Here is a 55573-nt window from a genome sequence, read left to right as displayed (position 1 = left end):
TGAATGCGGCGGATGGACTGGATCTGGGCGTCCTGTCGCAGTTCAGGGCAGCGGATCTGCTCGCGGGCGACGCTGTCGGCGCCAGCCCGGGCTCGCCGATGCAAGTGGCGCTCGACCGCATCGATCTCGATCCCCTCCAACCGCGTCGTCGGGTCCGCAATGAACCGATCGAGGCGCTCGCCGACTCGATCCGGCAGCATGGGGTGCTCGAGCCAGTCTCGCTGCGAGGTCATCCCGAGCACGAGGACCGTTACATGGTCAATCGCGGCGAGCGCCGCGTGCGCGCGGCGCGCCTGGCGGGGTTGTCCGCCGTTCCAGCGTTTTTGGATGAGCGGATCGATCCGTACGCACAGGCGGCGGAGAACCTGCACCGCGAGGACATGTCGCCGTTCGACCTGGCGGACTTCATTGCCGAGCGGGAAAGGCAAGGCCACTCGCGCGCCGAGATCGCACGGCGGCTCGGACGGCCGCGCTCTTTCATCACCGAGGCCGCACGGTTGCGCGACGCACCGCAGCAACTGCGAGCGGCCGTGGATGAGGGCCGGGTCGGCGGCGACGTGCGGATGCTTTACCAGTTGGTCGCCGTCGCGCGCGATCGACCACAGGAATTCGATGAGTTGCTCTCTCGTGGCGGCCCCATCGGTCGCGTCCAAACCGCCGTGGGCTCGCGTTCGCTCGCGTCGCGCGAAAACGCGACGCCCGCTGCGGGCGGCGCCGCCAGGGCGGTCAGTGCCGGCCGCACGGTGCTTGTGGTGGAGCATGGTGGACGGCGTGGCTCGTTGCGCATCAAGGCGCAGGATGGCAACGTCGGCGAGGTCCAGTTCGGTGATGGGACGCGGGCCATGCTCCCATTGGCGGACTTGCGGCCGGTGTGCTGGGCGACGGAGGAGTAGCGATCGGGCCGCTGCGCCGACGGGCATCGATGCTGCAGCGCATTCGCCGCACACGGCCGCGGCTGGCACCTTGCATCGGGTGCCTCGCCATCGCGCTGGCGGGGCCTGGATCGGCTAGGCGCGACGGACGCTTTTCATCATCATGTGGCGCGTCCGGTATTCGCGCGGCGTCATCCGCAGGTCGCGAACAAAGGCCCGGCGCATCACTTCCTGGGATCCATAGCCGCATTGCGCGGCGATGGCCTTGAAGGGACGTGTACTCGTCTCGATCAGGCGGCGGGCCGTGTCCAGGCGAATCTGCTGCACGCCACGCCCTGGCGAGAGACCCGTTGCGCGCTCGTAGAAGCGTACGAAGGAACGGATGGACATGTGAACCTCCTGCGCCAGGCGGGCGACGCTGAGCTTCTCGTGCAGATGGTTCGCGATCCATTGATGCAATGCATCGACCCGGGCGTCCGGTGCGGGCAGGTTGGTCGGCACTTGACGATGGCGAGGGACGCCATGGCGATGGGGGCAGGGGCCAGGCGGGTGCGACGAAAGCCGTCGCGCGAATTCAGTGCCCCTGTCCTCCTCGATCCAGGACAGCGCGAGGTCCCTACCTTGGCCGGGTTCAGCAATGCGCCAGGCGCGCGTTCCGATCCGTCCGACGACGCGGTCGCGTCCCTTCATCCTGCGCCCAGGCGCGACTGGTGCGGCGAGCGGGCGTCGCCGCGCTGCTTTTGTGTCCTGCAGCAGCGGCATCCACGCCTTGGTGCCCATCAAGGCGCACCGGCGCAGCTGTCTGCCGTTGTCACGCAACCACTCGCGCAGGCGCGGCACGCTTGACGGGCCAGTGACCGGGGTTGGATCGCCACTGATGACGAGCGAGGCCGTGCGACCCACCAGCTGGCGCGGCAATGCACTGGTCGAGAGCGCCACGCCGCTGGAACTCAGGACCGGGCCGCCTGCGGCAGAGGTCAGTCGAAGGTTGTAACCGGCAAGGTTGTCTCGCCGCCGGCGCAGGGTCCTCGCGGCAGCCTCAAAGACAGCGCGCATGTCGACGACATCGACAAGAAGAAAGCCGGGAAACAGCAGGAGCCAGACCTTGTGCATCGTGAGAAGCCAACGTGTGGGGAATCAACCGGCACCCTCCCGGACCCGTGCCGAACTGCGCCAGTGCGCGCGAGGGCGAAGCTCGCGAGATTGGCAGAAATGGTGGTGAATTTTGCCTCCAGGCGTGGGAGAGCGCTTCTAGACTTTCGGACCCACCTCGATCTCGCGCCGAGATGTCCAGTACGACACGGCGCGCCGGTGGCGCTGTTGCGATGGCTCGAGGACTGAAGCAGAGCCGCGCAGTGGCACCTGCTCGATGGCGTCAGTACAGCGTCGACTGCGCGACGGAGCAGGTGGGAAATGCCCACGACGCAGGAAGAGCAATGATGAAAGATTGGACCCAAGACGTTCTCGCGCGATTGAGCGAGGCGAGTGAGCCGCACCAGGTGCTCGCGCAGATCAGCGCGGCAGCCAGGCACCTGGGCTTCGAGCACTGCGCCTACGGACTGCGCGTTCTGGTGCCGTTGACGCGGCCCAAGACGGCGATGCTCAGCACGTACGACTCGCGATGGAACCGTCGCTACCTCGATGCGGGATACCTCGACATCGATCCGACCGTGGCCCACGGCGTTCGCAGCGGCGCACCGGTCATCTGGAGCAACGAGGTCTTCCGTACTGCGCCCGGGCTGTGGGACGAGGCGCGCTCGTTCGGCCTGCGCGTGGGGTTTTCTCAATCGGTCTTCGAGGCCGATGCGCGTGTCGGGATGCTGTCGCTCGCCCGCTCGTGCGAGTCGCTGACCACCGCCGAGATGCGCGCCAAGGACACGCTGCTTCAGTGGCTGGTCATCACTGCCCACCGCGCGCTCTGCCCGCTCCTGGGCGAGAGCCCGCTCAAGGGGATCCCCCCGCTGAAGCGGCGGCAGGTGGAGCTCTTGCGCTGGACGGGCGATGGCAAGACGAGCGACGAGATTGCTTCCATCGTCGGGATCTCGAAGCCCACGGTCGAATTTCATTTCAGGAATGCCATTACCAGCCTGGGCGTCAACAACAAGTACGCGGCAGCGACGCGCGCCTCGCGCCTGGGCCTTCTGAACTGAAGGGTGATCGTCGCCCGCGTCGTTCGGTCGCGGGCATCTCATGCCACAGCGGCGGTGCGACGGTCCCGCCGCGAGGCCCAATCCTTGTCCACTTCGATCAAGCAGGCGAACAGGTGCTGTCCCTCGACCAGCACCGGTGGCGCCACGCGGTGCGTTGGCAAGCCCGCGCGGCGCAGGATGCGCTCGATGCCCAATGGCGAGGCGCAGATCAGTCGCTGTCCGCCCTCCTTGGCCACGGTGCGCATCGCGACACCCAGCATGTCCAACGCGAGCGACCATGCCTGCGGATCGTCGCCGGCGCCAACCTGCGCGCCGTCGGCCACAGCGAAGCGCGACAGCTCCCAGACCTTTGGCGAGCACGGCGCAGGGTTACCGCCGAGCAGTTGAGGAAAGACGCTGGCCAGCAAATAGGGCCGGTAAGTCGGCAACAGGCGACTGGTTCCAACGACCCGTCCATCCGGATCGCGCGCGATCAGATAGATAGTGTCTTTCCGGTCGAACTCGTCCAGTTCGAGCCTGCCACGCGTATGGAGCTTCCAACCCAGCTTCTCGACGAAGACGTGGTGCCGGTAGCGCGCCATGTCGAACAGCACGTCCGCGGAGAAAGACTCGACCGTTCCCGCAATGATCTCCATGGGGCCACCTCGCTGAATGAGGCCGCATTACAGCCCGATGACAGAAGGGGGAACACTGTCATATTTAATAGGCCGGGAGCGAGGAGGCGTGCCGTCCGCGTGGCAACGACGCCCGTGTGCGCCATGCTTTCCTTGCCACTTGAGTCCGAGACAAGCTCGCGCTCGCGTGTGCGTCCCTCGGACTGAAGCAGCGCCGTGAAGTACGGGTCGAGGTCTAGAAAACAGTGCGTGTGCGTGATGCATTGGCACTAAAGTTCGGGACTGACCCCCTTTGGACCAGAGAGCAAATTGGCATGCTGGCAGACTGCTTACTGCCAGAACCAGACCGTCGTGGTTTGTGCAGAATTCGCTTCTAACCGGTCGTTTGTTTGAATCATCCTCGCGCCACTCACATCATCAATGGACCGCTACCCTGACATTGCCGAGCTCGAATCGTTTTTTCAAACGGTGAGCATCTCTGAATCCGGCGGCGCTGCAGATGAATGGCACTACGACCTTCTGCGGTTCGAGTTTTACTCGGGAGGTGAGCGCCTGATTTGTCGCTTTGCTCCGGCGGATGGGACCATTGCCTTCAACTTTTCGACGGGCGGTTAATCGAGATGGGACATCGCGCTGGGCGGCCTGAGTTCGCTGGATGTGGAAAGCTCAGCGGGACGTCTGCTTCTCGTGGGGCGTGTGAAGACGGTCGGACTTGAGCAACTTATCAAGGTTGCCGTCAGCCCACGAGTATCCTTTTCTTTGGGGTCGACAGAGGTTCTTCAGCCATGAATCATTCGGACGCGCAAATTGCAGCAGTCGGCCAGAACCAGACATACAGCAGCACCTTCGAAATGAACTTCCTTCGCCTGACGATCGACGCTCTTTGGCAGGATTCAGATGCAATGGTCGAGATTCGCGTCGCCCTGATCGGGGCCGGCTACGCCGCATGGGAAGAGGTGTACCTCTACCCCGACACGATCCCCCTCTTTGCTAGACAGTTGACAGCGTTCTCAGGGGGAGCCCGAGAGGAGGTCGTTCTTGAGGCAGGTTCGACTGAACCGAATGCTCACAACTGGCTGCGACTTCGTGCCCACGTGATCGATTCTGTTGGGCACTGCGCACTTCAGTTCTCGTCGATCAGGAGAGGGGCGCCTGTTGTTGCACACCACTTCGATTTCAGTCTTCCTGTCGAAGTCGCGGCATTAAATGACATGGGAAAGCAACTGGGCTCGTGGTCGCTGTCGACCGGCGCCACTTTCACATTCGAAGCGCGGTGCGACTACGTGCTTTCATGATCCACGCTCGGCCACAACCAGTCGTTCGCCAGCGGGTTAGATTCGCGCCTATGACATGTTCACGAACACCTCTGGAGGCCGCCGCTGGCAAGCTGATTGCGGCGATTCAAAAGGAGTGGGGCAACGAAGCTGGCGAGCCGCAGTCGGCTGAGAGCGAGAACGTGATGCATGCGGCCCACGAACTTCTACAGGCCGCATCCAAGTTCGGGTCAATCGTGAGCGTCATCAGTTCGGGTTCCGTATCGGCTTTCTTCGGCGAGCAGTGGGTGCAGGCGCATCCGGGAGTCCTGCCGTACATTGCGGTCCTTGAAGGCGATGCTTGAGCAACGGACGGCAAGCGGCCAGTACCTGCCGCTCAACCACGTCCGCTTTCTAAGGCATTCGCGATAGCGGCTTCAAGGCTTGCAACCAATGCTTTTGCCTGCTCGACGCTCAACTCGATCTCCGTGTTCGCCACTACACAGTCGTCGGTGATCGCTTTGTCGTCAAATTGCTTTTCGGAAATGTCGAGATCAGGATGAATTTCCCACGTCTCGATGTTGATGTGAGCAGGGTGAATATTGGTGACTTCCAAGAATCCCTGTCGATAGCGAACATCGTTAAAGCGAATCTTGCTAGGACCCATGTCAGTAGCTCCTCGGTTGGGAGTGAGAGGATAGCGTTCGTCACCGGCCTCAGTCCGAACTAATGCCCGCTTGGCGGCGTTTCGTCGAGTCGCAGCCACTTCCGGCCTGGACCCAAAGCTCCGTCGGTCGCAACCGGCTACATTCGGCCAGAAGCGGTCTTTCGGCGTACCGATTCGAACGACCGCTTCAGACTGATTGCAGATATTAGGTGCGCCGACGTTGAAGTCGGCTTCCGCGGCAAACCCGCCCTCGGGAGCCTACGGCGCCGACGAACTGGCAGCACGTGCTCAGCCACTTGCAAGCTTTCTTGCGATCGTCGAAGTACAGCGACCAACCGGCGGGAACAGGGACTTATGTCGATGCCATTGACATTGCTTGGCACCAGGCATGAAGCTGACAAAGGTTCTGCGCTTTTCCTGCTTCGGTCAGTCGGCTCCGCTGTGCCCATATCCGGGTGCTCGACAAAGCTCGTCCACTTCCGGTCATAGTCCATCCGATCGAAGTGCACCACCAGGAAGTGGACGAAAGTTCGCACCTTGGCGGAAATGTGGCGCCGACTTTGAAATGCGATGTTGATCGTGAGCCGCGGCAGATCCCACTCGTCCAACACCGAGACGAGCCGTCCGGCTACCAGGTCGTCGTACAGGATGTATTTGGGCTGTACCAAGATGCCCATGCCGTCGAGCGCGGCTGCGTGCAGCACCAGCCCGTCATTCGATTCCAGCAGGCCTTTCGCATGGAGAGTCCGCACTTCGTCGTTTTGGCGGAACGTGAGCTCGTTCGGCGTGTTGCTGTAGGTGTAGAGCAGGACGGGGCGGTTTGCCAGCTCCTCGACGGTGCGGGGTGTGCCTTGGGCATCAAGGTAGCCGAGTGATGCTGCCAGGATGCGGCGCGTGTATGCGAGCCGGCGGATGGTGATGCTGGAGTCGTTCTCGAATTCACGGGTGCGGATGGCCACGTCGATGTTGTTGTCGATCAGGTCGTAGTACCGGTTGGACACCTCGACATGCACATTCACGTTCGGATAGCAGTTCGTGTACTCCTTCAGCAGCGGTGCGATGTGATGCACCGAGAACGACAGCGATGCGGTCAGGCGCAGAGTGCCGGTGGGGTTGACCACGGTCGCGCTGACCGCCGACTCGGCTTCTCTGACATCGGCTAACACGCTCTTGCAGCTTTGATAGAAGTCCTGCCCCACCTCCGTCAATGAGAGGCAGCGCGTGCTGCGCTGGATCAGCCGTGCGCCGACCCGCTTCTCCAGCGATCCAAGGTGCCGGCTTGCCGCCGCGTTCGACAAGCCCAGCGACTGCGCTGCGCGCGACATGCTGCAGAGCTCGGCCGTTTGCACCAGCAGCTCCATTTCTGTCCAGCGATCCATTCTTGTCTCCTGCTCACTCGCCCGGCGGCTGCGATCTTTATTGATCGTCGTCCACCCGATGCATCCACATATCGGGAAAACCCTTGCATTTCCGCTTCCCGGAAATGACGTTTCCGGAAGCCCTATCTATTCTTACTTTTATCAAATGTATAAACTAAAAGCACTGCCATACAGACGGAGACAGGCTTGCGAAACCTCGACGAAGACAGCATTACCCGAGCGGTGATCGGCACGCATGCGAGTGCGGGCAATGCCCGGCTGCGAGAGCTGATGACCAGTCTGGTCCAGCACCTGCACGCTTTCGCCCGCGAGACTGCGCTGACCGAGGACGAGTGGTTCAAGGGCATCCAGTTCCTCACTGAAATCGGGCACATCACCACCGACAAGAGGCAGGAGTTCATCCTGCTGTCGGACACCCTGGGTCTCTCGATGCTGGTGACTGCGCTCAACAACAGGAAGCCCAAAGGTTGTACCGAATCCACCGTGTTCGGTCCCTTCCATGTTGAGGATTCCCCGCGGGTCGCCTTGGGCGGCGACGTTGCCAACGGCGCGCAGGGCGAGCCCTGTTTCGTGCGTGGAACCGTCTCCGGCCTGGACGGTCGACCAGTTTTCGGCGCCGAGTTGCAGGTGTGGCAAGCTGACGAGGCGGGCTACTACGACGTGCAGTACGGCGACAACGAGCCGCATCGCGCACGCGCCACGCTGAACGCCGATGCCGCAGGGGGCTTCCATTTCAAGACCATCCGCGCGGTGGCGTATCCGATTCCGCACGACGGCCCGGTCGGCAAGATGCTCGAGGCGCTTGGCCGCCATCCGTGGCGTCCGGCACATCTGCACTTCATGATCACGGCGCCTGGATACGAGCGGCTGATCACGCACGTCTTCCGCAATGGCGACCGCTACCTCGATTCGGACGCGGTCTTCGGCGTGCGTTCCTCGCTCATCGCGGACTGGGTCGGACACCCACCAGGCATCGCGCCCGACGGCACGCGCAGCGAGGTGCCGTTCTACACGCTGGATTTCGAATTCGTGCTCAACCCCGACGGGAGCCCGAACGCGGCGCAAGGCCCGTCGCTGCGGTCATGAGCAGCGACACAAAGACCGGAGACGCAATGACACCTTCTGATCCTCCCTTGCTGGAGTTGCGCGGCATCAGCAAACGCTTTGCCGGCGTCCAGGCCCTGGACGACGTGTCGTTCGAGCTCTACCCGGGCGAAGTGCACATGCTGCTGGGCGAAAACGGCGCAGGCAAATCCACGCTGATGAAGGTGCTGTGCGGTGCACACAAGGCCGACGCGGGCGAGTTCTTCTACCAGGGACAGCTCGTCACGATCTCCGGTGCGGCTGACGCGCAGCGGCTGGGCATTGCCGTGATCTTCCAGGAGTTCACGCTGGTTCCCTATCTGAGCGTGGCGCAGAACATCTTTCTCGGCCGGGAGCCAAAGGGCCGCCTCCCGGGCGCTGTCGACCATGTGCGGATGCGCCAGCAGGCGCGGGTGATCATGGACCAGCTAGGCATGGCGCTTCATCCCGACACCATGGTCGCCACGCTGGGAGTGGCGCAACAGCAGATGGTGGAGATCGCCAAGGCCCTGTCGCAGGACGCCCGCATCCTGGTGCTCGACGAACCGACCGCGGCGCTCTCGGACAACGAGACCGAAAAGCTGTTCCGCATGATCGACATGCTCAAGCAGCAAGGCGTGGCGATGGTGTACATCAGCCACCGCATGGCCGAGGTCTTCTCGATGGGCGACCGCATCACGGTGCTGCGCGACGGCAAGAAGGTGGGCTTCCGCATGCCCGGCGAAACCGAGCCGGACGAACTGGTGAGCCTGATGGTCGGCCGGAAGGTCGATATGTCCTACGCACGCGAGTACTGCAAGACGCCGGGCGAGCTTGCGCTGCGGATGCAGGGGGTGACAGCCCTCAGCGGGATCCACGACATCAACCTGGAGGTGCGAGCCGGCGAGATCGTCGGGTTGGCCGGCCTCGTGGGCTCCGGCCGCACCGAGGTCGCGCGCGCCGTTTTCGGCGCCGATCCCATCGCCTCCGGAAGCATCGAGATCTTCGGCCGACGCCAGAGCGGCGGGCCGTCGCACGCGCGCCGGCTGGGCGCGGCGCTCATCCCCGAAAGCCGCAAGACGCAAGGGCTCGCGCTCATGCGCTCGGTGGGTGACAACCTGGTGCTGGCAAGCCTGCCGCGATTGTTTCCGTCCGGGTGGTTCTCGCCCGCAAAGGCGGCGCGTCAGGCGCGTGAACTGATCCAGCGCATGCGCATCGCCACGGCGGGGCCGCAGCAGCGCGTGCAGGTGCTCTCGGGCGGCAACCAGCAAAAGGTCGTGATCGGCAAATGGCTGAGCGCGGAATCCAAGCTCTTCATCTTCGATGAGCCCACCCGCGGCATCGACGTCGGCGCGAAGGCCGAAATCTTCACGCTGATCGATTCGCTGGTGAAGAAGGGCGCCGCGGTGCTGATGATTTCTTCGGAGCTCGCGGAGATCGTCAACGTCTGCGACCGCACCTACGTCATGCGCGAAGGCCGCATCGCCGGTCACCTCACTCGCAGTGAGATGAATGAAGAAGCCATTTTGACTTTGGGAATGCACCATGCCTGAACTGACTGTTTCAAGCGATGCCGGCCATGGCATGCGCGAGTTGATGCACCGGCTGCGGCGCAGCGGGAGCGCCAGCGGCGCACTCATGACACTGGCCGTGCTGTGCGTGGCATTCGCACTGCTGAGCGACAACTTTCTCGACAGCGCGAACCTGCGGAACGTGGCGGTGCAATCGACCATCCTGCTGCTCATCGCATTGCCGATGACGCTGGTCATCATGACCGAGGGGCTGGACCTGTCGATGGGCGCCGTGCTCACGCTGGCCAACGTGGTGCTGGCGATGGTCGCGGTGAAGACTGGCGGGGTGGTGTTCGCACTGCTCGCGGCACTTGGCGTCGGCGCGGTCTTCGGACTGTCGAATGGGACGCTGGTTGCCCGCCTGGGCATTCCGCCGTTCGTGGCGACCTTGGGCACGCTGGGCGTGGCACAGGGTCTCGCGCTGGTCGTGACAGATGGGCAGAGCGTGGTCGGCATCCCAGATGCCGTGCAGATGTTCTACAGCGGCTCGCTGCTCGGTGTGCCGTCGCCGCTGTGGATCGCGATGGCCGCTTACCTGGTCTTTCATGTCGCGCTGTACCACACGCGTTTCGGTGCCTATGTGTTTGCGCTCGGCGGCAACCGTGAGGCCCTGGGGTTAGCGGGGGTGCGCACGCGCCTTTACCTGGTGGCTGTGTATGTCATCGGCGGACTGATGGCAGGGCTGGCTGCGCTGCTTCTGACGGCACGCATCAGCTCGGGACACCCCACCGCTGCACTAGGCATGGAGTTCGACGCCATCGCTGCGGTGGCGGTGGGCGGCACATCGTTCGAGAAGGGCAAGGGCTGGCTGCTGGGCACCCTGATCGGCGTGCTGGCCGTCGGCGTGCTGCGCAACGGTTTGAACCTGATGGGCGTCACCTCGGCCGTCCAGGTCGCTGCAATCGGATTTCTGGTGATCTTTGCGCTGATGTTCGATGCGCTCCGTGGAAAGCAGTCATGAGCCGCGCAATTCAACCCCAAACATTTGATGCGGCAGCGTCCGCCCAGGGGAGCCACCCGATGAGCACCGTCATGAAACAACCTCCGTCCTCCGCTGTCGCGATGACACCGAACGTGTTGGGCGGCCTATGGAGCTCGCTGCCGGACCCGGTGCGAAGCGTCGTCTTCCGTTTGTTGGCACTCGGTCTGCTGTGCCTCGCGCTGAGCTTGGCCAGCGATGCCTTTGTCACCGGCGCGAACATCGTGAACGTGCTGCGGCAGGCTGCGTTGCTGTTCCTGCTGGCCTCCGGCGTGACGTTGGTCATCCTCACGGCCGGCCTGGACCTTTCCGTAGGCGCCAACGTCGCCATGAGCGCCTGCCTGGCGGCCACCCTGTTGAAGTCCACGGGGTCGATCGCGCTGGCGGTGTTCGCGGGTCTGGGTTGCGGCCTGCTGATCGGCGTTGCCAACGGCCTGTTGATCACGTTGATCCGGATCCCGCCGTTCATCGCGACCTACGGAATGCTCTGGATCCTTCACGGCATCACCTACTGGTTCATGAAGGGCGAAACCATCCACGGGTTCCCGGCCGCGTTCCGGGCGGTGGGCAGCGGCCACTGGCTGGGCATTCCCATCCCGGTGTTCCTGATGATGGCCTTTCTGCTCATCGGTGTTGTCTTCGCTCAGCGCACCCGATGGGGCCAGGAGATCTATGCGGTGGGTGCCAACCCCGAAGCCGCGCGTCTGTCCGGCGTGCCGGTGAAGCGCCGCCTCGTGTTGGTGTACGCCGTCAGCGGCGCCATGGCCGGTCTGGCCAGCCTGATCTTCCTGGCGCGGCTGAATTCAGCTGAAGGCGACATCGGTGAAGCGCTGACCCTTCCGGCAATCGCGGCCGTGCTGATCGGCGGCACCTCCCTGTTCGGTGGCGTGGGATCGGTGTTCGGAACACTGATCGGTGCGCTCATCCTGACCCTCGTGCTCAACGGCATGAATCTGCTCGCGATCAATGCCAACTGGCAGCCCGTTATCACGGGCGTGATCGTGGTGGCAGCGGTATTTCTAGACAACCTTACCCGTCAAGGAGACAAGCGATGAAAGCAAATATGAAGATGGTCGCCAGCTGCGTGCTGGCGGTGATTGCAGTCTGTGGGGCAGCGCCCAGTCTTGCGCAAAGCGGCGAACGTATTGCGGTGTTCACCAAGAACCAGACCAACCCGTTCTTCCAGGCGGTGCGACTGGGCGCCGATTCGGCCGCGAAGCAGCTGAACGCCAAGGTTACCCACTACGTGCCGACAAAGCCGGACAGCATTCCGGAGCAGATGAGCCAGGTCGAAGACGTGATCGTCAAGAAGCCCGACGCCATCGTCTTCACCCCGGTCGACTACAAGGCCATGGTGCCGGCCGTCGCCAAGATCAACGGCGCAAAGATCCCGGTGGTGAACGTCACCGACCGAAGCGACAGCGGCAGCTTCGTCGCGTTCGTGGGCGCCAGCGACTACAAGCTCGGGTTGGAGACGGGCCGGTACCTGATCAAGGCCATGGGCGGCAAGGGCAACCTGGTGGTGCTCGAAGGCGTCAAGGGCGCGCTCACGAGCATCGACCGCGTGCGGGGCCTCAACGAGGCCGTCAAGGAAGCGCCGGGCATCAAGTGGATCGCATCGCAGCCGGGCAACTACCAGCGCCTGCAGGCACTGCAGGTGATGGAGAACCTGATGCAGTCGCATCCGAAGATCGATGGCGTCTTCGCTGCCAACGACGCCATGGCGGCAGGTGCCATCGAAGCCCTCGACGGTGCAAACCGCAAGGCACTGGTGGTCGGCATCAACGGCACCAAGGAAGCAATCGACGCCATCAAGTCCGGAAAGATGCTGGCCACCGGCGACTACAACGGCTTCATGCAAGGGTGCATGGCCGTGATGACCGCGGTGCGCGATCTGCGCAAGCTGCCGGTCCAGAAGGAAATCGTTTTCCCCGCCACGGTGATCGACAAGACCAACTACCAGCAGGGCGAGACGCCCGTCGAATCCCGCAGCTGCCCCAAGTGGGAAGACGCCGTCAAGACCTGATTCAGAGCCATCCAGGAGAACCCCGTGTTATTCGCATTCCACTTGATCGACCGCCCGGACGCAGCCGACTTGCGCCAGCGCGTGCGCCCCGAGCACAAGACCTACCTCGCAGCCGTGGCCGATCGCATTGCCTTCGCCGGGCCGCTGACCGAAGACGACGGCAAGACGATGATCGGCAGCTTGCTGGTCATCGACTTCGAGGACCGCGCCGCCGCCATGCGCTGGGTGGCCGACGAGCCTTTCACCAAAGCCGGCCTGTACCAGACCGTGTCGGTGTTGCCCTTCACCAACCTGTGGCCGCAAAAGGCCGGCTTTCCCCCGGCCTGACCCCATGACGATCAAGCACATCGTCATGTGGACCCTGCGTGGCGAGTCGCCGCAGGAGAAGGCGCATGCCATCGAATTCCTGCGCAGCAGATTCGAGGGCCTCCGCGGCCAGATCCCGGGGATGTTGCAGCTGGAGGTGGGTGTGGACTCGAGCCGCGTGGGCTACGCATGCGATGTGGTGCTCTACAGCGTCTTCGACAGCCAGGAGTCGCTCGCCTCCTATGCCACGCATCCCGCGCACCTGCGGGTGCGCGACGAACTCGGCGATCTGCGCATCAGCCGCCATCAGGTGGACTACGCCGTGGGTGAGGCGGCGTGAATCCATCCGCAACTGAACCTCGACGCTCCGATGAACAAGCCTGACATCATCCAACCGCACGCAACATCGCGTGCTTCCGAACGCAACTTCATCTTCGCCGCGCAGTCGTCGCGCGTGGTGTTCGCCCCGGGTAGCCTGCAGCGACTCCCGGAAGAGGTCGAAGCGCTCGGCGCGCGGTGCGCCCTGGTGCTTTGCACGCCGCAGCAGGTCGTGATGGCGCAAGCCGCATCGGCTCTGCTGGGTTCTGCGAGTGCGGGTGTCTTCAGCGGGGCCGAGATGCACGTGCCGATCGATTCGGCCTGGCGGGCAAGGCGCCATGCCAGCCAAGTCGGCGCGGACTGCATGGTGGCGATCGGCGGCGGGTCCACGATCGGTCTCGGCAAGGCCATTGCGCTGCAGTCGAGGCTGCCGATCATCGCGGTACCGACCACCTACGCCGGCTCCGAGATGACGCCGATCTACGGCATCACCGAGGCTGGCGTGAAGAAGACAGGGCGCGACCTGCGCGTGTTGCCCCGCACCGTGCTGTACGACCCGGAGCTGTCGCAGCACCTGCCCGTCGGCATGTCCGTGGTCAGCGGCATCAATGCAATCGCTCACGCCGCCGAAGGGCTGTACGCGCAGGACGGCAACCCGGTCATGTCGCTGATGGCGGAAGAGGGCATCCGCGCCCTGGCGCAGGGCCTGCGCGGCATTCATCGCGCGCCCGCGGACATGGCGGCGCGCAGCGCCTGCCTCTACGGCGCGTGGTTGTGCGGCTCGGTGCTGGGCCATGTCGGCATGTCGCTGCATCACAAGCTGTGCCACACGCTGGGCGGGAGCTTCAACTTGCCGCATGCGGAAACGCACACGGTGGTGCTGCCGCATGCGTTGGCCTACAACGCGTCGGCCGCGCCGCAGACCATGGCCCGCATCGCTGCCGCGCTCGGTGCGCCGGATGCAGCCACCGGCGTGTTCGACCTGGCGCGTGAGCTGGGTGCGCCCACGGCGTTGCACGACATCGGCATGCCCGAGGACGGCCTGCCGCGCGTGCTGGAGCTGGCGCTCTCCAACCCCTACTGGAACCCCCGCCCACTCGAAGCCGGTGCACTGAAGCAACTGCTCGAGAACGCCTGGGCGGGCGTGCGACCGGGACGCTGACCCGCATGGACCACGACTTCCTCATCGTCGGCGGCGGCACTGCAGGCGCGGTCATCGCGTCGCGCCTCTCGGAAAACCCCGCGCACCGCGTCGTGCTGCTGGAGGCGGGCGACGACATCCTGCCGGGCCGTGAGCCGGCGGACATCCAAGACCCTTTTCCCGCGTCCACCCTCAACCCGAACTACTTCTGGGACGGCCTCACGGCGACGGCGCGCGACGGTGGCACGCCCGCACGGTATCCGCAGGCGCGGGTGATGGGGGGCGGCTCGAGCATCAACGGCTTGTTCGCGTTGCGTGGCGTGCCTTCCGACTACGCGCGTTGGCGCGCGGCCGGGGCACGGGGCTTCTCGTGGGATGCCGTGCTGCCGTACTTCCGCAAGGTCGAAGACGACCGCGACCGGCGCGATGGCGCCGGCAACCCGCACGCCATCGTCCGCACACCGAAGGCCGAGTGGCCGGCCTTCGTGCGCGCGATGGAGCAGGCAGCGCACAGCGCGGGCCTGCCCTTCGTGCCCGACATCAACGAGCAACCGGGAGATGGCTTCTTCGCCATGCCCAATGCCATCGATGCCGAAGCGCGTGTCACCACGCCGGGCTGCTATCTGACGGCCAACGTGCGCGCGCGGCCCAACCTGCAGATCGTGCCCAACACCCAGGTCACCCGGCTGCGCATGAGCGGCACCACGGTGACGGGCGTCGATGCCATTCGGGGCGGCGTCGCCGTCCAGTACCAGGCACGTCATGTCGTCGTCTGCGCCGGCGGCATCCATTCGCCGGCCTTGCTGCTGCGCTCCGGCATCGGGCCCGCCGCCGACCTGGCCGCGTTGGGCATCCCGACGGCGGTGGACCGTCCCGGCGTGGGCCGCAACCTGCAGAACCATCCGTACATGTTCTTCGCCCTCACGCTGCCACGCGGCAAGCGTGTGGCCGCCGGCTTGCGGCGCTTCGCCGTCGCGGGCGTGCGCGCCTCGTCGCGCCGGCCCGGTGCGCCCGAGGGCGACCTGTTCACCTTCGCGCTGGGGCGGGTGAGTGGTGAGTCTTTCGGACCCGATTTCTCGCTAGTGGGCAGTGCCTTGTATGCGCCCAAGTCGCGCGGTTATGTGCGACTCCAGAGTGCCGATCCGCTGGTTCACCCGGACATCAACTTCCGCTTCCTTTCCGATCCCGACGACGCGCCGCGCATGGTCCAGGCCGCGCGGCTGACCGAACGCCTGTTGCGCGATCCGCGTGTGGCTGCCGAGTACCACGAAGCCTTCCTGCTTCCCGGTGCATTGGCAATCAGCCAGTTCAATCGCCCTGGGCTGGCGGGCAAGGTGCTGTCGCTGGCGGCGGAGATGGCAGCCAATTCGCCGGGCCTGCTGCGCCGCACGATCTTCGGCCGCGCGTTCAAGAGCGGGGCGCCTGCTGCGCACAGCGGTGGCGGGCGTGTCATTTCCGATGAGGAGATCCTGTCGTCCCTCTCGCCCATGGGCCACCCGGTCGGCACCTGCGCCATGTGCGAGGAGGGCGACCCGCTCGCGGTGGTGGACGATGCCTTCCGTGTCCACGGCGCCCGCCACCTGTTCGTGGCCGATGCCTCGGTGATGCCGTCCATCACCAGTGCCAACACCAACCTTCCCACGCTGATGCTGGCCGAGATGGCGGCGCAGCGCATCAGCAGCACCTCCACACGTCACTGAGGACTTCACATGTTCAATTACTTCAAGGTCTACTCCTGGAACCTCGCCCTGTCGATGGCGCTGGACGCGGGCGCCAACATGGACGAGATCGACCGCGCCTGCTGCGCCCTGCGCGACGTGGAAGACGACTCGGCCCATGCCAATGACTACTTCCAGGCCTGGGCCGGTGCGGGCGCGAAACTGGCCCAGGCCGCGGCCGTTGACGAGAAGACCGGGCACCTGCTTTCGGCGGGCGAGAAGTACCGCCGCGCCTGTGTCATGTACATCACGGCGGAGCGCATTCCGGCGCACGACCATCCCCCGCGCCTGGCCGCCTACGACGAGCTGCTGTGGACCTTCCGCAAGTTCGTCGAATGCGCTGGCGCGAATTGCGAGAAGGTGTCCGTGCCCTTCGGCGATTCGTTCCTCCCCGCGCTGATGGTGTCGGTCGGTAGCGCCGACCAGCCCGCCCCCTGCATCGTCCATTTCAACGGGCTCGACGGCGTCAAGGAATACCTGTACCTGTGCGGCCTGCCTGCGCTGCTGTCGCAGCGCGGCGTGTCCATCCTGCTGGTGGACAACCCCGGCGTGGGCGAGGCGCTGCGCAAGAACGGCCTGCACAACGCGCCGGAAGCCGAGATCCCGGCAGGCGCGTGTGTCGACCACCTGGAAACCCGCGCCGACGTCGACAAGACACGCATCGGGATGATGGCCCTGAGCCTGGGCGGCTACCACGCACCCCGGGCCACCGCCTTCGAGCCGCGCTTTGCCTGCTGCGTGGCCTGGGGTGCGAACCATGACTGGCCCACGCGCTTTCGCAAGCGCGTGGCCGGCACCCTGCAGGCCCAGAACTCGGTGCCCCACTACATGGCCCACAACATGTGGGTTCTGGGCAAGAACAGCATCGAGGAATGCGCCGAGGTCATCGACCGCTTCTCCCTCGACGGCGTGGTGGAGCGGATCCGCGTGCCCATCTACATCACCCATGGCGAGGATGACCGCCAGATTTCCGTCGCGGAAGCCCGCAGGACCTACGACGGCTGCGTGAACTCGCCCCGCAGGGAACTGCGCATCTTCACCGCCGAGGAAGGCGGAGAACAGCACTGCAGCATCGGGAACATGAGCCTGGCGACGAACGCCATGGCGGACTGGATCGCCGATGTCCTGAAGACCGTTTGATCACAGCAAAAAAGGAGACCTCCATGTCCAGAAGAAATTTCATTTCCTCCCTCACCGGCGCAGCTTTGGCGGCAGCGCTCATTCCGGGCGCAGCCTTTGCCCAGGCCGATGTGATCCGCATCGTCGTCCCCATCGGCGCCGGCAACCCCTTTGATACCGGGGCACGCGCGTTAGCCGACGGCCTGGCCAAGGTCACAGGCAAGACCGTGATCGTCGACAACAAGCCGGGAGCGGGCGGGCGTATCGGCACTGCGGAAGTGGCCCGTGCCAAGCCCGATGGGCTCACGCTGCTGTACACCACGGCGGGCCACGCCACCAATGCGGGCCTGTACAGCAACCTGTCCTATGACCCGGTGAAGGACTTCACGCCGATCACCATCGTGGGTAAGTCCTCGGGCTTCGTGCTGCTGGTGCAGGCCGACTCGCCCTTCAAGACCATCCAGGATCTGATCGCCGCAGCTAAGGCGAAGCCCGACCAGATCAGCTATGGATCTTTCGGCAATGGCAACACCACGCACATCATCGGCGCGATGTTCGCCCGCGCGGCCAATCTCAAGCTGATCCATGTGCCCTACAAGTCGCCGCTGACTGACTTCCTGGGCGGCCACGTGAACATGGTCTTTATGGGCACGTCGACCGTGATTCCGCTGCTCAAGGACGGCCGGGTGCGGGCACTGGCGATTTCGTCGGAAGAACCGGATCCGGATCTGCCCGGCGTGCCCACCTTCCGTCAGTTGGGCTTCAAGGACGTGGACGTGCCCGCCTGGTCCGGAATGCTGGCCCCGCGTGGCATGGCCGACGACAAGCTGCAGGCCCTGTACAAGCAGATCGGAGAAGCGGTCAAGCAGCAGGCCTATCAGGACAACCTGAAGCTCACTCACGGCAAGGTGGTGATGTCGACGCCGCAGGATTTCAGGAAGCAACTGGAAGCCGAGGTCGTTCGCTTCAAGAAGGAACTGCCCGAGCTGGGTATCAAGGGCGAATGATGAAAGTGCATCTGATCGGGGCAGGCAAGATGGGCCTGCCGATGGGCAAGCACCTCGTCGCGGCAGGCCATGCAGTGACCGTCGAAGACCTCAGCGAAGAACGACTGAAGGCGTCCGTTGCATCGGGCATGGTGGCGGTGCAGGGCGCGGTGGGCATCGCCGAGGCGGATGTGGTGCTGTCGTCCCTGCCACACGACGACGCGCTGTGGCATGTCGCGCAGGAAGTCGTTCGCCATGCGAGGCCGGGAACGGTCTACATCGACACCAGCACGGTGTCGCCGACCGTGTCCGCACGGGTGGCCGACCTGTTGGCGAGCCAGCAGATCGTCTACCTGCGCACCACCGTGTCCGGCAACAACCACATGGCCGACGCAGCGCAACTGACGCTGCTGGTCTCGGGCCCGAAGGACGCCTACGAACGAATGCTGCCGCTGCTCGCGCGCTTCGGCCCCCAGCAGTACTGGCTGGGGGACGGCGAGCAGTCCCGCCTGATGAAGCTGGTGGTCAACCTGATGATCGCGCAGACCAGTGCCATGCTGGCCGAATCGCTCACGCTGGGCGAGAAGGGCGGCCTGCGCTGGGAAGACATGTGGGAAGTACTCACGCACAGCGCCGTGGCCTCGCCCATCGTCAAGGCCAAGTCCGCGCAGCTGGCGCGGCGGGACTACACGCCCACCTTCACCGTCCTGCAGATGAGCAAGGACGTGGGCCTGATCCTCGATGAAGCCCAGCGGCTGAAGGTGGCATTGCCGCAGACAGCCATGACCCAGCAGGCCTTGCATTCGGCTGCGGCCAACGGCGATGCGGACGCGGACTATGCGGCGGTCATCCGCTGCGCCGAGCGGGCGGCGGGGCTGGCCTGAGGGCCTTGCCCGAACTCCGAACCACCGACCACAGCGCACGCTGAGCTTCTCGAAGCGCTGCCAGCGCTTCGAGGGGATCGGTGCGCGTGGACTGACAAGAACAACCCTAGGAGACACGAAAGAATGAGCACACAACGAGAAGTCGAATTCCTGAGCCAAGGCATCAAGCTGCGCGGCGACCTGGTGGTTGCCCGACAGCCCCGGGCCCTTTCCCCTGCTGGTCATGGGCGGGGGCTGGTGCTATGTGAAAGAGATCGTCATGCCGCACTACGCCAAGGCTATCGTCGGCAAGGGCGTGGCGGTGCTGATGTTCGACTACCGCTGCATGGGCGCCAGCGAGGGCATGCCACGCCAGCACATCGACCCGGCAGCACAGATCGAGGACTACAAGAGCGCCATCACCTTCGGCGAGACGCTGCCCGAGATCGATGCCGATCGCATCGGCGTGTGGGGCATCTCCTATGCGGGCGGCCACGTGCTGGTGGTGGGCGCGACCGATCCGCGCGTGAAGTGCGTGATCTCCAACATCCCCGTGGTCGACGGCTACGAGAACATGCGCCGTGTGCATGGCTCGCAACGCTTCCACGAACTGACCGAGCTGTTCCTTGCCGACCGCCGCGAGCGCACCCTGGCGGGCACGGCCGGTGGGCGCATGCCCATGTCGTCGCTCACGCCGTTCACGGAACTGAGCACTTGGCCCTTCCCCTCGATCCACACGATCTTCCACGACATCAAGGCGCGCGAAGCGCCGCGCCACGAGCATTGGAGCACCATCGAATCGACGGAGCTGCTGCTGTCCTACAACGTCGCACCGTCTGCCAAGCGGCTGTACGACACGCCCACGCTGATGATCGTGGCCGAGGGGGATGAGATCACGCTGTGGGACCTGGAGATCGCCGTGTTCAACAGCATCCCCAGCGCACGCAAGCAACTGGCGGTGCTGCCCAAGGTGTCGCACATGAGCCTGTATGCCAAGCAGGATGATCTGGCGGTGGCCGGCGGACTGGCGGCGGATTTCGCCGCCAGGCAACTCGGGGGGAATGCCGCATGACAGCAGCAGAGTTCCCTCAATCGGCTCGGCGTCTGGTTGCGGACCTCATGGTCTTTGTCGTGCGGCGGCCCAAGGCGGCCATCTGAAACAAGGGAGACACCGTGGACTACACCACTGACATTCGCGACGGCATGGCCATCGACTGGGACGTGCCGATCGAAATGGACGACAGCAACGTCCTGCGCGCCGACGTCTTCCGGCCCCTCGCGCCGGGCACATACCCCGTCCTCATGACCCACGGCCCCTACGGCAAGGGCTTGTCCTTCCAGGAGGGCTACAAGACGCCGTGGGACCTGATGGCCGCGCGCTACCCGGACGCGCTTGAAGGATCGACCAACCAGTACCAGTCGTGGGAGGTGTGCGACCCCGAGAAGTGGGTGCCGGACGGCTACGTGGTCGTGCGCGTCGATTCGCGCGGCGCAGGGCGCTCACCGGGTTTCATCGATCACTTCTCGGCGCGCGAGAACCAGGACTATTACCAGTGCATCGAATGGGCAGGGGTGCAACCCTGGTCGAACGGGAAGGTGGGCCTGAACGGCATCTCGTACTACGGGGCCGGCCAGTGGATCGTTGCGGGCATGCAGCCGCCGCACCTGGCTGCGATTTGTCCGTGGGAAGGTTTCTGCGATGCCTACCGCGAGTCGGCGTTTCATGGCGGCATCCGTTGTTCCTTCGGCAAGAACTGGCAGGAACTCCAGGTCAGGAGCGTCCAGCACGGGCGCGCGGGCGGGGCGGTCAGCAAGATCACGGGGAAGCCCGTGTGCGGCGACGAGGTGTTCAGCGAAGAGACGCTCAAAGCCAACCGGGCGGATGTCGCGGGCCGCTCCGCAGCGCACCCGTATGACGATGCGCTCTATGCGCAGGGCCGGGCGAAGCTGGACCAGGTGACGGTGCCCGTTCTTTCCGCTGGCAACTGGGGCGGGCAGGGCCTGCACCTGCGTGGCAACGTCGAGGGCTTCCTGGGGGCCGCGTCAGAACAGAAATGGCTGGAGCTGCATGGCAATGAGCACTGGACGCTGTTCTATGCCAAATACGGTGTGGACTTGCAAAAGCAGTTCTTCGGCCACTTCCTGAAGGGCGAGGACAACGGCTGGGACCAGCGCCCGCCCCTCCTGCTGAACGTGCGCCACGTGGACAAGTTCGTCCAGCGCGCCGAGAACGAATGGCCATTGGCGCGCACGCAATGGACGAAGATGCACCTCGATCTGGAAGGCAAGGCCCTGTCGTCCACGCCCTCTGGCAAGGCAGGCACTGCGAGCTTCGACGCGACGCGCAACGGTGGCATCCGCTTCATGTCGGCGCCCTTCGAACAAGAGACGGAGATCACCGGCCCGCTGGCCTGCAAGCTCTTCGTCTCGTCGTCGACCACCGACGCAGACATCTTCCTTGTCCTGCACCTGTTCGACCCCGAGGGCAAGGAGAAGGTGTTCCAGGGCGCGCTCGATCCGATGACCTCGGTGGGCAAGGGCTGGCTGCGCGCATCGCGGCGCGAACTGGATCCGGCGCGCAGCCTGCCGTACCGTCCTTTCCACGCCCATCAGCGCGATCTGCCGCTGGTCCCGGGCCAGCCGGTGGAACTAGATGTGGAGATCTGGCCGACCAGCATCGTGGTGCCTGGGGGTTGGCGCATCGGCCTGACCGTGCAGGGCAAGGACTACGAACAGGAAGGACCGGTGAGCCAGTTGTCGAACGTGAAGAACCCCATGAAGGGATGCGGCCCCTTCCTGCACGACGATCCCGAAGACCGCTCCCCGGCCATCTTCGGCGGCCAGACCACGTTGCACGCGGGCGAGGGGATGCAGCCGCACTTGCTGTTGCCCATCGTTCCGCTACGCTGAATTCTTCTTCGAAGAGGTGAACGATGAATGACACCCTGGACATCAGAATCGACGGAACCCAGGTGACGTCTGCACAGGTCGAAGACTGGGAGGCTCGCCGTGCGCGGGTCATCTTGCCGAAGCTTCGGCGGATGCTCAAGCGCGAGGCGAGCGTCCAGCCTCTGCCCAACGATCTCGCATCATTGCGCGCCGAGTTGCTGCGGCTCAAGGAGGAATGCGGTCGCCAGGGCTTGCGTGACGGGCTGAGCGGCGGTATCGGCATCACGGGGTTCGTCTCGAAGCTCACAGGCTTCATTTCGGGCGGACGTCGCAAGCAGTGCGTGACGGAGGTGAGGGTGCCGCGGTGCAGCGCGAAGCAGATCTTCGACACCATCGACGACCTGATGCGAAACGACACGCTGGCCAATCGGCAGAGCAACCTGTTGGCATGCCCCGACCACTATGTGCTGGAGCCTCGCGGCGACACGCTGGAAGTCATCGAGACCACGGGAGGCTCGCCTTTCCCGGCCCGGTTCTTCATGCGGTTCGACGACGAATCCGGCGTGAAGACGCCGCGCGATCCGGCCTATCCCTATCAATCCGTCGGCACGGCGCGCCTGATAGATGGGACGGCCTTGGGTGGCGTCCGGCACCAGATGCGTGACGACGGGGACGGCGCGCTGGTGCGGCTGATGGTCGAGTTCCCCTCGGCAGTGGCGCAGCACATGATCCGAGAACATCAGTGGCACCTCGCCTGCGAGTTCTCGCATTGGCTCCGAGAGGCTATGAAGGCTGCGGAACGAGCGACTTGAATCCGGCGGAGAGGAAGGGGAGCATTCGCTTGAAGACCTCTTCGACGTCGCTTGCCTTGATCTGGCCGAACGACAAGTGCTCGACCCGGCCCGGCTCGGCCACGGTGGCGACCATGGCCCCGACCATGAAGCTGAAGGCGTAGTAGAGGTCCTTCTGCGGCATGCCGGGGAAGGTCCGCTCGAACTCGTTCAGGTACTGCCTGGCGACAGGGTCGTAGTGCTCGCTGAGGACTTTCGAGAACTCCGGTGAGTTCGCATGGCGGGCGACGAAGAGCGAGTAGTTCTTCCACCCCTTGCCGCCGGCCACGCTTCGCTCGACGAAGGGCCACACATAGCCCGACACGAGGTCTTCCACTGGCAGGGCCCCGCCTTGCACCCGGGCCCGCGCCGCATCGAGCGCAAGAATCCGTTCGTGCGCCATGTAGGCAGCGCGGCGCTTGATCACGGTGCTGAAGAGCACGTCCTTCGTGCCGAAATGGTAGGTGACGAGCGCGATGCCGGACCCGATCACCTCGGCCACGTCGCGCATGGATGTGCCGTGAAAACCATGGGCCGCGAACAGTTCCTCGGCCGCATCCAGTATTCGTTCACGGGTTCCCTCGCCATCGCGGCGTGTGTTCGCGCGCGCGATGCCCGGCTGACGCGCAGGGGCGGCTTGGGTTTGCGCGGGCTTGGGCTTGAGCGCCCGTGGGAGCGCTTTCATGGACACGCGGCGAATGGGGGAGGGGGAAGGATATCGAGCACAGTCTGTTCATCTGTCCAATCTGGCTTCGAGTCTACCTTCGGCAGTCCCGCCAGTTGATCGTTGGCTTTGGATGCAGTGACTGCTCTGTGGTGGCAGAACAAGGTCGCAGCGGCATCGGCCAAAAAGACCGTCCTGATTTTGATGCAGAGAGATCTCGCTCTGAGCCCCGTAGCCGAGCCCACGAACCCGGCGTCGGATGTTGGCCTCAATGCAGACTTCCGGGGCTCCAAGCCCGACGACGGCAATCGCTGCAAAGCAGTCCTCAGCCCTCGCGCATCGAAAGACCGCATCGGGCCCCAAGCAGCCACTCATCGAGCTGTCGGCACCAGCCCGCTGATAAGAGCCTGTCAGCAATCGTCAAGCTCACAAAGTTCTCTCAAAATGAGTGATGTTCGTCGTGAGTGCCAGTCACTGCGCCGCAGGGGCAGCAGTCGCGAGCGCTTTCATCACCTCGTTAGTGATGTCCACCGTTGGCGCAGCCATAACGGCATCCTGCAGTATCAGGTCGTACTTTTCCTGCTTGAAGATCTGCCGGATCGCACGGTGTGTCAGGTCCCATAGCTCGGACTTCTGCTCGTTGAGGCGCTGAGCCACCTCTTCATTGAACTCAAGGAGCTTTCGCCTGAGGTCGCGTTCCTGATCGAGCAGTTCGCGCCGCCTGCGACCGATATCGTGTTCGGACAGCGTGGGTCCATCCTTATCCAGTTGGTCGGCCATGGCCTTGAGGTGAGCTTCCAACTCATCCAGTTGCTTCTGTCGAGGGCGGATTTCGGCAGCCAGCTTGTCCTGCATAGCCCTGGCGGGGAGCGACAGGAGCATCGCGCGCTCGAAGTCCACGTAGCCGATCTTAAGTTGCTGAGCTAGCGCGGATGAAGGAGCCAGAAAGAGCATGCACGCCGCCGCCGCACCGGCGGCAAAGACAACCGCTTCACGGCGGGCCACCGCGCAGGCAGCCACCGCAATGGTCTGAATAAGTCTGTTCATTAGAATGCCCCTCCGACGTGGATGTGAAAGCACTGGATGTTATGCGGCGCCCCATAAACAGCCGTTCCTACACGCAACGCTCAGACGTCATTGGGCAGCTCTGCAGGTTTCAAAAGCCTCTGTCGACTCTCTGTGAAGACGGTCACCGACCGTCCGCTTTTGGCCGACTGTAGCCTGTCGCGCCGCCGTCGTGAACGGGCCATAAGCCGAAGTTCGCTGTTCTCGAAAGCAGTCGTCTATCTGCTCACATCTGTGCTCACCAAAGGTCCAGTCGGTCAAACTGAAACCGGACAGTTTCGGCACCAGCCGGGACATCCCCGAAGTTGAAGACAAAGCCGCGAACCTGGACCAGTCCCTCAGCTTGATCGACTACTTCGCCGCAACCGCGATACCCGGAGCCCCCGTGGCGCTCCAGCCGCTCTGCACCAACGAGTGCTTTCTCGTCCGCCGGCCAGTCTTGTAGGTATGGAGACTGCAGTTCGCCAACCATGATCGGATGCAGCAGGTTGGGAACTGTTTGGCCAACCTTGTAAGAGCACTGGAAGCAGAAGGCCACCACCGTGGCCACATCGCTGGAAAGTGTGACATCGGCGTCCTCGCTATCTGAAAGCCAGTTGATGCTCGAAATGGTGAGGTGACTCATCGAAGGTACGATTCTTGGCTTAGTTGATAGTTTGTCTCGGACGACCGCTGCTGGCCGACTGTAGCCTCGCGCCAGGTCGGAGCAAAGGGCCCTAGCGGTAGTCAGGGGGGCGCGAAGTGGTCGATCAAAAGCGCCATTCCCCAATGCATGTCAACCCTCCTGTCGGCCGCCGAGGACACTCGTCCATTGGCGATGCTCCAACACCGGAACTAGGTCTTGCACCGACTGGAAGTTGGCCAAGTAGGGCCGTGCATGGGTCTGCAGTGCAGGCACAACCGCCCGCGAAAGCGCGACATCGAGGGCCTTGCGGTCTCTACAGGGAAAGCGAGACGCATCGCCGCCCACTCCAAGCTTCGCATTGAGGCCAGCAGCCTGACCCGTGGGAACGCCCACGAAGTCTGGGAAACCAGCCCACTGCTCAGACCCGAGCGAGGGGGTGCCGGGGAAGACCCATACCTCGAACTCAACACCGCTCGACCGTTGCGAAAAGTGGATGAAGTGGAACAGGTCATCGTGCACTTTCCGATGGAAAGTGCAGCCACGTCCTCCGCCGGTAGTGAAACCCCATAGTGCCACGACCGGCTCAATGATGCGCCCCACAGAACTGTCGAATTCGCGCTCACGCATTCTTTGGTCTCAAGTCCTAAATTGGTCGGCTTCTGCGCTGCAGGTCAACCTTGCGACGCGCCAGTGACCGCTACCGGGCCCGTTATGCCGGCGTGCCGAACGGCCGCTCCTGGCCGAAACCGGCCGGACGGGCCAGTTGTTGTTTAGGACTTTGAAGCGCTGAATCGGACTTTAAGGGCAGGAACGCTGTGGCGGCCCACGTGTGATAGTGAATATGGGGACCTTGTACTACGGGCGCCGTGACATCCACACGGTGAGGGCACCCGCTGCAATGATCAGGACCACACCGGCGAGCGCCTCGAGCCGAGGCATGTCGTCCCAGACGACATATCCCAGCAGCAGCGCCCATACGATGAGGCTGTAGCGGAAAGGCGTGACGACCGAAAGGTCCACGCCGCGGCAGGCGACGATCAGGGCGTAATTGCCCAGCGCCGCACAGCCCGCAGCCGCCGCCATCATGGCGAGTTCGTGGCGCGTGAGTGGGGCCCATCGTTCCACCACCCCCAGCAGCAGGCCGGACAGGCACACGGCAAATGTGGTCGCGAGGGCGATGGTCGCCGAAGGAATCGTGTCGGGCATGCGCCGAGTCACCAGGTCGCGCGCGGCGAGCGAGGCAGCGCACAGCAGTGCACAAGCGTGTCCTGCAGCCGGCACTTCGATGCGCGCAGACGGCTGAATGACCAACACCACGCCGGCGAAGCCGGCTGCGGTCGCGACCAGCCGGCTGCCTCGCCACGGCTCCCAGCGCAGTGCCATCGCGGCAGCGGCGATCATGAGCGGCGCGGTCATCATCAGCGTGCTGACTGTGGCGAGCGGCGCCAGCGACAGGGCGATGACGGACGCGAGTGCCGTGGTGATCTCAAGCCCGCAGCGCAACCCGACAATGGGCCGCCGTGCGGCTCGCCATCCGGCACGCGTGCCGCGGGCGATGGCCAGCACAAAGACGCCGGCGAAGGCGCCTCGGACCGCAAGGACCTGGCCGGGTGGGAGGTTCTGCGCGGCCAGTTTGACGAAGACATCATTGAGGACGTAGCACCCCATGGCCACCAGCATGAGGACGATGCCCCGGCGATTGGCCTGCGCGCTAGCCATGGCCGAGCGAAGAGGGTGGCGAGGGCGAGGGCGTGTCAACGGCTTCGCGCAGCCCCGTCGCTGACAGCTTCTGCGGCTCCTGCGCAGCGACAGGCTCGGTGGCTGCATTTTCGTCTGACGCCATGCCCGGTCGCGGTCCTAGCGGCGCACCGCACAGTTTGAGGACGTCCCACAACGCCTGTGCCTTGAGAACCACCTCGTCGACTTCGGCATCTGGGTCCGACATCGCGACGATGGCGCCGCCGGCACCGATGGAGACGCGGCCATTGGCAGAGACCAGGGTGCGGATCACGATATTGAGCTGGGCCGCACCGTTGAGCGAGAGATAGCCGATGCTGCCTGAGTAGATCCCGCGGGCAGTCTGCTCGAGTTCATCCAGGATCCGCATCGTGCGCACCTTGGGCGCGCCGGTCATGGAGCCGCCCGGAAAGGCCGCGCGCACGCAGTCGACGGCGCCAAGGTCCGCGCGCAGCCGCCCGCGGATCGTGCTGACCAGTTGATGCACGGTGGCATAGGTCTCCACCGCGAACAGGCTGGGGACGTGAACGCTGTCGATCTCGCAGACCCGGTTGAGGTCGTTGCGCAGCAGGTCCACGATCATCAGGTTCTCCGCGCGCGTTTTCTCATCGGCGACCATGGCTTGGGCGATCGCGGCGTCTTCGGTCGGCGTCGCGCCGCGCGCTGCGGTGCCCTTGATGGGCTTGGACTCCACGTCGTGGTCGCCGGAGATGCGCAAGAAAAGCTCTGGCGATGCGCACAGCACGGCATAGCCGCCGATGCGCAGGTAGGCCGCATAGGGTGCGGGGTTGCACCGGCGCAGGGCGCGGTAGACCTCGAACGGGCGGATGCGTCCTTCGCCGACCAGCTGGTTCGTGAGGCAGACTTCGTAGGTCTCGCCCTGAAGAATCTCGTGCTGGCAGCGAAGGATCAGTTCGCGGTAGCTCGCCAGGTCCACCTGCCATTTCAGCGAATGCAGATCGCTGGCCGCTTCCTCGCTGAGGTCGGACGCGCACGTTGGCGGGCTGTTCAGGCGATCGCGCATCGCCTGCATCCATCGGCGGTTCTCGCTGCACGGTGCGGCCTCGTCCAGGCAGACGATCCAGACTTGCTGCTCGGCATGGTCGAAGGCGAGGAAGCGGTCGGCAAGGATCCACATGGCGTCCGGAGTGGTGGCGTCATGCGCGTGCGCGCCGTCCAGTTCCCGCTTGAGCTCGTAGCCGAAATAGCCCACGAAGCCGCCGGCGAAGTCGAAGGGGAGCGTCGGGCCCGCGGGAGACATGTCGGGCAACTGATCGCGCAGATAGTCGAAGATGTTTTCGTCGCGCACCTGGACGACGTCGCCGCGCCGCACCATCAGTTCGCGCGGCGCGGTGCGATAGTTCAGCACCTGGGTGCGCGGGCCGCTCGCATCGCCCATGAAGGAAAAGCGCGCCCGCCCCGCCTCTGCGAGGCTGCTGTCCAGCCAGAAGGCGCAATCGCTGGGTGCGAACGTGCTCATGAACACGGCCTCCGCCTCAATCACCGTGTCGAGGCACTCGGCATGCAGCGACAACGCATGCGGGCCTTCGAGGCGCAATGCTGATCCGAGACGATCGTGCGCCTCGCGACGAGGCGTCTGCGCGTGCCATTCCTGCGTCAGGTCACGGAAATTGCGCAGCAATCGCGCGCCGAACTCCGTGCAGATCGACTCCGGGTGGAACTGCACTCCCCACCAGGGTCGCGAGACGTGGCGAAGCGCCATCAGCGTCCCGTCGGACGTCCAGGCAAGCGGTTCCAGGGAGGAGGGAAGCTGCGTGACCGCCAGGGAGTGGTAGCGCACCGCCTCGAAGCGATCCGGAATGCCTGCAAACAGGTCGCGCTGCGCGTGCGAGACACGGTCCAGGCGGCCGTGCATGGGTCGCACCGCCAGATCCACCCGGGCACCGCAATGGTGGGCAATGGCCTGGTGGCCGAGGCACACGCCGAGCACGGGTTTGCGCGAGTGCTGCAGCGCGTCGGCCGAGATGCCCAGATCCGCTGGCCGCTGCGGACGCCCGGGCCCCGGTGAGATCACGATGTTGTCGAATGACATGCGCTCGACCTCGTCCCAGCTCATCTCATTGTTGCGCAGAACGAGCGGTGGCTCGCCGTTGCAGGCGGCCAGGTACTGATAGAGGTTGTAGGTGAACGAATCGTAGTTGTCGATCAAGAGCGTGCGCATGGATGCTCCTTGGGCGGGTGGCGGACCGCTGCATCGTTGAAGATCCGCCCCAACCTCGCAACTGCACTATGTGTTAGTTGCGTGATGGACGGTCGGCATGCACAGGCGCGCGTTGCGGATCCCGCAGATCGGCTTTTCGCGTCACGTGGACGCCCGCGTCATCAACTGAGGCACCCTGTGGAACAACGTGGCGGAAGCCGGCGGGCCTTCAGGTTTTCAGGCAAGCCACGGTGTGGCGGAAATGGGGTTCTGGCTAGCGACATGCATTGCCCGACTGCGTCGGCACCGGCTGCGGCGTTGCAGAACGATCGAAGCAGACCGCACGGCTGAGCGCACTCCTGCACATTGCGCCATGGAGGGCGGTCGCTCTGAGCGATTCGCTGTGGAGCTGCCTGCCGCCTGGCAATGTCAACGACGGTCGCGGAACCGTCGCCTGTCCGACGCCGAAGGGGCACCGGGGCGTCGCGAGGAAAACATGAACATCACACGACATCGACCACGCCCGGCAATACCCGTTCGTAGCGTTTCATCTTCGCCGGCTCGATGCCCAGCCATCGGGCCACCTGCTCGGGCGACGTTCCGCGGCGCAGTTGCCTGAGCGCAAAGGTGTGTCGCAGCCGAAACGATCCGCCCTCGCGCGAGTCCATGCCGGCCTCCTCGAGCACTCGTCTTGCGGACTCGTACTGAGACGGCTTTTGCCACTGTTTGCCGGTTCGCGTGGAAGGGAACAGGAATTCTCCTCCCATGCCTGCCTCGGCGCGTACGCGCAGCCAGTGTTGCAGCAACTCACCCGCCCAGGGCGCCACGGGCGTCTCGCGCGCCGTCGAGTTGCCGTACGCGGGGACATGCAGCTTCCACGGCCGTTCGCGCACGCGGCCGCCTTGCGCAACGGGCGACGCCAGGGTCAACGCCCGCACGTCACCGGGCGTGAGGCCAGCACCGAGCTGCAGGCCGATCGAGGTCCTGTTGCGCACCTCGTGCCAGGTCATCTGTACCTGGGCATCGCGAGAAGCGCCCGGCCGGGGCCGGGCGGCCGAGAGAAACGCAATCAGCCGTCTCGCCTCGCTCACCGCGAGGTATTCTGGCAATGGGTCGGTATCCGGCGCGTCGGCATGGCGCACTTTGGGATGGGCAGCGATCCAGTCCGCGGCGGCGGTATTGACCGGCGAATCAGCTCGAGCCGCGTGGTGACGCAGCACCCGGTCGATCAGTCGCATCAGTCGCAACGCGTGGCGAGGCGTGAGCGACAGGTCCGAGGTTTTGCGACCGAATCGAGCATCCTGGAAAGCCTGCAGGTCGGCTGGGCAGATTGAGGACAGTCCCACCGCAGGTGATTGTCCGAGGCACCAGCCCGCGAAAGCCTCCCACATGTCCCGGTAGACGGCCACCGACGCGTCCTGCCGCATCAAGCCGGAATCGCGCTGATCCGCGATCCAGGCCTCGAAAGCCTGCGTCATCTCATGATGTTGGCCCGGGGCGGGCATCTCGTCGAACAAAGGGAGTGATTCAGCGACCATGGCAATCGGCGAAATGAAAACATACTAACGGGATACCCGTTTGTTGGAAAGCCGTTGCGGCAGTGCAGAGCGCTAGGTTCCGGTTGATGCTTATTGCCTAACCGCTTCCCGTTAGTATGTTTTTAACGTGACTGTCACCTTGCTTCTGCAACTCGATCGCTTGTCTAGCGCCTTGATGCAGGACGTACGCGGGCCGAAGGCGTAGCCGCCAGCTCTTCCTGCAATTCACCGCTCTTGTAAAATCGTTTCATACATCGTTTCATTGGACGAGCAAATTTCCGGTTGTCTGCGGTTGCATTTGACGCGGATATGAACTCTGATATCGTTTCACATGGCTGCTGATCCTGTCACTATCCTTCGTGCCAAGGGCCCTCTTCAGGCGGCTGCGCTTGCCGATGCGATGGGCGTGAGTCGTCCGACACTGAGCCGGGCCATTCGCACTGCGGGCGCGGCGGTGGTCGTGCGCGGAAGCGCCAGGCGCACGACATATGCGGCGCGGCGCGCCCTGAGGGGAGACAATGCGCCGATTCCGCTCTTCCGGATCGACCGACGGGGAACTCAACACCAGGTGGCGGTGCTGGACCTGGTCCACCCCGACGGCACGGCCGCCGCGTTTTCCGAGGGATTCGGGTGGCCCTTGGACGACGAAATGAGACGGGGCTGGTTCGAAGGCCTGCCATACATGATGCAGGACATGCGGCCCCAGGGCTTTCTCGGGCGAAACTTCGCTCGACACCACGCCGCCCTGCTGAAGGTGAGCGAGGACCCGGCGAACTGGTCCGATGACGACGTCCTTTATGCGCTGTCCCTGCTGGGGACTGACGCTCCTGGCGACCTGCTGGTCGGCGAAGTGGCGGCCAGGAGGTGGCTCGAGCAGGTTCAGGCGCTCAGCGACGGCACAGGACCGCAGGGCATCGCCGATGACCAACTGGGCGAGGCTTACCCCCGCCTCGCGACGCAAGCGCTGGAACTCGGGGTGGCTGGCTCGTCGGCCGGCGGCGAATTTCCGAAGTTCACTGCCATGCGGCACACGGCCGGCGGCGATCAGCATGTTCTGGTGAAGTTCTCAGGCTCGGATGATTCTCCGGGCACCCGGCGCTGGGCGGACCTGCTTGTGTGCGAGCATCTTGCGGCTCAAGCACTGACAGACCGCACGGGCATTGAGGTGGCCCGATCCAGGATCCTCGTCCTTGCGAACCGAACGTTCCTCGAGGTCGACCGATTCGACAGGCATGGAGCCATCGGTCGTTCTCCGGTCGTTTCGTGGAGCGCTCTGAATTCAACCTTCGTCGGCGCCGGTGGCCGCCCCTGGGCAGAGGGCGTGCGACCACTGGCTGCGTCCGGGTGGATCACCAACGATGACGTTGGCCGGATCGGTCTTCTCGGGCATTTCGGACAACTCATCGGCAACACCGACATGCACGACGGCAACCTGTCGTTCCGGCCTGTCTCGGTCGGTGGCCAGGCGCAGCTGCAGCTGCAGCTGGCACCGATCTATGACATGCTGCCGATGACCTATGGTCCGGTGCGCGGCGTGGAATTGCCTCATCGAACCTATGCACCGCGGCTGCCGCTGCCGTCAGAGCGAAACGCGTGGAAGCAGGCGGCAGAGGCTGCGGTCGCGTTCTGGGACAGTGCGGCGGCTGACGGCCGAATCAGCGGCGAGTTTCGCGCGGTGTGTGCCCAGAACGCACGAGCGCTTCGCCAAGCTGCAAGCACGCACAGTTGAGACACTTGGCGCCGCGGCAGCGCCACTGCAATACGGCGCAATCACGGCCTCCTCCCGCGGTGCCTGCCACGTCACCCCAGGGGTGTGGGTCACTGCCCCAATCCACGCGATGCTGGCTGGCGTCGGTCCTGCCAATCCGGCAACCGCGAGTCGTCGCTGGCGAGCAGAAGTTGCTGCGACCTTGACCCCCAGGCCAGCGGGTCGCGGCTTCGATGGCCCGCGCGAGCCCGAAGTCCAAGGTGCGGCGGCGCACGAAGCGCGGCGTGCACCTTGAGCCAGCCAGCGGCTACGAAGATGTCGACGGATGCACTGATCTCGTCTGGCTGTGCAGATCAATGCCCCAGTCGCTTCGAAACGTCCACGCCGCAGGCCTTGACGGCCGTCGCCTGGGTCCCCGTCCAGCTCGTGTCAAACGATCTGGACCGTCCCATCAAGGTGATGCCGAGAACGATGTTCCCAGAATAGTCGAAGACCGGCGCTGCAAACGAGCAAACACCCGGCGTCGGATTGTTCACTGACCGCGAAACGCCGTGCTTGCGAACCTCGCCGAGCATGCCTTGCAGATCGCCAGAGTCGATGGGCTTTGCGATATCCGGTCCCAGGCGCCGCTCGTCTTCGAGCAGCGACTCTTCGATCAGCTTGGCCGGCAGGTAGGCCGCAAAGAGGCGCCCCGTGGCCGTGCCCGCCAGCGACATTACGGTTCCGGTCCGGATGTTGGTGTGCAACGGATAGATGGCGTCAAACAGGAACACCACCGTGGGACCTTGATTCCCCCAGACCGACAGTGCCACGCTGTGCCCCGTCTCCCGCGCCAAGGCCTCGGCGAAAGGCGTCGCCTCTCGAACAGGATTCAGCATCCTCAGCGTGACCAGGCCGAGCTGCATCGCCGTCGGGCCGAGCCAGTAGTGGCCCGTAGAGGCCTCCTGGGTAACCAGCCCTAGCTTCGCAAAGCTCACCAAGTAAGGGTGCGCTTTCCCCGGTGCCATATCCGCCGCCTTGGCGAGTTCTCGCAGCGGCATAGGACGTCCATGCGCACCCAGCGCAAGCAGCAGTTGGCCACCAGCCTCGATGGATTGGATACCTCTGCGCTCCTTCTCTGAGCCCGACTCGTTTCCTTCGTTTTCCAGCGCGGTCATGGATGCCTCCTAACGCTTCGAGTATAGCAATCCCATTAGCCTAGGGTAAACGATCAGCATAGGAAAGATGCGTTAGCACCATACTAACGCCATCAGGTCGACAAAGGCGGCCTCTACTTCAAGGAGTTTTTGGTCATGAGCAAGCAGGAGACGGAGTACGACGTCCTGGTCGTTGGCACCGGCGCGTCCGGTATGTCGGCGGCGGTGACGGCGGCCCATCACGGATTGAAGGTCCTAGTCGTGGACAAGGCGCCGGTCTACGGCGGCACCACCGCGCGATCGGGTGGCTGGCTCTGGATTCCGGGCACCAAGCTCGCACGCGATCAGGGCATCAACGAACCGCCTGGTGCTGCGCGCGCATACCTCGAACATGAAGCGACCACGCATTTCGATGCCGCACGGGTCGACACCTTCCTGGAGAACGGCCCCAAAGCCTTCGACTTCTTCACCCAGAACACCTGCGTGCAGTTCGACATGCCGCCCGTGTTTCCCGACTACCACGCCGAAGCACCCGGCGGCCAGCCAGGCGGGCGCTCCATGGTGACTCGTCCCTTCGACGCGCGCGAGCTCGGCCCGCGCGTCAAGGAACTGGCGCCGCCGGTCCCCGAGTTGACGGTGTTTGGCATGATGTTGGGCTCCGGCAAGGAGCTCTGGCACTTCCTGCGTGCCTTCAAGTCCTTCGAGTCGTTCTTCTACGTGGCCAAGCGTTTCGGCGGCCACCTGCTCGATGTCGTACGACATGGCCGTGGCATGACCCTGACCAACGGCAATGCCCTTGCGGGACGTCTCGCCAAGGCCGCGATGAACCTCGACGTTCCGGTGTGGCTCAACTCGAACGTCGAGAAGCTCATCACGGAAGGCGACGCCGTGGTCGGCGCCCAGGTCGTGCGCGACGGCAAGCCTGTCGATGTCCGGGTCCGGCGCGGCGTCGTCCTGGCCTGCGGTGGCTTCCCCTACGACATCGAGCGTCGCAAGCAGCTCTTTCCCCACGCGCCGACCGGCCACGAACACTACACGCCGTCGCCGGCCCTCAACACCGGCGACGGCCTTCGCCTCGGCGAATCCGTCGGCGGCTGGGTCGACCCCACCATTCCGAATGCGGCGGCATGGTGCCCGACCTCGGTGACGCGGCGCAAGAATGGCTCCGAAGGCGTCATGCCTCACTTCATCGACCGGGCCAAGCCGGGAGTCATCGCCGTGACCCAGAAGGGTCGGCGCTTCACCAATGAAGCGATGTCGTACCACGACTTCATCCAGGATCTGGTCAAGGCCTGCGAAGGCGCTTCGGAAGTGACGTGCTGGGAAATCTGCGACCACAAGCATCTGCGCGAATACGGCATGGGCTGCGTGGCGCCGTTCCCGCTGCCCATCGGCAGGCACCTGGCCACGGGCTACCTGAAATCCGGCAACACGCTGCAGGAACTCGCCAAGCAAATCGGCGTGCCGCATGCCGCGCTGCAGGAAGAGGTCGAAGCGTTCAATCGCGACGCGGCCCAGGGCGTCGACACGAAATTCGGCAAGGGCACCACTGCCTACAACCGCTTCCAGGGTGACTCGATGGTGACGCCCAATCCGTGCATGGCACCCATCCGCCAGGGTCCGTTCTACGCCATCAAGATTGTCGTGGGAGAGATCGGCACCTTCGCCGGCCTGTCGACAGATGAATCCTGCCGCGTACTCACGAAGGACCGCCAACCGATCAAGGGCCTGTACGCCATCGGCAACGACGCCGCCAGCATCATGGGCGGCAACTACCCCGGTGCCGGCATCACCCTCGGCCCGGCGCTGACCTTCGGCTATGTCGCCGGCCAGGCTCTCGCGCGAGCCATCGATAGACAACCGGCGGAAGTGGTGCAGTTGGCAGCGCAGCGCCAGCGCGTCCTTGCCGCCTGAAACGTCGCACGGACATGAAACAGGAAAGACGAATGGAAATCTCCCCAAAGATGGCCCCCCAGGTCCTCGAAGGACGCATCGCGCTCGTGACCGGCGCAGGGCAGGGCAACGGCAAGGCCATTGCCAAGGGCCTTGCCAAGTCAGGCGCCAAGGTCGTCGTGACAGACCTGAACGACGCGAACGCGAAGGACGTGGCCGCTGAAATCAATGCCGACGGTGGCACCGCGGTCGCCTACAAGCTCGACGTCACCTCCCGTGATGCCTGCCAGGCGCTCGCACTGACCGTTGCCCACGAGGTCGGCAACGTCGACATCCTGGTCAACAACGCCGGCATCATCATTCGCGAAGGCCTGGACAGCCCGAAGGTGGCGTCGAACCTCGAGCGCACCCTCGAAGTCAATGTGATGGGGACCTTCCTCCCGACGCACGCCTGGCTCGAATCGCTGAGGAAAACGAAGGGCTGCATCATCAACGTAGCCTCCATCGCCTCCAGCACGGGCATCCCCAATGTGGTGGGCTATTCGCCCTCGAAGGGCGCGGTCAAGCTGATGACGCAAGCCCTGGCTGTCGAACTCGCGAAGGACGGCGTTCGCGTTAATGCGATAGCGCCGGGAGTCATCGAGACGCCGATGACCTCCTACACGCGCGAAGCACCCGAGCGCCTCGACAAGTTCATGCTGCGCACGCCCATGGGCCGCGTGGGGCAGCCCGAGGAACTGGTCGGCCCCGTGGTCTTCCTCGCCTCCGGCATGGCCAGCTACGTGACCGGAGTGATGCTTCCAGTCGACGGCGGCTTCCTGGCCAGTTGAGCTTCCACCCATCTCGTTTTCCCGTTCGCAACCCCGAACTCGCCGAGTTCAGAAACCCTAAGAGGAGACAACCATGCGCACCCCTACATTCTTCAAGCATGCCGTTTTGACCGCCAGTCTTGTCGCGGCCGCCGCCACTGCGAATGCCCAGGACGTCAAGCTGGGCTACAACGGCGATCTGTCCGCGTCGCCCTCCGCACAGAGCGGCCAGGCTGCGGTGCTCGGCATGGAAGCCGCCATCGCCGACATCAATGCTACAGGCGGCGTGCTCGGTAAAAAGTTGACGCTCGTGACACGGGACGACACGTCCGCTCCGCCCAAGTCGATTCAGAACATGAGCGAGCTTGTGGACAGCGAGAAAGTCTCGGCCGTCTTTGGCCCGACGAATTCGGGCAACGCCATGGCCTGGAAGCACATCGCCAATCAGAAGAAGGTGCCGGTGATCGGCAACGTGGGCTCGGGTACCGACATTACCAAGCCCGTCAGCCCCGGTGCCGACAACTACATGTTCCGCGTGTCGATGGTTGACCGTGAGCAGGTAGCGGCGCTGATGGCCTATGTGAAGAAGAACTCCGCACAGTCGAAGGTCATCGGCCTCATGGCAGAAACCACCGGCTATGGCCAGGGCGGGCTGAAGGACATGGAAGAGCTGGCCAAGATGCAGGACATCAAGATCGCCGCCACCGAGCGCTTCGGTGTGGGCGACACCGACATGACCTCCCAGTTGAGCAAGATGAAGTCTGCCGGCGTCGATACCGTCGTGGTATGGGCACAGGGCACGCCGATCGCGCAACTGGTGCGCAGCATGGAGAAGATCAACTACTTCCCGCTGGTGCTGACGTCCTGGGCCGCGGACAACATCACGTTCTACGACGCAGCTGGCAAGGCGCTCGCCGAAAAACCGATCTTCATGCGCACCGTCAGCGAGACGCGCACGCCCGCTCAGCAGAAGCTTTTCGATCGCGTCGGCCCCAAACTCAAGGCGCCAGGCTCGTTCTCCTTCGCGCTCCACGGCTACGACTCGGTGCAGCTGTATGCGGCTGCAGTCAAGCAAGCCAACAGCTTCGATGGATCGGCCGTGCGCGTTGCGCTGGAAGACCTGAAAACACCCGTTCAGGGAGTTCTCAAGACTTACGTCAAGCCTTTCAGCAAGACCAACCACGAAGCCTTGACCGCGAAGGACCTGGTGTGGATCCGCTGGAAGGACGGCAAGCTGCTGCCATACACGGACGCCATCGTCGGATCGCTGTCCGGCGTCGACTTCAAGCAGTAACGCGCTTCGCATTTGCGGGCCGCGACCTGCGGCCCAGTCCATCATCTCGGAGGCAAATATGACAGAGGCGCTCCTGCAAGCGATTCTCAGCGGCTTGGCTGTGGGCGGTGCCTATGCCTTGGTCGCACTCGGTTTCAGCATCACTTTCACCACCACCAAGACCCTGAACTTCTCGCACGGTGAGTTCGTCTCCGCCGGTGCCTTCATCGGCATGAGCGCGCTCTTTCTGGTTCTGGGTCTTCCCGTGACCTCGACCACTTTCGGCCAGGCATTGCCCGGTGCCGGCGCCCAACTCCTGGCACTGGCTGCCGCATTGGGTGTCATGGGCCTGCTCGGCTGGTTGCTTTATGCCATCGGCGTGCGGCCCTTCGCAGGGCGACCGGGCATGGCATGGGTCATGAGCACCCTGGGCTTCGGCGTCATCCTGCAAAGCATCGGACTGGCGATCTGGGGGCCCAAGCCCGTGGTGGTCCCTGGTCCGGTGGGCGACTCGGTCATCCGCATCCTCGGCGTCGGAGTCCGTCCGCAGGAACTGCTCACGCTGGCCGTCGCGGTGGTCATCATGATCGGCTTCGATTTCGTGATGAACAAGACGATGGTGGGCAAGGCCATGCGCGCCGTCGCGGCGAACGGCAACGTCGCCAGCCTGATGGGCATCAATACCAACGCGGTCATGGTCGGTGCCTTCGTGACCAGCTCGGCACTGGCAGGCCTGTCGGGTTTCCTGCTGGCGCCGATCGCGCAAGCCTCGCTCTTCATGGGTCTCACAGTGGGCCTCAAGGGCTTCTCGGGCGCCATGATCGGTGGCCTGAGCAACCCGCGCGGATGCGTCATCGGCGGCTTCGTGCTCGGCGTCCTCGAATCGCTGGTCAACCTGTGGCAGGCCCAGTGGCGCGAGGTCGCAGTCTTCGCTCTGGTGATTCTGGTCCTCGCCTTCCGTCCGACCGGGCTGTTCGGCAAGAAACTGGTGGAGAAGGTATGAAGCACGGTCAACATCTCCTGGCCGTCGTTCTGGTCGCTGCCGCCCTGATCGGCATCACCTCGCTGTTCGGAAACGACTACTACCTGCGCATCGTCTTCATGATGTGCGTCTACTACCTGTGCGCCGCTGGCATGAATGTGCTGGTCGGCTATGCAGGACAGAAGTCGCTGGGCCAGGCGGGGCTGTTCGCAGCCGGTGCCTATGCAGTCGCGTTGTTGACGACGCGGACCGAAATGAACCCTTGGCTGGCGCTTGTGATTGCCGCCGTCGTCTCCGGGGTCTGCGGCGTCTTGATCGCTCTGCCGTCGTTGCGGGTGAAAGGGCCGTACCTGGCCATGGTGACGCTGGCCTTTGGCATCGTCGTGGAGAAACTCGTGGGCGAGTGGACCGACGTGTTCGGCGGCGCGCAGGGCATCTACGGCATCCGGGCATTGTCATGGAACGGGCAGCCGTTGACTTCGGAACAGTGGGTGTGGTTCGGCATCGCCCTTTGCGCCATCACGCATCTGCTTTTGCGCAACCTCCTGCAGGGTCGATTCGGCCGGGCACTCCAGTCGCTGCAGGCGGACGAGATCGCCTCGTCCTCGGTGGGCGTGCGCGTCTATCGCGCCAAGGTGATCGCCTTCGTCGTGGCGGCCGTCACCTGCGGCATCGCCGGCGCGCTGGTTGCCCAACAGAACCAGTACATCAATTCCGACTTCATCACCTTCCACCTGTCGATCTTCATCTTGTTGCTGGTGCTGTTCGGCGGCGCCGGTTCTCAATACGGACCGCTGGTCGGCACCGTGGTGCTCACAGTCATCGACGCTGCCCTCGCGCGATGGCCTTCAGCGCAGCACTTTCTCTATGGCGTCCTGCTGCTCTTCGCCCTGTATGTCATGCCGGGTGGGGTCACGGGGCTGCTGTCGAAGTGGTTTCGCAAGGAGGCGCGACCACCCGAAGTTCGCAACGCTGCGGCCGACTCGACGCGCATCGGGCCCGAAGGCACGGGCGAACTGCTGGTGGTGGAGGGTGTGACCAAGAATTTCGGGGGCGTGAAGCCGGCGCAGGACGTATCGTTCCGGCTGCAGCGCGGCCACATCCATGCGCTGATCGGACCGAACGGTGCAGGCAAGAGCACGATGATCAACATGCTCACCGGGCTGATCGATCCGACCGAGGGTTCGATCAAATTCCTGGGAGAGGAAGTCTCGGGTCGGCCCGTGCACTCCATCTGCTGCAAGGGCATGGGACGAACTTTCCAGAACCTGCGGCTGTTCGCGGAGTTGTCGGTGCTGGACAACGTCATGCTGGGTCGTCACAGCCGCATGACCAATGGCTTCTTCGCATCGCTGTTCTCCCTGCCGAGCGCTACAAACCAGGAGGCAGCGACCCGGGCCCGTGCCCTGCAACTGCTCGATCTCGTAGGTCTGCTGCACCTGGCTCACCACGCAGCCGGCAGCCTGCCCTATGGCCTGCAACGTCGCGTCGAGCTCGCGCGAGCATTGGCGACCGAGCCTCAGCTTCTGTTGCTCGACGAACCTGCCGCGGGCCTGAACCCTCAGGAGACTGCCGAGCTGGGCCAGCTGCTGGTGCGCATCGGCAAGTGCGGCGTGAGCATCCTGATGGTCGAGCACCACATGGACCTTGTCATGTCGATCTCGGACCATGTGATCGTGCTGGACTACGGCATCAAGATCGCCGAAGGCAAACCGGCCGAGGTGCAGGCCAACAAGCGGGTCGTCGAGGCCTATCTTGGCGTCGACGAGCCCGAAGAAGCGCTCGCTGCCGCCTGACCTGAAAGTCGAACATCATGTTGAAACTCGAATCCGTCAAGGTCGCGTACGGCGCGATTCAGGCTGTCAAGGGCGTCAGTCTCGAGGTGCGCAAGGGCGAGGTGGTCACGATCATCGGCGCCAACGGCGCTGGCAAGAGCACTTTGCTCAAAAGCATTTGCGGTCTGGAGCCGGTGTCCGAAGGCCGCATCCAATTCGATGGCAAGGACATCACATCGGTGAAGTCCCATGACCGTGTCGGACTCGGCATCGCCATGTCACCGGAAGGGCGGGGCGTGTTCGCCGACCAAACGGTGCGCGAGAACCTGATGCTCGGTGCTTACTCACGCCGCAAGGACGTCGCTGCGACAGCCGTAGCGGTCGAGCGCGAGTTCAAGCGCTTTCCGCGGCTGCGGGAGCGGCAGGACCAGTTGTCAGGCACCCTCTCGGGCGGCGAGCAGCAGATGCTCGCGATCTCGCGCGCGCTGATGAGCGAGCCTCAACTGCTGCTGCTCGACGAACCCTCGCTTGGCCTGGCGCCGCTGATCATCAAGGACATCTTCGATGCGATCCGCCAGCTGCGCGAAGCCGGCCTGACCATCCTGTTGGTCGAGCAGATGGCCAAGCAGGCCCTGGGGGTGGCCGACCGCGCCTATGTGCTTGAAACCGGACACATCACCCTGGAGGGCACGGGCCGCGCACTCCTGAACGACCCCAAGGTCAAGGCCGCCTACCTCGGCACGCACTGAGCCTCTCTCACCATTCATTCCAGGAACATCCCATGAGCCAAACCAAGAAATTCGCGTCCCAAGCCGACCTCGAAGAGAAGAAGGTCACTTTCAGCCAGATCTCGGCGCATGCCTGGGCCTACACGGCCGAGGGCGACCCCAACACCGGCATCATCATCGGGGACGATGCCGTGCTGGTTGCCGACACACAGGCCACGCCCGCCATGGCACAGGACGTCATCCGGCGCATCCGCGAGGTCACCGACAAGCCGATCCGGTACGTCGTGATGACCCACTACCACGCGGTGCGTGTGCTGGGCGCCAGCGCATATGGCGCAGAACAGATACTGGCCAGCCAAGACACGTATGACTTGATTGTCGAGCGCGGCGAGCAGGACAAGGCCAGCGAGATCGGCCGCTTCCCGAGGCTGTTCGCCGGGGTCGAAACCGTGCCTCCGGGTATGACGTGGCCGACCATGACCTTCACCGGCAAGATGACGCTGTGGCTCGGAAAGCTCGAAGTGCAACTGCTGCAGCTCGGCCGCGGTCACACGAAGGGCGACACCGTGGTCTGGCTCCCCGGCGAGAAGGCGCTTCTGTCGGGTGACCTGGTCGAGTTCGGTGCCACGCCTTACGCGGGCGACGCCTACTTCAAGGACTGGCCGCAGACGCTGAACAATCTGGCTGCACTGAAACCCAAGGCGCTGGTGCCGGGCCGCGGTGCCGCGCTGACTACCCCCGAGGACGTTACGAAGGGCCTCACGGAGACCCGCGACTTCATTGCCGATGTGTACGCGAACGTGCAGAAGGGCGTCGCCGCGGGCAAGGATCTGAACGCGATCTACAAGGACACCTTCGCCGCACTCAAGCCCAAATACGGACATTGGGTGATCTTCGACCACTGCATGCCCTTCGACGTGACACGGTGCTACGACGAAGCGACGCAGTACACCGACCCGCGCATCTGGACCGCCGAGCGTGACGTCGAGATGTGGAAGACGCTTGAAGGCTGAACCATCGAGCAGGGGCGTACTGGGTGCACGAGCGATCGATCGAAGGTTGGTGCCGGTGGATTTCAGCGAGGCTGCGGTGGGCTTGCTCGTGCGTGCATGCGTCTTCCCCTGTCTGATCGCGCGACGTTGCCGACAACGGGTCAAGGGCGCCTGATGTCCCACACCGGAAGCTCGAACGCCGTGCAGCCCATCCTGATCGCGGCCATGGCGATCTGGGGTTTGAATGTTGCCGCAGTCAAGGTTCTGACGGGGGTTTTCGACCCCATCACGCTGGCTGCCTTGCGCATGCTCGTGGCCTGCGCTGCGCTGTCGATCTTTGTGCTTTGGAAAGGCCACCGCCTGCCTTCGATGTCGCTGCGCCGGGGTACGGCGATCGTCATCTGCGCGTTGCTCATGGTCTACCTCAACCAGATCCTGTTCGTAGAGGGGCTGACTCGTTCCACCGCGACAAACGGCGCTCTGATCATGGCCTTGAGTCCCTTGGTTTCGGCGCTGCTCGCTGCAGTCGCCTTCCGCGAGCGACTGTCTGCCTCCAGGCTGTTCGGCGTTGCACTCGGCTTCGTCGGTGTGGCGGCCGTCGTGTTGAGCCACCCGGGCGCAGGTCTGTCCACGGCAGGCGTGGGTGACCTCATGCTGGTCGCCTCAGTGATCAGTTTTGCCGCGGGCGGGGCGATCGTCCAGCGCTTGGCCCGCCACATGCACACCGCGACCATCAGTTGGGCCATCTATCTGGTCGGAGCGGCGTTGTTGACGCTGCACGCCGGTCTCGAGGCGCCTGCCCTGGACGTCGCAGCCTTGTTTCCGGGCTGGCGACCCTGGGTGTTCATCCTGTTCTCCGGCGTCATGGCCACCGCGCTCTCCAACCTCGTCTGGAATCACGCGATCTCACGGATCGGGGTGGCCCGGACGGCGGTGTTCCTGTATTGGGTTCCCGTGTTCGGCGTTGCCTTCGCGGCATTGCTGCTTGGCGAGCGGCTGACGCTCTGGCACCTGTTCGGATTCCTGGCGGTGATGTGCGGCACGTACCTGGGGACGCGGCGGCCGTTGACGCCGGCGCCCATCTGTCCTTGATCTGAAAGTCTTCGTGATGACCTCTGATGAACCCCTCTTGTTCCAGCCGCTCCGGCTGCGCGAGCTCGAACTGAAGAACCGCATCGTGATCTCGCCAATGTGCCAGCATGCGGCCGAGGCGGGCCACGCCACGCCATGGCACCTGGTGCACCTCGGGAAGTTCGCGCTGGGCGGAGCCGGCTTGATCCTGACCGAAAGCACCGCCGTCGATCCCCGCGGTCGCATCGGCACCGCCGATCTCGGTCTCTGGAAAGACAGCCAGATCGCGCCGTTGAAGGCGGTGGTCGACTTCGTCCACGAAAATGGCGCCGCCATCGGCGTCCAGCTGGCGCACGCGGGCCGGAAGTCCGGCAGCCAGCCCCTCTGGGAAGGTGGGGCCGCGTTGTCGGAGCCGCGCCTGGCCGCCGACGGCGAACCATGGGAGCGCCTCGGTCCCAGCGCCTTGGCGGCGGGCCCCGGCTGGACGGCGCCCACCGCCCTGGATGCCGAGGGCATCGCCCAGGTCGTGCAGAGATTTGTCGAGGCCACTGTCCGCGCAGAGGCCGCAGGCTTCGACGTCGTGGAACTGCACTTCGGCCACGGCTACCTGATCGCCAGCTTCCTTTCGCCCAACTCCAACGTTCGCAACGATGAATGGGGCGGCGACTTCGCTGGCCGAATGCGCCTTGCGCTCGAAGTCGCACGCAAGGTGCGTGCTGCGTGGCCGCAGGGAAAGCCGGTGTTCTGCCGCTTGTCGGCGGTCGATGGCAGCACCGGCGGTTGGAGTCTCGAGGATTCGATCGTGCTCTCCCGCGAACTCGCAGGCTGCGGCGTCGATGTGATCGACTGCTCCTCAGGCGGATTGACCGAGGAGACGCGGGCGCTGCCCGTGCCGCGCGGGCTGGGGTTCCAAGTTCCGTTCTCGGAACGCATCCGCCACGAGGCACGGATCAAGACCCAGGCCGTAGGAATGATCGTCGATGCGCTCCAGGCCGAGGCCGTGCTCGCGGATGGGAAGGCCGATCTGATCGCCCTGGGTCGCGAAGCCCTGTTCGATCCCTACTGGGCGCATCACGCCGCGCTCTCGTTGGGCGTCGATCCGGGCTATGCGCGCTGGCCGGTCCGCCACGGGGTGTGGCTCGCCAAACGCGCCCCGGGCCTGGCGCGCGCGCGTGCGCAGGCCGCGGACGCACTCATCCACAACCTCGGATAGACAAGGAAACACGCCATGAACGTCAGAATGGGATTGATCCGGAAGAAGCGCGACTGGACCTTCGAGGACTTCAACGCCTACTGGAAAGGCCCGCATGCCGCCTTGGCTGCGAAAGCGCCCAACCTGCGCGCCTACTGGCAGAACCCGGTGGTGGACCGCGTGCAAAGAGGCATCGACTTTCTCCGTGGCCCGTGGGACTTCGACGGCTTCTCCCAGCTCTGGTTCGATGATGCGAAGGAATCCGAGCGTGCATTCAGCGAAGGCACGCTGGCCGCCGACCTGATCGCAGACGAAAACCACTTCCTTGGAGGGCTTCACATCGTCACGGCCGAGCAGTCCGTCGTGATTCCGGTGCCAGGCGACGATGAACGCGCCAGGCTTCTGAAGCGCATCTCCGTGATCCGGCGGCTTCCCAGCTTGAGCGAAGAAGACTTTCGCCGCGAGTGGCGGATCCACGGCGACCTGGTGCGAGAGATGCCTGGGGTCAGCGGGTATCGACAGAACGTCGTGGCGGTCCGCGAACGCGAGAAGGGCACTCCCTGCGACTATGACAGCCTTCCCATCGACGGCATTGTCGAACTGTGGTTCAAGGACGCACAGACCTTGCAGGATGCGTTCGCCTCGCCCACCGGCCGAACCACGATGGCCCATGCCAGGACTTTCCTCGGCGACATCACAGCCTTCCTTGTCGATGAGCGGCGGGTCGTCTGAAGCGCTGGAGATTCTTATGACGAAACGCATGACCCTCCTATCCCGAAAGGAAGGCCTGTCGACGGCTGATTTCAGGAACTATTGGGCGGGTCCCCACGCCGCTCTGGCGCTCGGCATGGAGGGCATCTCGAAGTACACACACAACCGCGTCGACAAGATCCTTTGGAACTCCCATGAAGAGCCCGCCTTTTCCATCGATGGCATTGTGGAGCTCTGTTTTCGCGATGAAGATGCCATGCGCGAGGCGCAGGCTTCTAGCATCGGCCGCCGCCACATTCCTGCCGATGAGCTCAACTTCCTGAAGGGTTGGACGCTCTGCATAGTGAACACCGAGGGCGATGAGACCCGCGACCACAGGTGTCCCGTCAAAGTGATCGTCCCGTTCCTGTTGGGCTCTTCATCCAGCCAAGAATTCGGCCATGCGCTCTCGGACCACGCGCGGGAGGCCGGCCTGCGACTGTCAATGAACTGGACGGTGTCTACGGCTCGGCGCGAGCGATTGTGGTCCGAACCGTCGCCTCCCGATGGATTCGCTGTCATATGGTTTGATGGCGTCGCGGCAGCACACGATGCCTTTGATGAAGGAGCGATCTGTAGCCTGCTTGCTTTCTCCAGTTCACGCGCCACCGCTTATCTTGTCGATGAACTTTTGGTTCGCTGAGCTGGGCCGGCGACTTCGAGAGGGGCATCAGTCAGCGGTCATTGAGACCGATCTACGAACCCGGACTCCGACTCGGTAGGCGTGAAGTCCTGTCAGTGCCGACGCAAAATTGACCAGTTGGAGGCGGGGATAAAAATTTGGACTGGCTTATGCCACAAGTCCAAGCTCACCCGGTATTCGATAGAGCTGAGCCAGGCAAGAAAGATCTTGATCCGCCTCTCGTTGCACGAGCGGATGTCCGAGAGTCTTCTCCCGGTCGGACAGGAGCTGCAGGTCAGCCGAAGTTGTCGTCTCGGACTTAAATGCGCTGTCTCAGACTCTGATGCACTGATCTCGGATCAAGGGCGAGGAACATCTGCGTAGGTCATGCCGTCGCTCCACAGGTCTGCCATCTTCCTCAGCAAATCCTTCGGAATCCGTTCATCGCTGGACACTTCTGCCAACGTCCTGCGCATCCCGGCTGCTATCCGCGTGAGAGCCTGCCCGGGCTTGGCAACTCCACAGACCCTGCTGCCGAAGAGCAGCAGCTCTTCGGTAGTCGGGTAGGCCCTGGTTTGACGCTTGCCCGCAAAGAGCTTGAGCGCGAGCGTGCGATCTTCGAGCTCGGGCCCTCCTTCATAGCGCGCACAACGGTAAACCGCAGTGGTCACCACATCGAACATCGGCGCCAAGCGGCAGTCTGCTGTCGAGGTGTAGAGAAGGCCGTAGTTCTTCAGGTGGCCATGGCCGTTTCGCACCATGATGCTGAACGCGACCTGTTCGAAGAAGCGCTCGAGGTTCTCGCTGGGCAACTGCAGGTAGCGCATCAACTCGGCGATGCGCTGATAGCTCCCTTGGTATTTTCGATCTGACTGAATGTTTCGCACTCGCAGGTTCATCAAGGCCGCGATGTCCTCGAAACCCATTCGAGACCCGTCCGACGAGATGTCAAACCGATCGACCAGAAGCAATTGCCCATCATCCGAGAGGTCGAAGGTGGGCGTCTGAATGCCGGCGTGACGCGCGGCTGTCAGGCACAGGAACTCGTTGCCGACAGACCCGGATAGGACGGCGAGGCAGCTTTCACAATGATCGTAGGCACCGGCACTGTGATCCGATCCGACACCATGATCTTCGGCTGCATACCGGCAATGCCCGCGCCTGCGCTGAGGTACGCCCGCACCAGTTCGTCGAACACTTCGGGCGCATAGCGGATCCCGAGCAAGGTCTTGCGATCGATGACTTGAGGGGCCGCGGCTCGCGCCGCTCCGGGTAGCCGAAAGCCTAAGCGCCCGATGCCGTTGGACCCGATCACCGCAAGCAGCTGCATCTGGGTAAGCTGCTGCTTGGGAAACATTGCCCGCAGGCGGAGGTATAGATCGCCCTCGGGCAGGCTTTGATCCATGACCGCAAACAGATCTCCATCCTGGTACGTAGGCCGCGTCGGCGGCATCAACAGCGCCAAGGTTGGCTGGTCCAGATTGCTGTCGATATAGCGGAACTCGTACACAGAATGCTTGAGCAGCTGCCCGGCTCGCTCTCCGGCGATCTCGACATCGAGTTGCTTGACCTTCTCAGGAAGCATCGTCGTCGACCTTGCCAAAGCGGGCTGTGACTTCCTCAAGCGTAGGCATGCCCAAGCGCTCAAGCCGGATCGTCAGGTCCATTGCGCTCAAGATGTCGAAAAGCGAGGCGAGGGTGATGTCCTCACCGCGTTCGAGTCGGTAGAGGACATTGCGCGCACGGCCCGAGCGCGAAGCGATGTCTGTCGCCTTCAACCGGCGGTCTTTCCTCTCGCGTTGGATCGCTTGGCCCAATTCGACCGGAAGGCGGATTTTGTCCTTCATGCGCCACATTTTGGGAGCTTTGGCTGGATTTTGTCCATTAACAAGGACATCTATCCTGCCGAGCAAAGACCGATTCGCTACATTCACCTCCAGAAAACTGCAGGCATCCACTGCGGAGGCATTGCACCGACACGATTGCCTTTACGTGCCATCGCCGTGGCGGGGTCCACGCGCCGAGATTCCGAGGAAATGGTTGCACCACATCGAAAGCAGCCACCGCATGTTTGGCTTCGCATCTCCAACGCGTCGGGCGTTGTTGCTCTTCAGGCTAGCGATTGATTAAGCGTTGGTCGAAGCGTCTGCCGGATCGCACACTCTTGCTAAACATGACCGCGAGATCACTTACGATTTCACCCAGATCTGTCATCTCGCACGGCAGCCAACAACCGTGCTGGGAGTTCACGAAGCCGAAGCCATGATCCATTACACAACCCTCCAATTTGGTCTCCCTTCGAGTGATACCGCTGACGTCGGTCAGGTCGCCAACGGCGAAGCGGCCATCGCGCTCATCCGATCAGTTGACTGGCGGCATGTCATGGGCGCATGGCACGAAACCCAAGAAGGGCCGTTGCCAGCCGTCGTTTTCCAGGCCCCCGCTGCCAAGGCCGAGTTGCGCGTGAGTCACGTGCCGATGGATGCCACTCCGTACGATCAGGTGCACTTCACGCAGACTGAAAAGGCTGGATGGTTCCGCTCACGGAAAATCACCATCACAGCCGAGGTACATACGCACGCACTGCTCGCACAATGCTTTGCCGACTTTGAAGCCGAGCGCTGGGAGTCACTCGCGCAACGCTTGCGCGACCACGGGGTGAATGTGCTTGACTGAGGTCATCCCCAGAAGGGACGAACGCAGTGCGCATGAGCTTGCACGATCCCATGCGGCTGCACCGCCTCGGTGTTTGAGAGAAGGGGCGCCTGCCCCGGTCATGAACGATGCCCGAAAGCCTCCGCTGCTGGCTTGTCCGCGCATCGCGGCACTCGTGCCGTCGCCGATCAGTCCAGACGCAGGCCTGCTTTGACGACGGTGCGCTCGACGCGCTCACGCTCCTTGGTCAGATGGGTCGCAAACGCGGCCGGACCGGCGGGCGCAACAACGCTCCCGCGCTTCTCGAGCATCTGCACGTAAGCAGGTTCGCGCACCGCCTGCTCGACCGCACGCACCAAGGTGCGTTGCACGCTCTCGGGCATCCCAGGCGGGCCGACCACGCCCAGCCAGGACGAAACCTCCAGACCCGGGTACATGCTCGACAAAAGGGGTGCCTCGGGAAATTGCGGCAGCTTGCGGCCGCTTGCCACGGCCAGCACCTTGAGCTGACCGGCCTGGATCTGCGGCGCCACGGCCCCAACACTATCGATCATGAAGTCGACGCGACCGGCCACCAAATCGCCGGTCGCCTGCGCGCCGCCGCGATAGGGCACATGCACGGCCTTCACGCCCGCCATGACCTGCAGCATCTCGCCGGCGATGTGCATCGTCGTACCCAATCCCGGCGAGGCAAAGCTGAGGCCACCTTCATTGCCCTTGCCCCAGGCCACCATCTCGGCAACGCTCTTGAACTTGGAATTGGCAGGCACCACAAGCACGAACGGGCTCTCGTTGGCCAGGCTCACGAGCGAGAACTGGGTCTTGGGGTCGAACCCGGGTGACTTCTGCGTGAGCGGATTGACCACGAGCTGACCCGGGGAGGCCAGCATGATGGTGTACCCGTCGGGCTGCGCGCGGGCGAGTTCCGAGGTTGCGATGTTGCCGCCCGCACCCGCACGGTTCTCTACGACCACGGGCTGACCCAGTGATCGGCTCATGTTTTCGGCGACCTGGCGGGCGGTGATGTCTGTGATGCCGCCGGCCGCGAAGCCCACAAGCATCTTGACAGGCCGTTCCGGAAAAGGTGCGGCCCAGGCGGGCATCAGGCTCGCAGCGAGCGCGAGGAGTAAAGCAGTGATGTGCTTCTTCATGGTCTTGTCTCCTTGGTTTTCTATTCGAGCGGAATACCCCGCCCGGTCTTGCGATGCGAACTTCGTCAGCGCACGGAGAACCGCACGTTCTTTACCTGCGTGTTCTCCAGGATCGCGTCCAACCCGCGCTCCTTGCCCAACCCTGATTCCTTGAAACCGCCGAACGGCGCATCGGCGGAGGCCTTGATGGGGTCGTTGATCGCGAGGTTGCCGATCTGCAGCGCCTTGCACATGCGCATCGCTCGTCCCGTGTCGCGCGTGTAGACAACGCCAGCCAGGCCGTAGCGACTGTCGTTGGCGATGCGGACCGCGTCTTCCTCGTCGCGAAACGGAATCAAGACTTGTACTGGCCCGAAGATCTCTTCCTGCGACACGCGCATCTGGCTGTGCCCATGCAGAAACAACGTGGGCGCGGCGAAACTGCCCTCCTGCAGCTCGGGGCGTGCCGTGAGGTCCTGCATCGTCTCGGGTCGCGCCTGCTCCTCGCGGCCGATCTCGATGTAGCGCTGCACGCGTTCCTGCTGCGCGCGATTGACCAGCGGGCCCATCTGCGTCTGCGGATCGTCGGGGAGTCCGATGCGGATACGGGCGTAGGCGTCGCGAAGTTTTTCGGTGAACGCTTCCGCGACGCGCTCATGCACGAGCAGGCGGGTACAGGCCACGCAGATCTGGCCGGTGTTGCGGCTCACATCCTGCAGCGCCACCGCGGCGGCGGCGTCCAGATCGGCGTCGTCGAAGACGATCAGCGGCGACTTGCCACCAAGCTCGAGTGTCACGCGCTTGATCCGCTCGGCGGCGCTGCGGTAGATGGCTTTGCCAGTTGCGGTACCGCCGGTGAAGGAGATTTTCTCCACCAGCGGATGGTCCACGAGCGCCTGGCCAACGGTGGCACCCGGCCCATGCACGATGTTGATCACACCCGGCGGAAAGCCTGCCTCGAGGATGGCGGCCCCCAGTTCAACCGACGACAGCGGGGTGATCTCTGACGCTTTGATGACGGCCGTGTTGCCCGCCGCCAGCACCGGCATCAGCTTGCTGATGGTGAGCGTCAGCGGGTAGTTCCAGGGCAGGATGAGGCCCACTACGCCGAACGGCTCGCGCAGGGTGAAGTTGACGATGTGTGTGTCGGCGACGTTGAGCGTCTGCCCGCCGATGCCCTGCGAGACGCCCGCGATGTACTCGATGCCTTCGAGCATGGTCTTCAACGAGCCGCGCGTGAGGGAGATGGGGCGCCCCACGTTCCATGCTTCGAGCCAAGCCATTTGCTCGCTGCGTTTTTCCAGCGCGTCGGCGAGCTTGCGCAGCAGGCGGCTGCGCTGGCGTGCCGAGGTATGGCGCCAGTGCGTGTCGAAGGCATGCTGGGCGGCGCGCACAGCTGCGTCGACGTCTTGCGCATCGGCCTCTGCCACCTGCGCGAGGGGCCGGCCGGTGGAGGGATTGCCGACCTCGAATTGCAAGCCGGCGGCGCCTTGGCGTTCTTCGCCGTTGATCAGCAGCGGATAGACGCCGGTGCGTAAAACGGCAGGGGAGGAAGCGGTCTGCATGGTGCGAAGAGAAGTTTGGGAAACCAGAGAAATAAAAGTCGATGGCCTCAGCCAGGCTGCATGGCGCGGTAGAGGCCGGCGATCTCGTCGCGCGTGGGCTGTCGTGCGTTCAGCCGCAGTGAGGGGTTGTGCTCGGCAGCGTCAATAACGGGGCCGAGCGCGTCGATCTGTACGCCAAGTTCGGCCAGCGTGTGGGGCAGCGCGGCTTGCTCGCGCAGACGATCGATGGACTCAACCAGCGCATGAGCCAGGACTTCGTCGCAGTCGCCAGCGTTGCCAAGGCTGCATGCGCGCGCGGCCCGGGCATACCGCGCGACGGCTGCGGGCAGCGTAAAGCGCATGAGCGGTATGCACGTCACGGCCAGCACATGGGCGTGCGGCACATCGACCAGCCCTTCCAGCGGCGTGCAGAGGCCATGGATGCCGTCCACGCCGCGCAGGCTCATCGCAACCCCAGCAAGGTAGCTGGCAAGCAGCATGTCGCTGCGCGCATTCAGCGACGTCGGATCAGCGAGCACTGCGGGCAGGGCCTGCATGCCCAGCGCCAGCGCCTGGAGCGCCAGTGCCTCACCGACCGGATTGGTGGCGCGGTTGGTCGCCGCACCCAGCGCGTGCATCACCGTATCGAAGCCGGTATTGGCCGTGACAGATGCGGGCAAGCTGAGCGTGAGCCGAGGGTCCAGCGCCAGCCATTGCGGGCGACTGTTGCGGCTGCGCAGCACGTGCTTGCGGCCGTGGTGGTCCTTCACAAGCGCGGCAGTGGTGCTTTCGCTGCCTGTGCCTGCCGTGGTCGGCAAGGCGGCAAAGGGCGGCGCGGCGCGCTGCAATACGCGGTCTCCCTCACGCAGAACGTCTTCGATGGGAACGTCGGCGCACAGTCCGGCGACAAGCACCTTGCCGACGTCGATGACGCTTCCGCCCCCGATGGCGATGAGGCCGTCGCAGTGTTGCGCGTCCCAGGTGGCGCGCGCCTGGGTGACGTTGTCCAAAGTGGGGTTGGCGGCGACGCCGTCGAACAGGATGGGCCTGCATCCGACCACTTCCAACGTTTCGAGCAGAGGTGCCACGATGCCAACACGGACGAGCCCGGCGTCGCTGAGCACGAGCGGCCTGGCCACGCGCCGCGCCGAAGCCCACTCAGGCAGTTGCCGCGCACACCCATCGCCAAAGACGGCATGACCCGGCCACGTGAAGTCGAAGCGATCGGGTTCGGTGCCGAAGAATGCGCCTGGCGATGGGGGGTGGGGTGTCGCCATGATCAGATGCGGCGGCCCGCGCGATCCCAGTGGGGCGCACGCAGTTGGTTCTTGAACACCTTGCCCATGCTTTCGCGCGGCAGCGCATCGTGGAACTCCACGTGACGAGGTACCTTGTAGCCCGCGAGACGCTGGCGCACCCACTCGCGGACCTGGGTCTCGGTGATGCCGCTGCCCGGCGCGCGCACAACGGCCGCGGCCACGGCTTCGCCATACTCCGCATCGGGAATGCCGAACACCGCGCAGTCGGAGATTTCCGGGTGGGTGACCAGCGCGTGCTCGATCTCGGCCGGATAGATATTCACACCGCCCGAGATCACCATGTCCCGCTTGCGGTCGGTGACATAGAGGTAGCCCTCGGCGTCCAGGTAGCCGATGTCGCCGTTGGTCACGTGGCCGTCGCGTTCGATGGCCCGGCGCGCTTTTTCGTTGTTGCGGTACGTGAAGGGGAGGGCGTTGTCTCCGGGGTCGACATAAATCTCACCGACCTCGCCGGCGTTCAGCACGCGCCCTTCGGCGTCCAGGATTCGAACAGACGTACCCGGGAAAGGCCGCCCCGCCGTACCGGGGTGATCGAGCCACTCCTTGGCATTCACGAAGGTGACAAGCCCGGTTTCAGTCGACCCGTATGTCTCATTGACGATCGGCCCCCACCATGCGATGACAGCGCGTCGCACCTCGGGAGCGCAAGGCGAGCCTCCGTGAGTGATGTTCTCCAACGAAGTGACGTCGTAGCGCGCGCGCACCTCTTCAGGCAGCTTGAGCAGCCGCACGAGCATCACCGGGACCAGCGACAGGTGCGTGATGCGGTGTTCCTCGATTGTCTTGAGCAGCTGTTCGGCGTCGAATCGCGGCAGCACGACCACACGTTCGGCCATGTCGAGCGCTACGCGCGCAGCCGCATTGGGGCCGGCGTGATAAAGCGGTCCGACAACCGCTGTGCGCATGCCCTCGCGGGCCTGGCTGGCGAGCGCGCGCACGCGCATTGAGCCCGCGTGTTGCTGCGGTGTGCCGGGCAGACGCATCACGGCCTTGGGTCGTCCGGTCGTCCCCGAGGTGTAGAGCATGCTGCCCACCGAGGGCACCGGCGCACTCGTGCAGGGCGCGAATCCATCGCGCCAGCTGGCCCAGTCGTGCGCGCCCGCCGGCAGGGCTGTAGTTTCGAGGCCATATGCGTCGAGCACATCCTGTGGGGTGGGGACAACGAGCACCGGCAGCCCTTCCGGCACAGCGGCGGCCAGGCGCGGCCACAGATCTGCATGGACCACGAGTGCACGCGCGCCGCTGTCCTTGAAGACATAGGCGGCCTCTTCAGCCTGGAAATGCCAGTTCACGGCGACCAGATGCACGCCGAGGCGGCCCAACGCAAGCATGAGTTCCAGATAGGGCAGATCGTTGCGCAGCATCACAGCCACGGCGTCGCCGGGCTGCAGGCCCAGCGCTTGGAAGCCGCTGGCGGCGCGGTCCGCCTGGGCCTGGAGATTGATGCCTTCCAGGCTGCGGCGGCCGCAATGGAGTGAGAGATTCGGGTTCATGAAAGCGGAGTGGGGGAGATGGGATGGGTTGCGGGGCAGGTCAGGGCGGAGAGATGCGCGGCGCAGGTGGCGGCGTCGTGCATGAGCCGCTCAAGCACGGCTGCAACGGGTTCTATGCGGTCGGCAAACGCGACGGCTGGGCCCATGGAAAGCAGACCGGAGTTCCAGTCGCCTGTGGCGTAGGCGCCCTCGCGGCCCAGGCGGCCCGTCGAGAGCGCGCCGAAATGCGGATAACTGCAGGCGCCTTCGGACTCCATCGCGCGCGTGCGGCGCGCCGTGTCGTTGTCGAGCACGCGCCATGGGTGGCCCGTGCTGCGCAGCGCCAGCGTCGAGGTCTCGGCAGGCTGCGCAACAAGATGATTCTTGTAGTTCTCGTGCGCCCAGATCTCTTCGCACACGAGAAAGCGCGTGCCCATCACCACGGCATCGGCACCCAGCGCCAGCGCCGCAGCAATCTGCCGGCCGCTGCCGATGCCGCCGCCCAGCGCCATCGGCACGCGGAGTTGTGCCAGCGCGAGCGCGGCCAGCACGAAGGTGGGCAACTCGTTGGTGCCCGGATGCCCGCCCGCCTCGCAGCCCACCAGCGCCACGGCATCGGCGCCGGCGTCCTGAGCCTTCAGCGCGTGCGCAACAAAGGCGCACTTGTGAATCACGCGCCCGCCGCCGGCGTGGATGCGCTCGAACAGTTCGCGCGGCGAAGGTCCCACGGTCTCGAAGGCCATCGCGCCTTCCTCCAGGCCGACGTCGATCCACACAGGTACCAGCCGATTTTCTTCGGGCCGCCGCGACTGCGTGATGTTGACGCCAAATGGACGGCCCTCGCTGGCCGCACGGCAGTCGCGCAGTGCGGCGCGAAAACTGTCCAGGCTGTCGAACGAGCGCGGCGTGAGAAAGCCCAGCGCGCCAGCGCGCGCAAGTGCGGCCACATAGCGCGCATCGGACAGCCACATGAGTCCGCCACCCATCACGGGCAGCCGCATGCCGAAAAGATCAGTGAGGCGGGTGCGCATTGGCTTCACTGCATCACGAAGCCGCCGCTGATGCCGATGCTCTGCCCGGTGATGTAGGCGGCGCGATCGGAAGCCAGCAGGCAGACCATGCCCGAGATGTCTTCCGGGCGGGCAAGGCGACGCAGGCCGCGCGAGATGGGGTATGCATTGAGCATCTTGCCCAGGCGCTCGTTGTTCTCGGGCGTGGACTCGGGGCTCAGCGCGCCTTCGCGAATGCCCTCGTGCGATACCGCACCCAGGGCGATTACGTTCACATTGATGCAATCGCCGCCGTGCTCGCGAGCGATCGCCTTGGCGAAGCCCAGCATCGCGGCTTTGGCGCCCGAGTACACGGCGAGCCGCGCCTCGCCGGTGCGCCCGGCCTCGGACATGATGTTGACGATCTTGCCGTGCCGGCGCGCTTTCATGCCCGGCAGCACGGCCTTGCAGCAATACATCATCGCGAACACATTCAGATCGACGATGCGCTGCCAGCCGTCGGCCGTGGTGTCGAGAAAGAGCGGCGCGGCGCCGCCTTTTTCGCGGCGCTCGACCAACACGCCGGCGTTGTTCACCAGAATGTCGACCGGCCCCAGCGCCGCCTCGGTGGCGGCCACCGCCGCATTCACCTCGGCCTGCTGCGTGATGTCGGCGACCGCGGCGAAGGCTCGCCCGCCCTCAGCCTGGATCTCACCTGCCACGGCGCTCGCGCGCTCCTCGAAGATGTCGTTGACGGCCACCGCAACGCCTTCGGCGGCGAGGTCCAGGCATATGCGGCGGCCCACGCCTTGGCCGCCGCCGGTCACGAAGGCCACGCGGCCATTGAGGTTCAGATCCATGCTGTCGATTTCCTTGAGATGCTGTCGTAGAGGAGATAGATGTGAGGAGGCAGGGCGGAGGCGCTCACTGGCCCCGGAAGACGGGTTTGCGCTTCTCTACAAACGCGCGCATGCCCTCGCGGCGGTCTTCGCTGGACACG

The 55573-nt window shown here is 64.3% G+C and carries 55 protein-coding genes (3 of these 55 only partly in view); 34 read left to right on the top strand and 21 right to left on the bottom strand.

From position 1 onward, the window contains the following. Positions 1-3, top strand: partial view of a ParA family protein gene (locus RT97_RS05755; RefSeq protein ID WP_042577795.1) — the 3' end only. Its footprint begins 786 nt before the window's first position; only the last 3 of its 789 coding nucleotides appear in the window; the start codon falls outside the window, past its left edge; its stop codon occupies positions 1-3. Beyond that, on the top strand, positions 1-893 hold the 3' portion of the coding sequence (locus RT97_RS05750) for a ParB/RepB/Spo0J family partition protein (RefSeq protein ID WP_042577794.1). The gene continues 1 nt to the left of window position 1, outside the view; the window shows 893 of its 894 coding nt (coding positions 2-894); the start codon is cut by the window's left edge — 2 of its three bases fall inside, at positions 1-2; it ends in the stop codon at positions 891-893. Before RT97_RS05755 ends, RT97_RS05750 begins: the two co-directional genes overlap by 4 nt. A gap of 114 nt (positions 894-1007) precedes the next feature. Here the strand turns inward: RT97_RS05750 and RT97_RS05745 are convergent, their stop codons facing one another. Further along, positions 1008-1985 (bottom strand): GlxA family transcriptional regulator, encoded by a 978-nt coding sequence (locus RT97_RS05745; protein WP_042577793.1) that lies wholly within the window; start codon positions 1983-1985, stop codon positions 1008-1010. A gap of 326 nt (positions 1986-2311) precedes the next feature. On the opposite strand from RT97_RS05745, the gene RT97_RS05740 reads away from it, so the two are divergent. Then, a complete protein-coding gene (locus tag RT97_RS05740) occupies positions 2312-3022 on the top strand; it encodes a LuxR family transcriptional regulator (protein ID WP_042577915.1) in 711 nt (236 codons plus the stop codon). A 38-nt stretch (positions 3023-3060) separates the two neighbouring features. On the opposite strand, the gene RT97_RS05735 is transcribed toward RT97_RS05740, so the two are convergent. Further along, positions 3061-3657, bottom strand: coding sequence for an acyl-homoserine-lactone synthase (locus RT97_RS05735; RefSeq protein ID WP_042577792.1), 597 nt, complete (start codon positions 3655-3657; stop codon positions 3061-3063). Positions 3658-4056: 399 nt separating this feature from the next. Here RT97_RS05735 and RT97_RS05730 point away from each other — a divergent pair, with 399 nt between their 5' ends. The 3 genes from RT97_RS05730 to RT97_RS05720 all read left to right on the top strand — a co-directional run bounded on the left by RT97_RS05730 (position 4057) and on the right by RT97_RS05720 (position 5254). After that, positions 4057-4251, top strand: a complete 195-nt coding sequence (locus RT97_RS05730) for a hypothetical protein (RefSeq protein ID WP_042577791.1) — start codon at positions 4057-4059, stop codon at positions 4249-4251. Between the two features lie 170 nt (positions 4252-4421). After that, complete coding sequence (locus RT97_RS05725) at positions 4422-4931, top strand: hypothetical protein (protein WP_042577790.1); 510 nt, start codon at positions 4422-4424, stop codon at positions 4929-4931. Between the two features lie 50 nt (positions 4932-4981). Continuing rightward, complete coding sequence (locus tag RT97_RS05720; RefSeq protein WP_042577789.1) at positions 4982-5254, top strand: hypothetical protein; 273 nt, start codon at positions 4982-4984, stop codon at positions 5252-5254. A gap of 32 nt (positions 5255-5286) precedes the next feature. Here RT97_RS05720 and RT97_RS05715 read toward each other — a convergent pair whose 3' ends face one another. Together RT97_RS05715 and RT97_RS05710 are read right to left on the bottom strand one after the other, a co-directional pair. Continuing rightward, the gene (locus RT97_RS05715; protein ID WP_042577788.1) at positions 5287-5556 is read right to left on the bottom strand and encodes a hypothetical protein; all 270 of its coding nucleotides are present in this window, start codon (positions 5554-5556) and stop codon (positions 5287-5289) included. Between the two features lie 137 nt (positions 5557-5693). Next, complete coding sequence (locus RT97_RS05710) at positions 5694-6935, bottom strand: LysR family transcriptional regulator (RefSeq protein WP_080898187.1); 1242 nt, start codon at positions 6933-6935, stop codon at positions 5694-5696. Positions 6936-7121: 186 nt separating this feature from the next. Between RT97_RS05710 and RT97_RS05705 the strand changes: the two genes are divergently transcribed. The 15 genes from RT97_RS05705 (at position 7122) to RT97_RS05635 (ending at position 22725) form a co-directional block, all read left to right on the top strand. Next, on the top strand, positions 7122-8021 hold the full coding sequence (locus tag RT97_RS05705; protein ID WP_042577787.1) for an intradiol ring-cleavage dioxygenase: 900 nt from the start codon (positions 7122-7124) through the stop codon (positions 8019-8021). 26 nt (positions 8022-8047) lie between these two features. After that, complete coding sequence (locus RT97_RS05700) at positions 8048-9550, top strand: sugar ABC transporter ATP-binding protein (protein WP_253278144.1); 1503 nt, start codon at positions 8048-8050, stop codon at positions 9548-9550. Next, a complete protein-coding gene (locus RT97_RS05695; protein WP_253278143.1) occupies positions 9543-10529 on the top strand; it encodes an ABC transporter permease in 987 nt (328 codons plus the stop codon). The genes RT97_RS05700 and RT97_RS05695 overlap by 8 nt, the downstream gene beginning before the upstream one ends. A 59-nt stretch (positions 10530-10588) precedes the next feature. After that, positions 10589-11602 (top strand): ABC transporter permease, encoded by a 1014-nt coding sequence (locus RT97_RS05690; protein WP_080898186.1) that lies wholly within the window; start codon positions 10589-10591, stop codon positions 11600-11602. Next, the gene (locus RT97_RS05685) at positions 11599-12573 is read left to right on the top strand and encodes a sugar ABC transporter substrate-binding protein (protein WP_042577784.1); all 975 of its coding nucleotides are present in this window, start codon (positions 11599-11601) and stop codon (positions 12571-12573) included. The genes RT97_RS05690 and RT97_RS05685 overlap by 4 nt, the downstream gene beginning before the upstream one ends. 24 nt (positions 12574-12597) lie before the next feature. Further along, positions 12598-12900, top strand: coding sequence for a YciI family protein (locus tag RT97_RS05680; RefSeq protein WP_042577783.1), 303 nt, complete (start codon positions 12598-12600; stop codon positions 12898-12900). 4 nt (positions 12901-12904) lie between these two features. Further along, positions 12905-13219 carry a Dabb family protein gene (locus RT97_RS05675; RefSeq protein ID WP_042577782.1) on the top strand — a complete coding sequence of 105 codons (315 nt, stop codon included), beginning with the start codon at positions 12905-12907 and terminating at the stop codon, positions 13217-13219. 30 nt (positions 13220-13249) lie between these two features. Beyond that, on the top strand, positions 13250-14359 hold the full coding sequence (locus RT97_RS05670; protein WP_042577781.1) for a maleylacetate reductase: 1110 nt from the start codon (positions 13250-13252) through the stop codon (positions 14357-14359). Between the two features lie 5 nt (positions 14360-14364). Further along, entirely contained in the window at positions 14365-16038 is a 1674-nt protein-coding gene (locus RT97_RS05665; RefSeq protein WP_042577780.1) for a GMC family oxidoreductase, read from the top strand. Between the two features lie 9 nt (positions 16039-16047). Then, complete coding sequence (locus RT97_RS05660; protein ID WP_042577779.1) at positions 16048-17196, top strand: alpha/beta hydrolase family protein; 1149 nt, start codon at positions 16048-16050, stop codon at positions 17194-17196. A gap of 23 nt (positions 17197-17219) precedes the next feature. After that, the gene (locus RT97_RS05655) at positions 17220-18182 is read left to right on the top strand and encodes a Bug family tripartite tricarboxylate transporter substrate binding protein (protein ID WP_042577778.1); all 963 of its coding nucleotides are present in this window, start codon (positions 17220-17222) and stop codon (positions 18180-18182) included. Continuing rightward, positions 18182-19045 carry an NAD(P)-dependent oxidoreductase gene (locus RT97_RS05650; RefSeq protein ID WP_042577777.1) on the top strand — a complete coding sequence of 288 codons (864 nt, stop codon included), beginning with the start codon at positions 18182-18184 and terminating at the stop codon, positions 19043-19045. Before RT97_RS05655 ends, RT97_RS05650 begins: the two co-directional genes overlap by 1 nt. 223 nt (positions 19046-19268) lie before the next feature. Beyond that, positions 19269-20096, top strand: coding sequence for an alpha/beta hydrolase (locus tag RT97_RS05645; RefSeq protein WP_253278159.1), 828 nt, complete (start codon positions 19269-19271; stop codon positions 20094-20096). A 101-nt stretch (positions 20097-20197) separates the two neighbouring features. After that, the gene (locus tag RT97_RS05640; protein WP_367379255.1) at positions 20198-21934 is read left to right on the top strand and encodes a CocE/NonD family hydrolase; all 1737 of its coding nucleotides are present in this window, start codon (positions 20198-20200) and stop codon (positions 21932-21934) included. Positions 21935-21957: 23 nt separating this feature from the next. Further along, positions 21958-22725, top strand: a complete 768-nt coding sequence (locus RT97_RS05635) for a hypothetical protein (protein WP_052810566.1) — start codon at positions 21958-21960, stop codon at positions 22723-22725. Here the strand turns inward: RT97_RS05635 and RT97_RS05630 are convergent. The 6 genes from RT97_RS05630 to RT97_RS05600 all read right to left on the bottom strand — a co-directional run bounded on the left by RT97_RS05630 (position 22697) and on the right by RT97_RS05600 (position 30512). Next, the gene (locus RT97_RS05630) at positions 22697-23428 is read right to left on the bottom strand and encodes a TetR/AcrR family transcriptional regulator (protein WP_080898185.1); all 732 of its coding nucleotides are present in this window, start codon (positions 23426-23428) and stop codon (positions 22697-22699) included. The genes RT97_RS05635 and RT97_RS05630 overlap by 29 nt on opposite strands. Positions 23429-23878: 450 nt before the next feature. Then, positions 23879-24454: an OmpH family outer membrane protein gene (locus RT97_RS05625; protein WP_042577776.1), complete on the bottom strand. Its 576-nt coding sequence runs from the start codon at positions 24452-24454 to the stop codon at positions 23879-23881. Positions 24455-24710: 256 nt separating this feature from the next. Then, positions 24711-25097 carry a hypothetical protein gene (locus tag RT97_RS05620; RefSeq protein ID WP_042577775.1) on the bottom strand — a complete coding sequence of 129 codons (387 nt, stop codon included), beginning with the start codon at positions 25095-25097 and terminating at the stop codon, positions 24711-24713. Positions 25098-25952: 855 nt separating this feature from the next. After that, on the bottom strand, positions 25953-26816 hold the full coding sequence (locus RT97_RS05610; RefSeq protein WP_253278142.1) for a DMT family transporter: 864 nt from the start codon (positions 26814-26816) through the stop codon (positions 25953-25955). Beyond that, positions 26809-29016 carry an aminodeoxychorismate synthase component I gene (gene pabB, locus RT97_RS05605; RefSeq protein ID WP_080898184.1) on the bottom strand — a complete coding sequence of 736 codons (2208 nt, stop codon included), beginning with the start codon at positions 29014-29016 and terminating at the stop codon, positions 26809-26811. Before pabB ends, RT97_RS05610 begins: the two co-directional genes overlap by 8 nt. Positions 29017-29498: 482 nt before the next feature. Next, positions 29499-30512 (bottom strand): tyrosine-type recombinase/integrase, encoded by a 1014-nt coding sequence (locus RT97_RS05600; protein WP_253278141.1) that lies wholly within the window; start codon positions 30510-30512, stop codon positions 29499-29501. 352 nt (positions 30513-30864) lie between these two features. On the opposite strand from RT97_RS05600, the gene yjjJ reads away from it, so the two are divergent. After that, complete coding sequence (gene yjjJ / locus RT97_RS05595; RefSeq protein WP_042577771.1) at positions 30865-32262, top strand: type II toxin-antitoxin system HipA family toxin YjjJ; 1398 nt, start codon at positions 30865-30867, stop codon at positions 32260-32262. Positions 32263-32594: 332 nt separating this feature from the next. On the opposite strand, the gene RT97_RS05590 is transcribed toward yjjJ, so the two are convergent. Further along, positions 32595-33398 carry an IclR family transcriptional regulator gene (locus RT97_RS05590; protein ID WP_042577770.1) on the bottom strand — a complete coding sequence of 268 codons (804 nt, stop codon included), beginning with the start codon at positions 33396-33398 and terminating at the stop codon, positions 32595-32597. Positions 33399-33533: 135 nt separating this feature from the next. On the opposite strand from RT97_RS05590, the gene RT97_RS05585 reads away from it, so the two are divergent. The 11 genes from RT97_RS05585 (at position 33534) to RT97_RS32030 (ending at position 45485) form a co-directional block, all read left to right on the top strand. Beyond that, positions 33534-35291, top strand: coding sequence for an FAD-dependent oxidoreductase (locus RT97_RS05585; RefSeq protein WP_042577769.1), 1758 nt, complete (start codon positions 33534-33536; stop codon positions 35289-35291). Positions 35292-35323: 32 nt separating this feature from the next. Further along, positions 35324-36100 carry an SDR family NAD(P)-dependent oxidoreductase gene (locus RT97_RS05580; protein WP_080898183.1) on the top strand — a complete coding sequence of 259 codons (777 nt, stop codon included), beginning with the start codon at positions 35324-35326 and terminating at the stop codon, positions 36098-36100. Between the two features lie 73 nt (positions 36101-36173). Next, positions 36174-37373, top strand: a complete 1200-nt coding sequence (locus RT97_RS05575) for an ABC transporter substrate-binding protein (protein ID WP_042577767.1) — start codon at positions 36174-36176, stop codon at positions 37371-37373. A 58-nt stretch (positions 37374-37431) separates the two neighbouring features. Then, positions 37432-38355 (top strand): branched-chain amino acid ABC transporter permease, encoded by a 924-nt coding sequence (locus RT97_RS05570; RefSeq protein WP_042577766.1) that lies wholly within the window; start codon positions 37432-37434, stop codon positions 38353-38355. After that, positions 38352-40130 carry a branched-chain amino acid ABC transporter ATP-binding protein/permease gene (locus tag RT97_RS05565; RefSeq protein WP_042577765.1) on the top strand — a complete coding sequence of 593 codons (1779 nt, stop codon included), beginning with the start codon at positions 38352-38354 and terminating at the stop codon, positions 40128-40130. The genes RT97_RS05570 and RT97_RS05565 overlap by 4 nt, the downstream gene beginning before the upstream one ends. Before the next feature lie 17 nt (positions 40131-40147). Beyond that, positions 40148-40858: an ABC transporter ATP-binding protein gene (locus RT97_RS05560; protein WP_042577764.1), complete on the top strand. Its 711-nt coding sequence runs from the start codon at positions 40148-40150 to the stop codon at positions 40856-40858. A 32-nt stretch (positions 40859-40890) separates the two neighbouring features. Continuing rightward, positions 40891-41850, top strand: coding sequence for an MBL fold metallo-hydrolase (locus RT97_RS05555; protein WP_042577763.1), 960 nt, complete (start codon positions 40891-40893; stop codon positions 41848-41850). A 180-nt stretch (positions 41851-42030) separates the two neighbouring features. Further along, complete coding sequence (locus tag RT97_RS05550) at positions 42031-42921, top strand: DMT family transporter (RefSeq protein ID WP_052810583.1); 891 nt, start codon at positions 42031-42033, stop codon at positions 42919-42921. A gap of 16 nt (positions 42922-42937) precedes the next feature. Beyond that, a complete protein-coding gene (locus tag RT97_RS05545; RefSeq protein ID WP_042577761.1) occupies positions 42938-44113 on the top strand; it encodes an NADH:flavin oxidoreductase/NADH oxidase in 1176 nt (391 codons plus the stop codon). Positions 44114-44128: 15 nt separating this feature from the next. Further along, entirely contained in the window at positions 44129-44824 is a 696-nt protein-coding gene (locus RT97_RS05540) for an EthD domain-containing protein (RefSeq protein ID WP_042577760.1), read from the top strand. Between the two features lie 16 nt (positions 44825-44840). Beyond that, a complete protein-coding gene (locus RT97_RS32030) occupies positions 44841-45485 on the top strand; it encodes an EthD domain-containing protein (protein ID WP_172672161.1) in 645 nt (214 codons plus the stop codon). Positions 45486-45823: 338 nt separating this feature from the next. Here RT97_RS32030 and RT97_RS33710 read toward each other — a convergent pair whose 3' ends face one another. The 3 genes from RT97_RS33710 to RT97_RS05525 are packed head-to-tail and all read right to left on the bottom strand — an operon-like array spanning position 45824 to position 47311. Further along, positions 45824-46474 carry a HipA domain-containing protein gene (locus RT97_RS33710; protein WP_253278158.1) on the bottom strand — a complete coding sequence of 217 codons (651 nt, stop codon included), beginning with the start codon at positions 46472-46474 and terminating at the stop codon, positions 45824-45826. 20 nt (positions 46475-46494) lie between these two features. Next, positions 46495-47049 (bottom strand): HipA N-terminal domain-containing protein, encoded by a 555-nt coding sequence (locus RT97_RS33705; protein ID WP_253278140.1) that lies wholly within the window; start codon positions 47047-47049, stop codon positions 46495-46497. Then, a complete protein-coding gene (locus RT97_RS05525; protein WP_253278139.1) occupies positions 47039-47311 on the bottom strand; it encodes a helix-turn-helix domain-containing protein in 273 nt (90 codons plus the stop codon). Before RT97_RS05525 ends, RT97_RS33705 begins: the two co-directional genes overlap by 11 nt. 286 nt (positions 47312-47597) lie before the next feature. Between RT97_RS05525 and RT97_RS05520 the strand changes: the two genes are divergently transcribed. Beyond that, positions 47598-48140, top strand: coding sequence for a hypothetical protein (locus tag RT97_RS05520; protein WP_155403738.1), 543 nt, complete (start codon positions 47598-47600; stop codon positions 48138-48140). 167 nt (positions 48141-48307) lie between these two features. Here RT97_RS05520 and RT97_RS05515 read toward each other — a convergent pair whose 3' ends face one another. The 7 genes from RT97_RS05515 to RT97_RS05485 all read right to left on the bottom strand — a co-directional run. After that, positions 48308-49270 (bottom strand): Bug family tripartite tricarboxylate transporter substrate binding protein, encoded by a 963-nt coding sequence (locus RT97_RS05515; protein ID WP_052810563.1) that lies wholly within the window; start codon positions 49268-49270, stop codon positions 48308-48310. A gap of 65 nt (positions 49271-49335) precedes the next feature. Next, positions 49336-50814 carry an aldehyde dehydrogenase family protein gene (locus RT97_RS05510; RefSeq protein WP_042577757.1) on the bottom strand — a complete coding sequence of 493 codons (1479 nt, stop codon included), beginning with the start codon at positions 50812-50814 and terminating at the stop codon, positions 49336-49338. Positions 50815-50861: 47 nt separating this feature from the next. Next, positions 50862-52070: an iron-containing alcohol dehydrogenase family protein gene (locus tag RT97_RS32025; protein ID WP_080898181.1), complete on the bottom strand. Its 1209-nt coding sequence runs from the start codon at positions 52068-52070 to the stop codon at positions 50862-50864. 2 nt (positions 52071-52072) lie between these two features. Further along, on the bottom strand, positions 52073-53605 hold the full coding sequence (locus RT97_RS05500; RefSeq protein ID WP_052810561.1) for an AMP-binding protein: 1533 nt from the start codon (positions 53603-53605) through the stop codon (positions 52073-52075). Then, positions 53602-54615, bottom strand: a complete 1014-nt coding sequence (locus tag RT97_RS05495; RefSeq protein WP_042577756.1) for an NAD(P)H-dependent flavin oxidoreductase — start codon at positions 54613-54615, stop codon at positions 53602-53604. Before RT97_RS05495 ends, RT97_RS05500 begins: the two co-directional genes overlap by 4 nt. 5 nt (positions 54616-54620) lie before the next feature. After that, a complete protein-coding gene (locus RT97_RS05490) occupies positions 54621-55433 on the bottom strand; it encodes an SDR family NAD(P)-dependent oxidoreductase (RefSeq protein ID WP_042577755.1) in 813 nt (270 codons plus the stop codon). Positions 55434-55497: 64 nt separating this feature from the next. Continuing rightward, positions 55498-55573, bottom strand: the 3' portion of a protein-coding gene (locus RT97_RS05485; RefSeq protein ID WP_042577754.1) for an enoyl-CoA hydratase/isomerase family protein. The gene runs 716 nt beyond the window's last position; the window shows 76 of its 792 coding nt (coding positions 717-792); the start codon falls outside the window, past its right edge — the gene reads right to left on this strand; its stop codon occupies positions 55498-55500.

The sequence above is a fragment of the Variovorax paradoxus genome, from assembly GCF_000834655.1.
Lineage (GTDB): Bacteria > Pseudomonadota > Gammaproteobacteria > Burkholderiales > Burkholderiaceae_C > Variovorax > Variovorax paradoxus_F.
The sequence above is the reverse complement of the archived record's forward strand: the minus strand, read 5'-3'. Positions and strand labels throughout refer to the sequence as shown.

What these genes read in the sequence shown, in the direction of transcription:
- RT97_RS05745 (WP_042577793.1), bottom strand. Translation starts at nt 1,985, where the DNA reads ATGCACAAGGTCTGGCTCCTGCTGTTTCCCGGCTTTCTTCTTGTCGAT.
- RT97_RS05740 (WP_042577915.1), top strand. Translation starts at nt 2,312, where the DNA reads ATGAAAGATTGGACCCAAGACGTTCTCGCGCGATTGAGCGAGGCGAGT.
- RT97_RS05735 (WP_042577792.1), bottom strand. Translation starts at nt 3,657, where the DNA reads ATGGAGATCATTGCGGGAACGGTCGAGTCTTTCTCCGCGGACGTGCTG.
- RT97_RS05730 (WP_042577791.1), top strand. Translation starts at nt 4,057, where the DNA reads ATGGACCGCTACCCTGACATTGCCGAGCTCGAATCGTTTTTTCAAACG.
- RT97_RS05725 (WP_042577790.1), top strand. Translation starts at nt 4,422, where the DNA reads ATGAATCATTCGGACGCGCAAATTGCAGCAGTCGGCCAGAACCAGACA.
- RT97_RS05720 (WP_042577789.1), top strand. Translation starts at nt 4,982, where the DNA reads ATGACATGTTCACGAACACCTCTGGAGGCCGCCGCTGGCAAGCTGATT.
- RT97_RS05715 (WP_042577788.1), bottom strand. Translation starts at nt 5,556, where the DNA reads ATGGGTCCTAGCAAGATTCGCTTTAACGATGTTCGCTATCGACAGGGA.
- RT97_RS05710 (WP_080898187.1), bottom strand. Translation starts at nt 6,935, where the DNA reads ATGGATCGCTGGACAGAAATGGAGCTGCTGGTGCAAACGGCCGAGCTC.
- RT97_RS05700 (WP_253278144.1), top strand. Translation starts at nt 8,048, where the DNA reads ATGACACCTTCTGATCCTCCCTTGCTGGAGTTGCGCGGCATCAGCAAA.
- RT97_RS05695 (WP_253278143.1), top strand. Translation starts at nt 9,543, where the DNA reads ATGCCTGAACTGACTGTTTCAAGCGATGCCGGCCATGGCATGCGCGAG.
- RT97_RS05690 (WP_080898186.1), top strand. Translation starts at nt 10,589, where the DNA reads ATGAGCACCGTCATGAAACAACCTCCGTCCTCCGCTGTCGCGATGACA.
- RT97_RS05685 (WP_042577784.1), top strand. Translation starts at nt 11,599, where the DNA reads ATGAAAGCAAATATGAAGATGGTCGCCAGCTGCGTGCTGGCGGTGATT.
- RT97_RS05675 (WP_042577782.1), top strand. Translation starts at nt 12,905, where the DNA reads ATGACGATCAAGCACATCGTCATGTGGACCCTGCGTGGCGAGTCGCCG.
- RT97_RS05670 (WP_042577781.1), top strand. Translation starts at nt 13,250, where the DNA reads ATGAACAAGCCTGACATCATCCAACCGCACGCAACATCGCGTGCTTCC.
- RT97_RS05665 (WP_042577780.1), top strand. Translation starts at nt 14,365, where the DNA reads ATGGACCACGACTTCCTCATCGTCGGCGGCGGCACTGCAGGCGCGGTC.
- RT97_RS05660 (WP_042577779.1), top strand. Translation starts at nt 16,048, where the DNA reads ATGTTCAATTACTTCAAGGTCTACTCCTGGAACCTCGCCCTGTCGATG.
- RT97_RS05655 (WP_042577778.1), top strand. Translation starts at nt 17,220, where the DNA reads ATGTCCAGAAGAAATTTCATTTCCTCCCTCACCGGCGCAGCTTTGGCG.
- RT97_RS05650 (WP_042577777.1), top strand. Translation starts at nt 18,182, where the DNA reads ATGAAAGTGCATCTGATCGGGGCAGGCAAGATGGGCCTGCCGATGGGC.
- RT97_RS05645 (WP_253278159.1), top strand. Translation starts at nt 19,269, where the DNA reads ATGGGCGGGGGCTGGTGCTATGTGAAAGAGATCGTCATGCCGCACTAC.
- RT97_RS05635 (WP_052810566.1), top strand. Translation starts at nt 21,958, where the DNA reads ATGAATGACACCCTGGACATCAGAATCGACGGAACCCAGGTGACGTCT.
- RT97_RS05630 (WP_080898185.1), bottom strand. Translation starts at nt 23,428, where the DNA reads ATGAAAGCGCTCCCACGGGCGCTCAAGCCCAAGCCCGCGCAAACCCAA.
- RT97_RS05625 (WP_042577776.1), bottom strand. Translation starts at nt 24,454, where the DNA reads ATGAACAGACTTATTCAGACCATTGCGGTGGCTGCCTGCGCGGTGGCC.
- RT97_RS05620 (WP_042577775.1), bottom strand. Translation starts at nt 25,097, where the DNA reads ATGAGTCACCTCACCATTTCGAGCATCAACTGGCTTTCAGATAGCGAG.
- RT97_RS05610 (WP_253278142.1), bottom strand. Translation starts at nt 26,816, where the DNA reads ATGGCTAGCGCGCAGGCCAATCGCCGGGGCATCGTCCTCATGCTGGTG.
- pabB (WP_080898184.1), bottom strand. Translation starts at nt 29,016, where the DNA reads ATGCGCACGCTCTTGATCGACAACTACGATTCGTTCACCTACAACCTC.
- yjjJ (WP_042577771.1), top strand. Translation starts at nt 30,865, where the DNA reads ATGGCTGCTGATCCTGTCACTATCCTTCGTGCCAAGGGCCCTCTTCAG.
- RT97_RS05590 (WP_042577770.1), bottom strand. Translation starts at nt 33,398, where the DNA reads ATGACCGCGCTGGAAAACGAAGGAAACGAGTCGGGCTCAGAGAAGGAG.
- RT97_RS05585 (WP_042577769.1), top strand. Translation starts at nt 33,534, where the DNA reads ATGAGCAAGCAGGAGACGGAGTACGACGTCCTGGTCGTTGGCACCGGC.
- RT97_RS05580 (WP_080898183.1), top strand. Translation starts at nt 35,324, where the DNA reads ATGGAAATCTCCCCAAAGATGGCCCCCCAGGTCCTCGAAGGACGCATC.
- RT97_RS05575 (WP_042577767.1), top strand. Translation starts at nt 36,174, where the DNA reads ATGCGCACCCCTACATTCTTCAAGCATGCCGTTTTGACCGCCAGTCTT.
- RT97_RS05570 (WP_042577766.1), top strand. Translation starts at nt 37,432, where the DNA reads ATGACAGAGGCGCTCCTGCAAGCGATTCTCAGCGGCTTGGCTGTGGGC.
- RT97_RS05565 (WP_042577765.1), top strand. Translation starts at nt 38,352, where the DNA reads ATGAAGCACGGTCAACATCTCCTGGCCGTCGTTCTGGTCGCTGCCGCC.
- RT97_RS05560 (WP_042577764.1), top strand. Translation starts at nt 40,148, where the DNA reads ATGTTGAAACTCGAATCCGTCAAGGTCGCGTACGGCGCGATTCAGGCT.
- RT97_RS05555 (WP_042577763.1), top strand. Translation starts at nt 40,891, where the DNA reads ATGAGCCAAACCAAGAAATTCGCGTCCCAAGCCGACCTCGAAGAGAAG.
- RT97_RS05545 (WP_042577761.1), top strand. Translation starts at nt 42,938, where the DNA reads ATGACCTCTGATGAACCCCTCTTGTTCCAGCCGCTCCGGCTGCGCGAG.
- RT97_RS05540 (WP_042577760.1), top strand. Translation starts at nt 44,129, where the DNA reads ATGAACGTCAGAATGGGATTGATCCGGAAGAAGCGCGACTGGACCTTC.
- RT97_RS32030 (WP_172672161.1), top strand. Translation starts at nt 44,841, where the DNA reads ATGACGAAACGCATGACCCTCCTATCCCGAAAGGAAGGCCTGTCGACG.
- RT97_RS33705 (WP_253278140.1), bottom strand. Translation starts at nt 47,049, where the DNA reads ATGCTTCCTGAGAAGGTCAAGCAACTCGATGTCGAGATCGCCGGAGAG.
- RT97_RS05525 (WP_253278139.1), bottom strand. Translation starts at nt 47,311, where the DNA reads ATGAAGGACAAAATCCGCCTTCCGGTCGAATTGGGCCAAGCGATCCAA.
- RT97_RS05515 (WP_052810563.1), bottom strand. Translation starts at nt 49,270, where the DNA reads ATGAAGAAGCACATCACTGCTTTACTCCTCGCGCTCGCTGCGAGCCTG.
- RT97_RS05510 (WP_042577757.1), bottom strand. Translation starts at nt 50,814, where the DNA reads ATGCAGACCGCTTCCTCCCCTGCCGTTTTACGCACCGGCGTCTATCCG.
- RT97_RS32025 (WP_080898181.1), bottom strand. Translation starts at nt 52,070, where the DNA reads ATGGCGACACCCCACCCCCCATCGCCAGGCGCATTCTTCGGCACCGAA.
- RT97_RS05500 (WP_052810561.1), bottom strand. Translation starts at nt 53,605, where the DNA reads ATGAACCCGAATCTCTCACTCCATTGCGGCCGCCGCAGCCTGGAAGGC.
- RT97_RS05495 (WP_042577756.1), bottom strand. Translation starts at nt 54,615, where the DNA reads ATGCGCACCCGCCTCACTGATCTTTTCGGCATGCGGCTGCCCGTGATG.
- RT97_RS05490 (WP_042577755.1), bottom strand. Translation starts at nt 55,433, where the DNA reads ATGGATCTGAACCTCAATGGCCGCGTGGCCTTCGTGACCGGCGGCGGC.